Below are 57482 nucleotides of genomic sequence, written 5' to 3'. Positions count from 1 at the left end.
TGCATTGACTGAAACGTTACCGAAGTTTGGTCTTGGGGCAACACAAATTTTCCCAAACGGAGAATTTTTTCCAAATGCGAAAACTTCGCCCAGGGCGTCTGCCCGTCTGCATACAGGCGTGACCCAACCCCTGGACTGCCTCCGCGCCTGATCGGCAAGACGGGTGGTGATGCGCGGACAACCATGGTCCAGAAGCGTGGATCGACCAGATCTTCACGCTGACCGACGGATCAGGCCGCACCAGATCCAAGGCGCTGGCCGCATCAGGGCAGCGGAATATCCGCAGATGGCCGTCAAGATTCCCGCAAAAGCAGCGCAGGCCGCAACAGGCGCCTCGCCGGTGCCGGTTCGGCTTGACCTCGGGGGGTGCAGGCGTCATGCCTCGGAAAGGATAAGGGAGGGACCATCATGACGCATCCGTTCAATCGCCGTCACATGCTGCTTGCCGGGGCCGCGCTGGCCATGGCGGCCGCGACCGGCAGCGCCACGGCACAATCCTGGCCGACAGCACCAGTCCATATCATCGTCGGCTTTCCGGCAGGTTCGTCGCCCGACACCCTGGCCCGCCTGGTCGCCGAACCGCTGGCCGCCAGGCTGGGCCAGCCGGTCGTCGTCGAGAACAAGGCCGGTGCCGGGGGCGTGATCGGCGTGCAGCAGATGCTGCTGGCCAAGGATGGCCATACATTCGGCGCCACGATCAACGGCCCGCTGACCACCTCGCCCCGACTGATCAAGGATATCGGCTATGACGTTGCCGCCGACATCACCGGCATTGCCCTGACCGCGACCAGCCCGCTGGTTCTGGCGGTTTCCGCCGATAATGCGGCCAGCACTCTGCAAGACTTCATCGCCGCCGCCAAGGCAGATCCTGGTGCCATGACCTATGGATCGGTGGGCCAGGGCTCGGGCGCGCATCTGTCGATGGAGCTGTTCCTTGACACTGCCGGGCTGGAAATGCTGCACGTGCCCTTCACCTCCTATGCCGAGGTCACGACCTCGATCATGGGGGCCGAGATCGACGCAGGTTTCATGGCACCCTCTGCCGCGATGGGCCATGTGCAGGCGGGCAAGATGAAGATGCTGGGCATCACCTCTGCCGAGCCCTTCCCGCAGGTGCCTGATGTGCCGGTCATCGCAGGCCAGGACGGAATGCCCGCCGACTACCGGGCAGAACTGTGGAATGCGTTCATTGCGCCGGCCGGCACCGATCCTGCGGTCATTGAGCGGCTGAACACAGAGATCAACGCGATCCTGGCCGATCCCACGGTGCAGGAGCGCATGTTGGCCATGGGCTGGAAGGCCGAAGGCGGATCCGCTGCCGACCTGACCGACCGGATTGCCGCGGACACCGCCGTCTGGGGCCGCGTTCTGGACCGGATCGCAGGCAAGCAGTAACCCTGCGCACCCGGCGCCCACCGGCGCCGGGACGACCGCAAGGACCAAGGGCGAGGCGGAATGCGGCGCGACTATTACGACATCCTGGGCGGCGCAGCACTGGCGGCGATCGGCCTGTGCGTATCGGCCTATGCTGCGGTGCACTACGATTTTGGCAGCCTGCGCCGCATGGGGCCTGGGTTCTTTCCCGTGGTGCTGGGGCTGATGCTGGCCGGGCTTGGCCTGATCGTCGCCATTCCGGCATGGGGCCGGAGCACCGATGCGCGGCCCTTCGAACTTCCCGAGGCACTGGGCGCTTTGGGCGCCATCATCTTCTTTGCGCTGACGATGGACCGCATCGGCCTGATCCTGGCCACGGCGCTGTCGGTCCTGATCGCCACCCTGCCCGCGGCACGCAAGGGCCTTGGCTGGCGGCTGGTCCTGGGCGGAACAGTCACGTTGCTGGTCTGGCTGGTGTTCGGGGTGGGCCTGTCCATGACCATCCCGCTCTGGCCATGGAGCGCCTGAGCCATGTTTGACGGCCTGATCCAGGGACTGGCGACCGCGCTTCAGCCATCGGTGCTGATCTACAGCCTGTTCGGGGTGTTTCTGGGAACCTTTGTCGGCGTCTTGCCCGGCATCGGGGCGATGGCTACCATCTCGCTGTTGCTGCCGCTGACCTACTATATCTCGCCCGAGGCGGCGCTTGTCATGCTTGCGGGGGTCTATTACGGCTCGCAATATGGCGGTGCGGTCGCCTCTATCCTGCTACGGCTGCCGGGCACGCCGCAATCGGCCGTGACCTCGCTGGATGGCTATCCGATGGCCCGCGACGGCCGGGCGGGCCTTGCGCTGTTCACCTCGATGCTGTCGTCGTTCCTTGGCTCGATGCTGGGCATCGTGGTTCTGGTGATGCTGGCGGGCTGGCTGGCCGAACTGGCCACCAAATTCGGCGCGGCGGATTATGCCGCCATGATGATCCTTGGCCTTGTCGCCGCCTCGACTGTGGGAACCGGCAATCCGGCGAAAAGCCTGGCGATGGTGGTTCTGGGCCTGATCCTGGGCTGTATCGGTACCGATGTGAACTCTGGCGTTCAGCGGCTGACCTTCGGCTGGGCCGAATTGATGGACGGGATCAACCTTGTGGCACTTGCCATGGGGCTGTTCGGCGTGTCCGAGGTGATTGCAAACATCCGCAAGGCAGACAGGCACGGGCCACCCACCAAGGTGCGGTTCCTGCAAATGCTGCCCACCCGGCAAGAGCTGCGCACGATCATCCCGCCCGCCTTGCGTGGCACGGCCATCGGCAGCTTTTTCGGCGCGCTGCCTGGCACCGGATCGACGATTTCCTCGTTCCTGTCCTACGCGCTGGAACGGCGGATCTCGCGCAGGCCAGAACGTTTCGGGCATGGCGCCATCGAAGGGGTCGCGGCACCCGAGGCCGCCAACAACTCTGCCGCCATCACTGCATTTGTCCCGACCCTGACCCTTGGGATTCCCGGCGATCCCATCATGGCGCTGATGCTGGGCGCCCTGATCATCCACGGCATCCAGCCGGGGCCAATGATGCTGGAGGCCCGGCCAGACATGTTCTGGGGGCTGGTGGTCAGCTTTGGCATCGGCAACCTGTTCCTGCTGATCCTGAACCTGCCGCTGATCGGGATCTGGGTGTCGATGCTGCGGATTCCGTTCCGCTGGCTTTACCCTGCGATCCTGATTTTTGTCTGTCTGGGCGTCTATTCGGTGCGTGGATCGACCTTTGATCTGATCATGGTCGCGGGTATCGGTGCCGTCGGCTATCTGATGGCGCTGGCACGGTTCAACCCGGCATTGCTGCTGCTGGGCTTTGTCCTTGGCCCGTTGATAGAGGTGAACCTGCGCCGGGCCATGCTGATCTCGCGCGGCGATCCGATGGTGTTTCTGGAACGGCCCATCGCGGCGGTGTTCATCATCGCAGCGGCGGCGCTGATCCTCCTGTCGCTGTGGCAAGCGGTCCGGCGCGGCAGTCGCTAGCTCTGCCGCGCGGCGATATCACAGCCTGGACGGCGGTTCATCCAGCAGAATCGACTGGACCATCGCGGCCAGCCCCTTGGCCGTGATCGTGACCAGAAACTCGCTATCCATGCCCTGCGGATGCAGCCAGTCCCGCATCGGGGCAAAGGCCGACTGGAATACGATGAGGTTCGCGGCAACCGTCGCGCGGGGATCCTCCTCGTCGATCCCGGCACGTCGGGCCAGCAGGATGGCCCCCTCACGGATCAAGGTTTCCTCGCGCTTGCGCATCGCGGCGCGATCCTCGGGCAGCATATGCGGAACAGAGCGGTAGATCAGCAACGTGCCCTTGCGCTTCTTGTCCCAGGTCTCGCGCAGATATTCGGCCAGAACATCCTCCAGCCTGCGATCGGTCTGGGCCAGCAGTGCGGTCAACGCCGGCACATCGGTTCGGAACCACAGTTGGTTCAACAGCCGCCGCAGCGCATCGTTCTTGTTGGCGACATAATCGTAGATGCTGGCATGATTCACCCCGGAACGCGCGCAGATGTCGCGTATCGTGGTCGAGGCGAACCCCTTTTCCAGAAACAGATCCAGGGCAGCATCGCAGATCTGTTCACGCCGCTTGTGAACCAGATCCTCGTTGCGGACGACATCGACCTCGGCTTCCGCAAGGCCCTCGCCATGATCGAGGGCGGCCTGGCCGGTGGTCTTGCTGGGTTCCACGTCGTGCTCCTTCATCGCTGCCTGCCAAACGTAATCCTGTCCGGCGTCAGGCTCAAGCCGGGGCACCGGGGCGGCACCTCCCGAAGCGCTTGCCGGGCGGGGCCGGGCAAGTTAGGCTGACACTTGTCAGGGGCGCGCGCAAGGAGAATGCCGATGCACGATCACCTTAGGCTGGAACGCCAGGCGGGGTTGCTGACCGTCACCCTGAATCGCCCGGCGCAGCGCAACGCGATGACCCCCGGCATGACCCAGGCGCTAAGCATGGCCTTGGCCGACGCAGCCGAGGATCCCGCCGTGCGCGCCGTCATCCTGACCGGGGCAGGCGGGCATTTCTGCGTTGGCGGCGACGTAAAGTCGATGAACGCGACCAGCGCGCAGCATTCAGGAACCGGCGCGCGGATCCACAGCCTGCGCGACCGGATGAGCGCATCGTGGTATCTGCACACCATGCCAAAGCCGACAATCGCGGCAATAGAGGGGGCGGCGGCTGGCGCGGGGCTTGCCCTGGCGCTGGCCTGCGATCTGCGGATTTGTGCACTGGATGCCAAACTGACGACGGCCTTTGCCAAAGTGGCGCTCTCGGGGGACTTCGGAGGCAGCTATTTCATGTCGCGCATTCTGGGCACCGCCCTGGCACGAGAGCATTACCTGCTGTCCCCCATCCTGACCGGGGCAGAGGCCAAGGCGCTTGGCCTTGTCACCCGCGCCGTGCCTGCGCAAGAGGTTCAGGGGCTGGCGCAGAGCCTGGGCGAGACGCTGGCCACAGGCCCGACGCTGACCTATGCGCGCATGAAACAGAACCTTGCGCTGGCGGCGGGCGGGGGCACACTTGCCGAATGCCTGGACCAGGAGGCCCGCAACCACATCCTCTCCATGGCGACGCAGGATCACAGGGCCGCTGCGGCGGCCTTTGTGGACAAGCGGCCGCCCGTATTTTCCGGCACATGACCGGCACCGGCCGGGGAAGCGCTCAGTCCACCCCGGTCGTGTGGTCGCGGGCCGCGCGGTGCTGCAAGTCCAGCCATTGGACCTTGCCACTGGCAGAGCGGGGCAGATCCTCGACAAACACCACCCGCCGCGGCACCTTGTAGGCGGCCATCTGATCGCGGCACCATGCGATCAGCGCCGCCTCGGTCAAGGGGCCGCGCGCCACCACCCATGCCAGCACGGTTTCACCTCGTCGCGGATCGGGGCATCCGACGATGCAGACATCGGCCACCTGCGGGTGATCATACATCAACGCCTCGACCTCGGTCGGCCAGACCTTGAAGCCAGACGCATTGATCATGCGCTTGACGCGATCGACGATGTAGAAATAGCCATCGGCATCGTATTGGCCGACATCGCCCGTGCGCAGGAACCGCTTGCCGTCGCGCATCACAAACGCGGCCTCTGTCGCCTCGGGGGCGTTCCAATAGCCAAGGAAGACCTGCGGCGCGGCAAGAATGATCTCTCCGGGCTGTCCGGGGCCCAGTTCGTGCCCCTCCTCGTCGATGATCCGGGCATCGACGTCGAACACGGGAACCCCCAGGCATTGCCTGCGCGGGTGATCCACCGGGTTGATCAGCGCGCCCGCCATGGTCTCTGACATGCCATAGCCTTCGATGTAGTCAAGGCCGGTCAACTCTTTCAACCGGGCCGCCACCGGCGCCGGCATCGAAGCGCCGCCACCGCCAAGGGTCCGCAGACTGGCCAGATCATCAGACTTCAGCTCGGGGTCGTTCAGCAGGTCGATCATCATCGTCGAAATACTGCGCCACCGCGTGATGCCATACCGCTTGATCAACCGCGCCGCGACCCGGCGGTCCCAACGGGACATCAGAACGATGGGGTCGCCACAGTAGATCGGCCCGTTCATGGAATTCTGCATTCCCGTGACATGGAACAGCGGCAGCACGCACAGCGTGGCGCCGCTTATGCCCTGCGGATTCCAGAGCACGCCACCGACAATGGTTGTCATCATGGTGCGGTGGCTGTGCATACAGCCCTTCTGGCGCCCTGTCGTTCCCGAGGTATAGGGGATGACCGCCAGATCATCCGGTCCCGCAGTGACCGGCCCCGGTGCCCGCGCCTGCCGTTCCATCGCGCCCCAACCGGAAACGCCGGATATGCCATAGTCGTCGCGGCCAGGCGCCTCCAGTCCAGACGGCAGCGGAATGTCATATCCCGGCTGCGCCATATCGGCATAGGCCGCAACAAGGATATGGGACAATCCGCCCGCGCCCATATGCGGAACGATATGGTCCAGAAGCTCTTGCCCGGCCAGCGCCACCCGTGCCCCGGTGTCCTGCACCAGATGCGCCAGTTCCTTGTGCCGGTTCATCGGGTTGACCGGCACAACCACCGCATTCGCGCGCAGAATCGCATAGAATCCGATGACGAACTGCGGGCTGTTCTGCATGTACAGCAGCACCCGGTCGCCCTGCCCGACACCCGCCACCTGTTCCAGCCAGCCCGCCAGATCAAGGACGCGGCGGTGCAGCGCACCATAGCTGATTTCGGCCCCGTGATAGATCAGCGCGACGCCATCGGGGGTGCGAGCCGCCGCCTCGGCCAGATTCTCCCAGACATTCCGCTCGGGCAAATCCAGATGCCGGGGGACGCCATCGGGCCATACCGCTTTGGGTCGTTCAGACATGGGCGACCGAGTCTTCTGCGCGCAAATCCTGCCACGCATCGCGCAATTCACGCTTCAGGACCTTGCCGATGGCGCTGCGGGGCAGGTCAGGCAGGGCCGCCACGGCAGCAAGCCGTTGCATCCGGCCCAGCCGTTCGTTCGCCCATGCCAGAAGATCCGCCGCCGTCACCGTCGCCCCGTCGCCCAGCACGACACAGGCGACGGGTGTTTCGCCCCAACGCTCACTTGGCACGCCGATCACCGCCACATCCCGCACCTGCGGATGCTCGGCCACCACCGCCTCGATATCGGCGGCAAAGATGTTGAACCCGCCCGAAATGATCATGTCCTTGCGGCGATCCAGCAAGACGAGGAATCCATCCTCGTCGAACCGGCCCATGTCACCAGAGCGGATGAAGATGTCGCCTTCGGGACTTGTCCACAGCGCCGCACGTGTCACGTCGGGGGCGTTGCGATAGCCGCGCATCATCGTTGTGGACCGGCCGACGATTTCCCCGGTCTGGCCCGATGGCAAGGTGTTCCCCTCGGCGTCGATCACACGGATCTCGGCCCCCGGACCGACCTTGCCGACGGTATGCACCTTGTCAGGATGGGCAGTGCAGTCCAGCACGGCGCTGACGCCGCCTTCGGTCATGCCATAGATGTTGATCATCCGCCCTGGCCAGCGATCCAGCACCTGGCGCAGCAGCGGCGGCGGCAAGGGCGCACTGGTGGACAGCTTGGCCCGATAGCTTGACAGATCATGGTCGCCAAACGCCGGATGGTCGATGATGCGCTGCACCTGAACGGGAACCATCATCGCATGGGTGACGCGATGGGCCTGCGACAACCGCAGGAATTCACCCGCATCGAACTTGGCCATCAGCACAACGGTAGAACCCTGCGACAGGGCCGGAATCAGCGTTGCCAGCGTCGTATTGGAATACAGCGGGGTGGAAAACAGCACCACCGCCTGCGCGTCCAACCCGAACCGGACAAACCGCAACACCTGCCGGTCGCGGAACAGGATATCGTGCTCGATCCCCTTCGGGGCGCCGGTGGTGCCCGAACTGTAGATGATGTCGAACATCAGATCGGGCGGCAGATCCCGTGGCGGCAAGGGCGCGCACCGCGCCGCAGAGGCCACGGCCTCGGCCAGATCACGGTGCCCCGGCAGACCGGCGGGCAGCGCAGGCGCGCCGGACTCGGCAAACACCGCAGAGGCGCCGGAGTTCTCCAGCATCCGCATGATGGCATCGGGATGGGCCGATGAGGGCAGCGGGGCGACCCCCACCCCCAGCGCCGCCGCCCCCAGATACAACAGCAGATGGTCCGCCGTCGCACCCGCCAGGGTGGCGATCACGTCGCCCTGCCTCAGCCCGTCCCGATGCAGCAGCGCCGCGATCCGGTCCATCCGGTCAACAAGATCGGCCGCGCTCCACTGCATTTCACCGGCAATCAGCGCGGTCTTGCCCGGATCGCGTTGCGCAGCCGCCCGGATACGGCGGGGAATATCCTGTGGCGGATCCCCGTGCACCTGCATCGGCGGGATGGCCTGACAGGCCGGATCGAAAACTGCTCCGCTCATTCCTGAACCTCGCTGCGATACCGAAAGACTGCGGTCCCGGTGGCCAGAACCGTACCGTCCTCGTCCAGAACCCGGCCTTCGGCGAAAAAGGTGGACCGCCCGCCGCCCGTGCGCCAGCCTTCGGCCAGGATCACCTGGCCCGTGGGCCGCGACAGAAAACAGGTGTTGAGCGACAGGGTCATGGCGCGGCGGCGCCTGGCCAGATCGCCGGTATAGCTGCCGCTATAGCCCATGACCGTATCCAGCATGGTCGCATAGACCCCGCCATGCGGAATGCCGTGCCGGTTCAACAGATGCGTGCCCAAGGGCAGTTCGAACCGCGACCAGCCCTCTTTCCAGCCCAACATGCGAAACCCCATGTGCTGCTGAAAGGGATAGTCCGGCTCCACGATCAGCAGGTCGGACTCGCCGGTATCATCGGGGTGCGCTCCGGTCGTCGGGTGGGCAGGCTCAGGCATAGGTAAGCAACCTTTCGTCCAGCGCCGTCGCAAGATGCGGCGCTTCATTGAAGGAATGGAGGAACAGCGCCCCCGTGCGGCCCACCAGCCGCGATACGGCGCAGTTCTTCATCTGCAACTGAAGCTGGATCATCTGTGCCGCCGGGGCGTCCAGCGCCGCGACGATCATCCGGCTGATTGCACCGCCGGAACTTACGGCCAGCACCGGCCCATCCTCGGCCAGCATGGCGGCGCTGGCCTGCGCCACACGGTCGGAAAAAGCGGTCCAGCTTTCTGGCGGGTCGGCGATCTCGTCGCGCTGCCAGGCCAGGACGGTGTCGCGCAGGATCTGGAAATACTGCTTGCGGTCCTCACGCACGGTCTGCGGCAAGCCCCGCGGCCCGAAGCGGGCCCCAAGCAGCCCCTTGGCGTCGAATTCGTCAAGACCGGGGTGCAGCACGGCCTGCGCCGGATCCAGCCCGAGCGCCGGGGCCATCCCCTCCAGCGTTTCGCGGTGACGGCGCTGTCGGCCCCGGTACACCCGCACCGGGCGCGGCGCGGCGCGTGCCGCCAGCGCGCGCCCCAATGCCGCCGCCTGTTCATGGCCCAGCGGCGACAGCCGGTCGTAATCCGCTGCACCAAAGGACGCCTGCGCATGGCGCACGAGCATGATCCCGGTCATGGGCGCCTCCGGTCCGGCACGGCGATCGGGGCGGGTTGCATATGCGCGGCGGCGACTGGCAGACCCACGCGCACCGCCACCACCTTCCGCATCTGCATGTCCCGCATAGGGGCGCCGCCGGTGCCGCGCCTGTGCGCTGTGATCGGTTTCATCTCTGGCCCTGCCCCACGCCGCCTGCATGTTTCCCTGCCTGTTCGCCAATCAGCCATAAAACAGCCGCGGAAGATACAGGGCTATTTCGGGAAACAGGATGATCAGCAGCACCCCCAGCAATGTCACAAGGACATAGGGAATGACGGATTGATAGATATCCGCCATCGTCACATCCGGGGGCGCCACGCCGCGCAGATAGAACAGGTTGAACCCGAACGGCGGCGTCATGTACCCCACCTCCATCATGATGATGAACAGGATGCCGAACCAGATCGGGTCAAACCCGTAGGCCCGCGCAACCGGCAGGAATACCGGCAGGGTGATCAGCATGATCCCGACCGGATCCAGCACCATCCCGAACAGGAACAACACCCCAAGCATGAAGGCCAGCGCGCCCCATTTTCCGCCCGGCACATAGGTCATCAGATGCTCGATCAGCGTCTGCGCCCCAAGGGCTGTATAGGCTGTGGAAAAGGCGTGCGCCGCAAACAGGATCCACATGATCATCGCCGTCAGACGCAGGGTAGACACGGCCGCATCGAACAGCATCGCCGCCCGAAGCTGGCGATTCACCAAGGTCGCCACAAGCGCCCCGAACACACCTATGGCCGCGGCCTCTGTCGGGGTGGCGAAACCGCCGAAAATGGCCCCCAGAACCGACAGCACGATCAGGATCGGCAGGATCACCGCGCGCAGCGCGCGGAACTTCTCCGGCCAGTCCGCACGTTGATGCCGTGGCAGCGCGGGGCCCATCTCGGGCTGGATCAGACAGCGCAGGACGATATAGATGCTGACCAGCACGAACAACAACAACCCCGGCCCGATCCCTGCGGCAAACAACCGGCCGGCCGAGATTTCGGTCAGCAAGGCGAACAGCACCATCAGAATCGACGGCGGAATCAGAATGCCCCAGCCGCCACCCGCATTGATCGCCCCAAGGGCCAGCTTCTTGTCATAGCCGCGCTCCAGCATCTTGGGCAGGGCTATGGTGCCCATCGTCACCACCGCGGCACCGGATATGCCGGACATCGCCGCGAAGATCACGCAGATCATCACCGTGCCGATGGCCAGACCGCCGCGCAGGCCGCCGAACCATTTGTGCATCATGTCGTACAGATCGCCCGCCACGCCGGACTTTTCCAGCAGCGTCGCCATGAACACGAAAAGCGGTATCGCCATCAGCGTCGGGTTCGACATGGTCTCCCACATCTTGTTCGACACCAGGTAGAACCCGATCGACCCAAGCTCGAAGTACAGAAAGATCACCGATACCCCGCCCAGCACAAAGACCAGCGGGGTTCCCAGCAATACGAACAGCAGCAATGCGCCAAAGAACAGCAGCGTCAGGAATTCAACGCTCATCGGGCTTGTCCCCGGCTGCGTCATGTCCGCCGGGCTGCGCACCGAACGTATCCGGATCGACCGGCAGCCCGCGCAAGACCCGGATATCGGCCCAAAGCCGCACAAGCCCCTGCAACAAAAGCAGGGCCGCCGCGATGGGAATGAACATCTTGGTCGGCCAGAGCGGCGCCTTCCACATCGAATTCGACCGATCCCAGTCTTGCAGGGACTGGCTGGCCATATCGTAACCCTGCCAGAGCAGAACCGCGACAAAGGCAAAGAACAGCGGCCAGGTCGCAAGATCGACCCCGGCCTTGCCGCGACGCGACATCGCCCCATAGAAGATGTCGACATTCACATGGCCACGCTGCGCCAGCAGCCCGCCACCGGCGATGATCGCATAGACACCAAAGATCAGCGTGGCCAGTTCCGCCGTCCAGATCGCGGGCCGCCCGACCAGATAGCGCATGGCCACATCGGCCAGCAGCAGCACGAAAACCACGAACACCAGCAGCGAAACCCATCGCAGGATGGTCAGATTCAGCTGCGTGATCGCACGCGCGACCCTTTGCATGGGGCACCTCATGTCTGGATGATCCACCGGGCCGGCGGGGGTACCGGCGCGGTGTCGGTGTGGCGGCGGCGGCACTGGATCCGCCGCGATCTGTCGGTGGCCTGACGGATCCGGACGCGCGCAGAGCGTCAGATATACCCCATGTCCGCCATCAGGCCGCGATAGATATCGGCCGCCTTGGCCGCCCGCTCTCCCTTGGCCGCCTCGGTCTCCATCACCTTAACAGAGGCCGCCGACAGCAGCTCCAGCACATCCTCGGGCAGCGTGATCACCTGAAGCGCGTCTTCCTGGCGGCCTCTGGTCAGGGCAATCGCTTCTGCGTGGACATATTCGACGGATCGACGGAAAAAGCGGCTCTCCACCGTATCAAGGAAGGTCTGGCGCATGTCGTCGGCCAGCCCGTTCAACGCATCCAGATTGACGACATAGGCATCGGTCGTCTGCGCAATCGGCGGCTTGACGTGGAACTTGCAGACCTCCCACAGCGACATCGACTTTGCCCCGACCGCCGCGCCCCAATGCGCCCCGTCCACCACACCCGACGACAGCGCCTGATACAGCTCGCCGCCCGGCACGAATTGCGGTGCCGCACCCGCCAGCGCCAGATAATCCAGCATGGTGCCCGACGAGCGGATCTTGAGCCCGCGGAAATCCGCCGCGCTCTTGATGTCGCGTGTCAGCGCCAACTCGGTCGGCAAGACCTTTTCGGCCAGGATCATGGTGCCCTGCCCCATCAGATCCTCGTTCACCAACGCCTCGACACCAAGGTTCTTGATGACATGCTGCATTTCCCAGCTCTCGCGCAGGGTGCCGGGGATGCCATACATGAACGATGCCGCCTGCGCGTGATCCTGAATGTAGGACGGGCTGATCGTCCCCATCGGCACGACCCCGCGCCGCACGATGTTGTAGATATCCGGGCCTTTCGCAAATTCGCCATCCCCCAGCAGCGTCATCTTGAACGCGCCTTCGGTGCGACGCTCCAGGTCTGCCGCCATCACGCCAAGGCTGGCGGTGAACGAACTCGACGCCTTGGGCCAATGGGATTGCACGCGCCAGTTGACCGCACCTTGTGCAAGGCCCTTGCCGACCAGCGCAGGCGTTGCCAGCAGGCCAAGCGCCGCCCCGCGCATCATGGTACGGCGGCTCACAGCATTGATGGATTTTTCCATTTCTTCCTCCTCCCCGAGGGTATGCGACATGGCGACTTGCGGCTCTGTACATCGTCTTGCGAGGTACCGCCCATGTTGAGGGCAGGCCGATTCCTGACATTTGTCATGCTTCAAGTCAGAGCCTGACATGCGTCAGGAATCAAGAAAAAACTGCATTCCCCGATGAAACGTACCGCCCCGGCCTGTCATGCGACGACGGCAACGGCGGGTTCATGCCGGTTGGCCCTGCTCATGGCGCCGGGCAATGTCGGCGCCGCATTGCGCGATGCGGCGGGCGCGCAATCCCTCGCGTGCAGGATCGGCACTGGCACTGCTTGCGGTGCCTTGTGCCGCCCTGGCGGCAACCCCCTGGATGATCGCGGCGGACCGCAGGCAGTTGAACGCCAGAAAGACCGGCCAGTCCGTGATCGTGCTGCGGCCGGTGCGTTCGCAATACCGCGCCAGCATCGCCTGCTCCGACGGCAGGCCGGCGGCGACCAGTCCCTGGCCGCCCAGCACCTCAGGGGGCAAACGATAGGGCAGGCACAGATAGGCCAGATCCGCAACCGGATGCCCGATGGTCGACAGTTCCCAGTCAAGGAGCCCGATGATCCTGGGCGCAACGGGATGAACGACGGCATTGCCCAGCCGAAAATCGCCATGGGTGATCGCGCTTTCCTCTGCGACGGCGGAATGGCGGATCATCCAGTCGCGCAGCCAATCCATATCGGCATAGTCGAAATCGGCGGGCAGCGCAGATTTCGCGGCCTCGTATTGCCCGGACCATCGGGCGGTCTGCCGGGCCAGGTATCCCTCTGGCCGCCCGAACCCGTCCAGCCCGCAGGCACGCCAATCCAGCAGGTGCAGATCCGCCAATGTGTCGATCAGGGCATAGGCCAGCGCAGGGCGATCAGGGCGCGGAACCGGCGCCATGGCCCGGTCGGCAATGATCCGGCCCTCCAGATATTCCATCACAAAGAACTCTGCACCGATCACGCCGGGATCGTCGCAATAGGCAATAACCTGCGGTGTCGGCACGGCGGTCGGCGCCAGCGCCGCCAGAATACGGTATTCGCGGTCGATGGCATGGGCCTTGGGCAACAGCCTGCCCGGCGGCTTCTTGCGCAGGACCATCCGCTTGCCGGACGGCAGGGTCAGCAGATAGGTCGGGTTCGACATCCCACCTTGGAACTGCTGCACCACCAGCCCTGCGGTCCCGTCGGGCACCCGGTCCTGCAACCAGGTCGCCAGCGCGACCGTATCGAACCTGTGTTGCGGCAATGGCGCGATCAGCGCCGGGGCGGCATCCGTGGACAGGCGGGGCATGGCATCGGCCTTTGCTGGACAGAGCTGTCAAAGATCCGCAAAGCGCGGCGCGCGGCGCGCGACAAAGCTGCGAACGCCTTCGCGGAAATCTGCCGATGTGAAGCTGTGCTCCATCTCGTGATCCGCAACCGAAAGGGACGTCGCGAAATCCTGCGCATAGGCGCGGCGGACCTGCCGTTTGATGATCGCCATGGACCGGGGCGAAACGTCCCTGGCCAGCGTCCGCGCCACCTGCGCGACATGGGCCATCACCTCGGTGTCGGGCAAGACCGCATTGAGCAGGCCAAGGCGGTGCGCCTCGTCGCCGGTGAACTTGCGCGCGCTCAGCAGCAGATCCAGCGCATGGGCCTCGCCGATCAGCCGTGGCAAGAGCCATGCGGTACCATGTTCCGCAATCAGCCCCCGTGCGGCAAAGGCGGTCGTGAACTTGGCCCCGGAGGCCGCAAATCTCAGGTCGCAATACAGCGCCAGTACAAGCCCGATGCCCGCGCACGCCCCATTGATGGCCGCGATCACCGGCTTGGGGCAGGCATAAAGATACCCGAAGCGGCCAGGATACAACCCGTCCAGATCCGGGCCCGGCGCATCGGGAAAGCGAATGTCCTGCGGATACAGCACCTCGCGCCCGCTGGCACGTCCCCGGTCGGCCGTCTGGTCCAGCGCGTCCATGTCGGCCCCGGCGCAAAACCCCCGCCCGGCCCCCGTGATCACAATCACCCGCACCGCCGGATCGGCGCCCGCCACACCGACCGCGCCGCGCACCTCGTCGGCCATCAACGGCGTCCAGGCATTCAACCGCTCGGGGCGGTTCAGCGTGATCGTGGCGATCCCGTCCCGCGTCTCGCAAAGGATGTGCCGATAGGTGAAATGCCCTGTCATCTGCGCCCTCCCACGGCGATCGCTGTTGCCGGTCCTGCGCATGTCAGGGCGGCACCGCGAAAACTGACAACTGTCAGGAATCACGCTAGAGCGCACACTCCCGCGCGTCAATCCGGTTTGAACCGGCACGGCGCGCAGCCCCCGAAACGGCCAGGGGCCGAAAATTTCACTTGTCGGATCTGTTGGCATACCGTAATCCTGACATGTGTCAGGAATCCGCGCCAGACCCGGCCCAGGGCGGCACTCCTGCGCGCAACGGCACCGGGCCATCGGCGCCGCGCCTTCCCCGGACGAAAGTGGACACATGCCGACACCGCCCCAGAATGCCGATGCAGCCACCCATATCGCCAAGGCCACACGCCTGGCCGCCGTGGTCGATGGCCTGGCGGCCGCGCCATCCCGCCTGCGCCCGGTTTTGTCGGTCGGGATCATCGGCGCTGGCACGATGGGCGGCGGCATCGCGATGACCTTTGCCAGCGCGGGCATCCCCGTGACACTTGTCGAAACCGCGCCCGAGGTGCTGGATCGGGGCGTGTCCATAGTCCGGCGCAACTATCAGGCCAGCGCCGACAAGGGCCGGTTCCCCCAATCCGAGGTCGAGACCCGCATGGCGCGCCTCACGCCCGCGCTCGATATGGCGGCACTGGCCGACTGTGATCTGATCATCGAAGCCGTGTTCGAGAACATGGATCTGAAAACCCGCATCTTCGCCCGCCTCGACAGCATCGCTAAGGACGGGGCCATCCTGGCCACCAACACCTCGGCGCTGGACATAGACCAGATCGCCGCGGCCACCCGCCGCCCGCAGGATGTGATCGGGCTGCATTTCTTCTCGCCCGCCAACGTTATGAAACTGCTGGAAATCGTCCGGGCGGAACAGACGGCTGACGATGTGGTCGCCACCTGCATGGACCTTGCGGGGCGCATCGGCAAGGTGCCGGTTCTGGTTGGCGTCTGCGACGGGTTCGTCGGAAACCGGATGCTCGCCGCACGCCGGGAACAGGCCAACCGCCTGCTGTTCGGCGGGCTGATGCCATGGGACATCGACGCCGCCATAACCGGGTTCGGTTTCAAGATGGGGCCATATCAGATGTCCGACCTGGCCGGGCTGGACATCGGCTGGACCACGGGCGCCAAGACCCACAGCCCCATCCGCGACGCGCTGTGCGAAATGGGTCGGCGCGGACAGAAAACCGGCGCGGGATTCTACGATTATGACGACCAGCGCCGCGCCACACCATCGGACGTCACCGCCCGCCTGATCCGCAAGATGACCGGCGCCGCGCCGACCACCTTGCCCCCCGACGAGATCGTCGAAACCCTTCTGGCCCCGATGGTCAACGAAGCTGTCAGGATTCTCGAAGAGAACAAGGCCCAGCGACCCTCGGATATCGACGTGGTCTGGCTGAACGGCTACGGCTTCCCGCCCGACAAGGGCGGGCCGATGTTCTGGGCGGACCGGATCGGCGCCGGGCCATTGCTGGCGCGCATGGAACGTCTGGCCAAGGACGATCCGGCCTGCGCCCCCGCACCCACCTTGCGCCGATTGGCGCAGGACGGCGGATCGTTCCTTGATCTGGACCTTGGCGGGCTGGTCACACGGCGCACGCCCGGCGCAACGGTGGACCCATGACGCCGAAGTGCAAGCCGGACTGAAGAACAGATGACGCCGTGGAACGGGAGGAAACCGGAATGACCCACGCCACCGACACGCAGCGACCGGGCAGCACGGACACGCTGAACAATCTGGCCATGTCAGAGGGCGCCCGCCCCCTGCTGAACAAGGTCATCGTGCATGTTGCCGAACATTGCGAACCGGCCTGGCGCGAATACGAACGCCTGGGGGCAACGCGCAAGGAACGTTTCTCCTATGCGCCCGGCCAACTGGAGATCCTGGAGACACTCAAGTCGCGGGCCAAATCCGAAGGTCTGTGGAACTTCTTCCTGCCGAATGCCGACACGGGCGAGGGGCTGTCCAACCTCGACTATGCCTATATCGCCTTCGAGCTTGGCAAGAACCCCTTGGCCGCGCAGTCGCTGAACTGCTCGGCCCCCGATACGGGCAATATGGAAGTGCTGGAACGTGTCGGCACCCCCGCGCAAAAGGACAGGTGGCTCAAGCCGCTTCTGGCCGGGGAAATCCGGTCCGCCTTTGCGATGACAGAGCCGGATGTGGCCTCGTCGGATGCGCGCAACGTCTCCACCCGTGCGGTGCTGGACAACGGCCAATGGGTGATCAACGGCGAGAAATACTACATTTCCGGTGTCGGCGATCCGCGCTGCAAGATCATGATCGTGATGGTCAAGACCTCGCCCGATGCCGAGACCTTCCGCCAGCAAAGCCAGATCCTGGTGCCCGTCGACACACCCGGCGTGGAAATCCTTGGGCCGATGAACGTGTTTGGCCACGACGACGCGCCGCACGGGCATATGCACATCCGGTTCAACAATGTCCGTGTGCCCGAAGATCATATCCTGTGGGGCGAAGGGCGCGGGTTCGAGATCAGCCAGCTTCGGCTGGGGCCAGGGCGGATACACCATTGTATGCGGTCGATCGGGGCGGCGGAAAAGGCGCTGGATCTGATGATTGCACGCGGGGTCTCGCGGCAGGCATTCGGCAAGCGGATCATTGATCTGGGCAAGAACATGGAAACGATCAGCCGCGCCCGGATCGAGATCGAGGCCATGCGCCTCATGGTGCTCAAGGCGGCGCGGGCAATGGATGTGCTGGGCAACAAGGAGGCTCGCGTCTGGGTCTCCATGATCAAGGCGATGGTGCCCGAAAAGTGCTGCCAGATCATCGACCAGGCCATCCAGCTTCATGGCGCGACAGGGATCAGCCAGTGGACCGACCTGCCCGAGATGTACATCAAGCAGCGCACCCTCCGGCTGGCCGACGGCCCGGACGAGGTGCACCACGCCGTTGTCGCCCGCGCCGAGCGCAGGGCGTTCGAAACGTCAAACGCGCGGCAGGCCGCAGCGGGCACCCGCCGCCATGGCACCGTGTCCGAAGGACCGTGACATGGGCCAGCTCTTCGATCTGACCGGCAAGGTCGCGCTGCTGACCGGCGCCTCGCGCGGCATGGGGCGGGAAATGGCGCTGGCCCTGGCGCATCATGGCGCGACGGTGATCCTCTCTGCCCGCAAGCAGGACCAGTTGGATGCCACCGCAGCAGAGATCAACCGGGCCTGCGGTGCTGCCCGGGCGCATGGTGTGGCCGCCAATGCCGGGCGGCACGAGGATCTGGTCGCGCTGGTCGAACGGGCGCACGCCCTTGCGGGGCCGGTGGACATACTGGTCGGCAACGCTGGCGTGAATGTACACTATGGGCCGATTTCCGACATAGCCGACGCCTCCTATGAAAAGATCATGCAGACGAATGTGCAGGCCAATCTGTGGCTTGCGCGGCTGGTGGTGCCCGACATGATCGCGCGCGGCGCAGGGTCGATGATCTTTACCGCCAGCGTCGGCGCCTTCAAACCTTCGCCGACGCTGGGCCTCTATGGCATCTCCAAGCTGGCGTTGATCGGGCTGGTGCGCAACCTGGCGCTGCACTACGGGCCGCAGGGGGTGCGGGCGAATGCGATCTGCCCCGGCGTCGTGCGCACCGAATTCGCCCGCGCGCTGTGGGACAGTCCCGAAGCCGCAGAACGCGCCCGCACCCAGATTCCCCTGCGCCGCTTTGGAGAGCCACAGGATTTCGGCGGAACGGCGGTGTTTCTGGCCTCCGAGGCCAGCAGCTACATGACCGGACAGGCGCTGACGCTATGCGGCGGCACCCATATGTGGACCTGAGGCCCAGGGATGCAGGTTGCAGGCAGCATCGCCATCGTCACAGGGGCCGCAGGCAGGATCGGCGGACCACACACGCCGAACCGCCAGTTCAACCCCGCGCCTTCCACAGCGCCGGACCCACAGGATTGAGGAGGATCCCCCGATGCGCGACGCCCTGATCGTCTCGACCGCGCGCACCCCGATCGGCAAAGCCTATCGCGGCGCATTCAACACCACCCAGGCGCAGGCCCTGATCGGCCATGCGGTGCACCATGCCGTGGCCCGTGCCGGGCTGGACGGCCCCGAAATTGCCGATTGCATCATCGGCTGCGCGATCCAGCAGGGCTCTGCCGGGGGAAATATCGGGCGCCAGGCGGCAATCCGCGCCGGTCTGCCCACCTCTGTCGCCGGCATGTCGCTCGACCGGCAATGCGCCAGCGGGATGATGGCGATTGCCACCGCAGCCAAGCAGATCGTGCATGACGGCATGGATGTGGTGATCGGCGGCGGGGTGGAATCGGTCAGCCTGGTGCAGAACCAGAACATCCGCCAGGACCACCGCACCGACCCCTGGATCGTGGAGCATTGCCCCGACCTGTACATGACGATGCTGGAAACCGCCGAGATCGTGGCCGACCGCTACGGCATCCGCAGGGAAGATCAGGATGCCTATGCCCTGCGATCCCAGCAGCGCACCGCCGCTGCCCAGGCCGCCGGGCGGTTCGATGCCGAAATCGTGCCGATGACCACCACCATGGCGGTAACAGACCGGCAGACAAAAGAGCGGTCCTTCCGCCAGATCACCCTGGATCGTGACGAAGGCAACCGCCCCGACACCACACTGGACGGGCTCGCGGCCTTGGAGCCGGTGTTCAAGGACGGCCAGCGCATCGCCAAAGGGGCGCATATCACGGCGGGCAACGCCTCGCAGCTTTCCGATGGCGCTTCGGCCTGCGTCCTGATGGAGGCGGCCGAGGCCGGGCGCCGCGGATTGCACCCGCTTGGCCGCTATGTCGGCGTCATGGCCGCCGGGCTGGACCCTGACGAAATGGGCATCGGCCCTGTCCACGCCGTGCCCCGCCTGCTGAAGGCCCATGGCCTGAAGATGGACGACATCGGCCTTTGTGAACTGAACGAGGCCTTCGCCTGTCAGGTGCTGTATTCCGCGCACAAGCTGGGCATTCCCGATGACCTGCTGAACGTCAACGGCGGCGCCATCGCCATCGGGCATCCCTATGGCATGTCGGGCGCGCGCATGGTCGGCCATGCCCTGATCGAGGGCAAACGCCGGGGCGCGCGCTATGTCGTTTGCACGATGTGCGTGGGCGGCGGCATGGGTGCGGCCGGATTGTTCGAAGTTCTCTAGGATCAATGGGACGCAAGAGATGGACTTGACCTTTACCGATCACGAGCGCGCCTTTCAGACCGAGGTCCGCGACTTTCTCGCCACCAACCTGCCCGCGCATATCACCGCCGCCGTGCGCGCAGGGGTAGAACTCCCCCGCGAGATCTATCAGGAATGGCACGAACTGCTGGGCCGCAAGGGGTGGCTGGGGGCCACATGGCCGCGCGAATACGGTGGCCCCGGCTGGACCCCGGTAGAGCGGTATATCTTCGACGTCGAATGCAGCCGCGCCAATGCGCCGCGTGTCGTCGCCTTTGGGCCGCATATGCTCGGCCCGGTCATCATCGAATTCGGCAATGACCGGCAAAAGGCCGAAATCCTGCCGCGCATCCTGTCTGGCGAGGACTGGTGGGCACAGGGCTATTCCGAACCGGGGGCGGGGTCGGATCTGGCCAGCCTGAGAACCCGTGCCGACCGGGACGGGGACCACTACATCCTGAACGGACAAAAGACCTGGACCACATTGGGCCAGCACGCCAACCGCATCTTTTGCCTGGTCCGCACGACACAGGGCGGCAAGCCGCAAGAGGGCATCAGCTTCGTCCTGGCAGATATCGACACACCCGGAATCGAGGTCCGGCCCATCCGCCTGATCGAAGGCGGGCACGAGGTGAACGAAGTCTTTTTCGACAATGTCCGCGTGCCGGTGGACAATCTGGTCGGCGAAGAAAACAAGGGCTGGACCATCGCCAAGTTCCTGCTCACCCATGAACGCACGAACATTGCCGGTGTCGGCATTTCGATGCAGGCCTTGGACGAGCTGAAGGCCCTGGCGCGGCGGATGCGCCGCAAAGGCCGCCCGCTGATCGAGGATCCGCTGTTCGCCGCCCGCATCGCGCGGGTGGAAACCGATCTCGAAGCGATGAAGATCACCAATCTGCGAATGCTGTTCCGTGCCCAGAAACAGGGCCATCCGGGGCCGGAAACCTCGATCCTCAAGATCAAGGGCACGCTGGTCAACCAGGAACTCCGCGACCTCGCCCGTCGCGCGCTTGGCCCGCTGGCCGCCCCCTTTCCCGGTTCAGTCGGCGAAACCAACCTGATGTTCGGCCCCGAGAACAGCGAAACCAACGCAGCCACCTACTTCAACAACCGCAAGACCTCGATCTTCGGTGGATCGAACGAGATCCAGCGCAACATCCTGACCAAGACCATGCTGGGGCTGTGAACCATGAATTTCGACCTGACCGAAGACCGGCGGATGCTGTCGGACACGCTGACCCGCTATCTGGCCGACCGCTATGCCATCGGGGATCGCAGCCGCACCGCCTATGCCGCCCCGTTCCACGATCCCGACCGCTGGACCGAACTGGCCGAACTGGGCATGGCCGGGGCGCTTGTCCCCGAAACGGCGGGCGGGTTTGGCGGCACCGGCTTTGACATTGCCGTGCTGTTCGAGGCACTGGGGCGGGCGCTGTGCCCCGAGCCCTTTCTGGGCACGCTGCTGGCCAGCCGCCTGATGCTGGCCGCCGATGCCGACCAGGCGCAACTGATCAGCGGCGCGCGACGGTTTGCCGTCGGCCTGGCCGAAATCGACGCTCCCTATGACATCGGGCACATCGCCAGCACCGCGCGGCGCACCGGCGACGGCTATTGTCTGACCGGGCGCAAGACGGCCGTCTATGGCGGCCAGGCTGCGGATGAATTCCTGCTGGTGGCGCTGCTGGACGGCGCGCCCGCGGTGTTCCGGGCCGATGCGGCGGCGGTCACGGTTGTGGGCTATGGCATGATCGACGGCGGCGGCGCGGCCGAAGTGCTGATGGAGGACAGCCCCGCCACCCTGCTGCTGGACAACGCCACCGCCGCGATCACTGGCGCCGTGACCGCCGGGCGGCTGGCGCTCTGTGCCGAGGCGGTCGGCGCGATGGATGCGGCCTATGCGATCCTGCTGGACTATCTCAAGACCCGCAAACAGTTTGGCGTCGTGATCGGCAGCTTTCAGGCCCTGCAACACCGCACCGTCGATCTGCTTATGGAAATAGAGCAGGCCCGGTCGATCACCATTGCCGCCGCAGCCGCCCTGGACGGCCCCGACGCGGCATTGAAATCGGCAATGGCCAAGACCCTGATCGGCCGCGCCGCGCGGCTGGTGGCCGAAGAAACCATCCAGATCCATGGCGGCATTGCCATGACCTGGGACTATGCCGCCTCGCACTATGCCAAGCGGCTGATCATGCTGGACCACCAACTGGGCGATACCGACCACTGCCTGGACGAGGTGATGCAAAGCTACACGGCCTGAGCGGGCCGCGACGGTCGGCGCCCTAGGGCGCCGACCCCTGCGGATCACTCGGGCTTGGCAGTGCCGATCCGGTCTTCGGTGCGGGTGTCGAAATCCGATGCGTCATGCCGTTCGCGCAGTTGTTCCGACGGATCGCCGCTGACGCGGTTCACCATGCGCCCCCGGCGCACGGCCGGGCGCGCCATCAACTCGTCGGCCCAGCGTATGACGTTCTCGTATTCGTGCACCGACAGGAATTCCCCCGCACCATACAGCCAACCCTTCACCATCCCGCCATACCAGGGAAAGATGGCGATATCGGCGATGGTATACTCCGCCCCGGCAATGAACCGGCTTTCACCCAGCCGCCTGTTCAACACATCAAGCTGCCGCTTCACCTCCATCGAAAAGCGGTCGATGGCATATTCGAATTTCTCTGGCGCATAGGCATAGAAATGGCCGAACCCGCCGCCCAGATAGGGTGCACTGCCCATCTGCCAGAACAGCCACGACAGACATTCCGCGCGATCCGGGCCCGCGGCGGGCAGCAAGGCGCCGAACTTTTCCGCCAGATACATCAGGATCGCACCGGATTCGAACACCCGCACCGGCGCGGCGCCGGAACGGTCCAGCAGGGCCGGTATCTTGGAATTGGGGTTCACCCCCACAAAGCCCGACGAAAACTGCGCGCCGTCACCGATATTGATCAGCCAGGCGTCATACTCCGCTCCGGCATGGCCCAGGGCCAGCAGTTCCTCCAGCAGAATGGTGACTTTCTGGCCGTTCGGCGTGCCCAGCGAATACAACTGCATCGGATGGCGCCCGACCGGCAGCTCCGCCTCATGCGTGGCGCCGGCGACCGGACGGTTGATAGTGGCGAAACGCCCGCCGTTCTGGCGGTTCCATGTCCAAACGGGGGGCGGCGAATAGCCTGTCATCGCGGGTTTCCTGATCCTGTTGCGGGTACCGCCAGCCAGCCAAGCACCTCGGCATGTCTTCGGGCGGCAACGCGCGCAGGATGGCCCATTCCGCGCAGGGCTTGAACCCCCTGCAACGCACCCCGGCCCGCCGCACCTCACCGGCCGGGCAGGTCCCGGCGCACAGGGATGCCGGAATGACCAGAAATGCAATTCAACTGCACGCATTAAAACGGTCGTTTGCAAACAGATGCAATCAACGGAACAGCCCCGCCATCCATGCGATTCCCCCTGCTTTTGTTGATCAGAACCTTGCCGAACGCCCCCCCGCACCGCACCGCGCCGGACCGGAGTCGCCAAACAGAAGACACCATTCCAAGACATCCCTGATATGTGCAAAATGTCACTATTTCAGATATTACAGAATTGATGCCAAGCATTTCCAAGGCACATGCCAGGCCCGCATCATCGCTGGATGGTGTCGCACAGGCCGCCGCAGCGCGGGAACACCCAGGCGCGGGCCATGGTCGCGGGCACTTCACCACCTGCCGTCGCGGCAACCAGACAGGGAATGGCAGTGGGGTGGACTTGCATAGTAATCGGGCGACTGCCAAACTGCTGCACCATAATGCAGCGGGGCAAACCCGCGCTTGTCGATGCAACCCGGAGGGAAACCGCGTGACGTTCAAACTGACACATATCTGTGCCGTGCTGCTGGCCACCAGCGCCATGACCGGCGCCGCCGCCGCCGAAACCCTGCGGTGGGCCAAGGCCGCCGATGCCACCACGCTGGATCCCCATGCGCAAAACCTGGGGACCAACCACAATTTCCTGCATCACATCTATGAAACGCTGGTGAACCGGAACGTCGCGGGCGAACTGACGCCGCGCCTGGCGACCGAATGGTCCATCAAGGAAGGCTCGCCCAATGTCTGGGTGTTCAAGCTGCGCCAGGGTGTGAAATTCCACGACGGGGCCGATTTCACCGCCGAAGACGTCGTGTTCTCGCTCGACCGCGCGCGCTCGGACAAGTCGAACATGCGCCAGTTGCATGTCGGCATCGACAAGGTTGTCGCCATCGACGACTACACCGTCGAAGTCCACATGAAGGGGCCGTCGCCTCTGTACCCCAACAACCTGACCAACACCTTCATCCTGGACAAGGGCTGGGCCGAGGCGAAAAACGTGGTCGAGGTGCAGGACTATGCCGCCGGCGCCGACAACTATGCCGTGCGCAACACCAACGGCACCGGCCCCTATACCCTCACCACGCGTGAGGTCGATGTGCGCTCGGTCATGTCCTATTTCGACGGGCATTGGGGCGAAAAGCCGGTCGTGACGGAAATCGTCTATCTGCCCATCGCCGAAAACGCGACCCGCGTTGCCGCGCTGCTGTCGGGCGAGGTCGATTTTGTCCAGGACGTGCCGGTGCAGGACGTGACCCGCCTGCAATCCAGCGCAGGCATCACCGTCACCACCGGGCCGGAAAACCGCGTCATCTACTTCGGCTACCGTTTCGGCGATCAGCCGTTGAAATCCTCGAACGTGACGGACAGCAACCCGTTCAACAACCCGCTGGTGCGCGAAGCCGTCCACCTTGCCGTTGACCGCGACGCCATCCAGCGCGTCGTTATGCGCGGCATGTCGATTCCCGCAGGCGTTGCCATGCCGCCCTTCGTGAACGGCTGGACCAAGGAACTGGATGCCTACCCGGCCGTCGATGTGGACAAGGCCAAGGCCCTGCTGGCCGAAGCCGGGTATCCCAACGGCTTCAGCGTCACACTCGACACGCCCAACAACCGCTATGTCAACGACGAGGCGATCAGCCAGGCGCTGGTCGGTATGCTGGGCCGGATCGGCATCCAGGTCACGCTGGCCTCGCGCCCGGTGGCACAGCATTCGCCGCTGATCCAGGCCAATGACACCGACTTCTACATGCTGGGCTGGGGCGTCCCGACCTTTGACTCGGCCTATGTGTTCAACGATCTGGTCCACAGCAAGGAAGGCAGCTACGGCGCCTATAACGGCGGGCTCTATTCCAACCCCGAGCTGGACGCCAAGATCAAGTCGCTGGAAACCGAGGTCGATCTGGACAAGCGCAACGCGACCATCGCAGAGATCTGGGCCAAGGTGCAGGAAGATCGCGCCCTGCTGCCGATCCACAATCAGGTGCTGGCCTATGCGACCCGCACCGGCGTTGAAATCGCCGTGCACCCGGAAAACAGCCCGCTGATGATGGACGTCTCCATCAAGAAATAAACGGGGTCCACCTGTTGCGGCCTGTCGCCCCCCTACCGGGCGCCAGGCCGTTTTCCTATCCGGGGCCGCGACGCCGCCGATGCCCCTCCCCCCTTTCGACCACGTCGAACCGCAGGGATTCCCAACATGTTCGCCTTCATCCTCAGGCGCCTCCTCCAGTCCGTTGTCGTGATGCTGGTGGTTGCGCTGATTGCTTTTCTGATCTTCCGCTATGTCGGCGATCCGATCGTCTCGATGGCCGGGGTTGAAACCCGGATCGAGGATCAAGAGATCATGCGCGACCGCCTGGGCCTGAACGATCCGTTCTATGCCCAGTTCTGGACCTTTCTGTCGAATGCCGTCCAAGGCGAATTCGGCATCTCGTACCGGCTGCAACAGCCTGTGCTGCGGCTGATCTCCGAACGCCTGCCGGCCACGCTGGAACTGGCCTTCGTCTCGGCCACGCTGGCGCTGGTGGTGGGCGTTCTGCTGGGCATCTTCACCGCGCTGCGCGCCCGCAGCCTGCTGTCGGGGGCCATCATGGCGGTGTCTCTGGTCGGGGTGTCATTGCCGACATTCCTGATCGGGATTGGCCTGATCTATATCTTTGCGGTTGAACTTCAATGGCTTCCGTCCTTTGGCCGGGGCGAAACGGTGGCCATCGGCCCGTGGCGCACCGGATTCCTGACCGATTCCGGGCTGAAATCGCTGATCCTTCCGGCCATCACCCTGTCGCTGTTCCAGATGACACTGATCATGCGCCTTGTCCGGGCCGAGATGCTGGAGGTGCTGCGCACCGACTACATCCGCTTTGCCCGCGCGCGCGGCCTGCCCGAAAAGGTGATCAACTTCCGCCACGCGCTCAAGAACACCATGGTTCCGGTGATCACCATCACGGGCCTGCAACTCGGTTCGGTCATCGCCTTCGCCATCGTCACCGAAACCGTCTTCCAGTGGCCCGGCGTCGGATCGCTGTTCATCACCTCGGTTCAGGCCGTCGATGTGCCGGTGATGGCCACCTATCTGATGTTCATCGCCTTCGTCTTTGTCGTGATCAACCTGATCGTCGACATCCTGTACTACCTCGTCGATCCGCGCCTGCGCGTCGACAGCCGCCGCGGAGGCCACTGACATGTCCGACCCCATGCAGATCGCGCCCGCAACCGCGCCCAAGACGCGCTGGCAGCGTATTGTGGACAGCGACATCTTCTTTTCCTACACCCGTTCGCCGGTCACGATCATCGCCTCTCTGGTGGCGCTGATGCTGGTCCTGATGGCCGTGCTGGCGCCCTGGATCGCGCCGCATACCCCGTTCGACCCCTCCACCATCGAGTTGATGGATGGCTTCACCGCACCGATGGGCGACTCCTTCTCGGGCAAGTCCTATCTGTTCGGCACCGACGACCAGGGCCGCGACCTGCTGTCAACCATCATGTACGGCTCGCGCGTGTCGCTGTTCGTCGGGTTTTCCGCCACGCTGTTCGCAATGGTCCTGGGCATCTCGCTGGGATTGGCCGCTGGCTATCGTGGCGGAATGCTGGACACGGTGATCATGCGCATTGCCGATGTACAGCTGTCCTTCCCCGCCATCCTGATCGCGCTGCTGATCTTTGGCGTCGCCCGCGGCCTGATCCCGCCGGAACGCCAGGAAAACACCGCCATATGGGTGCTGATTCTGGCCATCGGCCTGTCGAACTGGGCGCAATTCGCCCGCACCGTGCGCGGCACCACCATGGTGGAACGGCAAAAGGATTATGTGTCCGCCGCCCGCCTGCTGGGCCGCCATCCCCTGGCCATCGTCACCCGCCATGTCCTGCCCAACGTGCTGGGCCCGGTGCTTGTCATCGCCACCATCAGCCTGGCGCTGGCCATCATCGAAGAGGCGACGCTGTCCTTTCTCGGTGTCGGCGTACCACCCACCCAGCCCAGCCTGGGCACCCTGATCCGTATCGGCCAGCGGTTCCTGTTCTCGGGTGAATGGTGGATTCTCGCCTTCCCCGCCTTCACGCTGATCCTGCTGGCGCTGTCGGTCAACCTGTTGGGCGACTGGCTGCGCGATGCCCTGAACCCGAGGCTGCGCAAATGAGTGCCCCGATCCTTTCCGTTCGCAACCTCGTGGTGGATTTTCCGCTGCGCCGGGGCAATTTCCGCGCGCTGGATGGTGTCAGCTTTGACATCGCCCCCGGCGAGGTGCTGGGCGTGGTGGGCGAATCCGGCGCAGGCAAGTCGATGACCGGCAGCGCCGTGATCGGCCTGCTGGAACCGCCCGGCCAGATCACCAGCGGCGAGGTCCACCTGACCGGCCAGCGCATCGACACCCTGCCCGCCGCCGAACTGGCCCGCCTGCGTGGCAAACGCATCGGCATGGTGATGCAGGATCCGCTCACCTCGCTCAACCCGCTGTTCACCGTGGGCGAGCAGTTGATCGAGACGATCCGCCAGCATATGCCGCTGTCCGAGGACGAGGCCCGCGCCCGCGCCATTTCCCTGCTGGAAGAGGCGGGCATCCCCCGCGCCGCCGAACGCATCAACGCCTATCCGCACCAGTTCTCCGGCGGGATGCGCCAGCGCGTCGTCATTGCGCTGGCCATCGCGGCCGATCCCGAACTGGTCATCGCGGATGAACCGACCTCGGCGCTCGATGTGTCGGTCCAGGCCCAGATCATCAAGGTTCTCAAGGACTTGTGCCAGCGGCGCGGCACCGCGATCATGCTGATCACCCATGACATGGGGGTCATCGCCCAGATCGCCGACCGCATCATGGTGATGAACGCGGGCAAGGTGGTGGAAACCGGCACCGTCGCCAATATCATCAAGCACCCGCAAGAGGAGTACACGATCCGCCTGATCGCCTCGATCCCGACGATCAGCCGCACCGGCGACGCCCCCCCCGCGCGCGAGGACCAGGGCGGCGCCTCCTATGTCGAGGTTTCGCATCTGGTGCGCGACTTCGACATGGGCGCCACCATCGTGGACCGCATCCTGCGCCGCCCTGCCAACCTGTTCCGCGCCGTCAACGATGTGTCCTTCCGCATCCGCAAGGGTGAAACCTATGGCCTTGTCGGCGAAAGCGGCTCGGGCAAATCCACCTGCGCCCGCATGATCGCCGGACTGATCGAGCCCACTTCGGGCAGCGTCAAGGTGGCCGGTCAGGATGTCTGGGCCGGCAGCGAAGGCGCCCGCGCCCGCCGTCGCGCCGTGCAGATGATCTTTCAGGATCCCTATGCCAGCCTCAACCCCCGCTGGCGCGTCGGCAACATCATCGCCGAACCGATCCGGGTGCTGGGTCTGGCCCAGACGGCCTCCGAGGTCGAGGACCGTGTGGCAGACCTGCTGCGCAAGGTCCGGCTGGATCCCATCGTCATGCGCAAGTTCCCGCATGAATTCTCGGGCGGCCAGCGCCAGCGCATCGCCATTGCCCGCGCGCTGTCCAGCCAGCCCGAATTCATCGTCTGCGACGAACCCACCTCGGCGCTGGATGTATCTGTGCAGGCGCAGGTGCTGGATCTGATGGCAGAGTTGCAGCAGGAATTCGGCCTGACCTATCTGCTGATCAGCCACAACCTGGCCGTGATCCGGCAGATGGCCACCGATGTGGGCGTGCTCCACAATGGCGTTCTGGTCGAAAGCGGGCCGGTGGATGCGATCTTTGACCATCCGCAGGCGGAGTACACCAAGGTGCTGCTGGATGCCGTCCCCGATCTGGCCGCCATCGACTGAACCACGCGGCGCCCTTGGCGGGGCGCCGATCACCCCGGCTCAGGCCCTGCGGTCATAGGCGGACAGTGCCGCGCGGATGGCGGCCTTGTCCACCTTTCCATTGGCGTTGCGCGGCAGCGGGTCGTCGGAAATATCCAATGTTTCCGGCACCTTGTAATCCGACAGCCGCTCCTGGCACCAGTGGATCAGCGCCTTGGCGCTGACCTCGCCCCGCGCGGACACGCGGGCATGGACCCGTTCCCCCAGCACCGGACAAGGCCGCGCCACCGCCGCCGCCTCGACCACAAGCGGATGATCCGCCAGCACATTTTCCAGCTCTGCCGAATAAATCTTGAAACCACCGCGATTGATCATGTCCTTGGCGCGGTCCAGCACCCGGACAAATCCTTCGGCATCGGCCATGCCCACATCGCCCGACCGCCAGAACCCCCCGACAAAGCTTTTGGCCGTCGCGTCGGCGTTGTTCCAATATCCCGGCACAATGGTTGGCCCCGCCAGCCAGATTTCCCCTTCGGTCCCCGGCGGCACCTCCTGCCCGGCGTCATCCATGATGCGCACCACCGTGCCGGGCAAGGCACAGCCCACATAGTCCCGCCGCGCAATGGCATGGTCAGGCGGCGTGATCAGCGGCGCCACCACCGTTTCGGTCGCGCCATAGCAATTGGCAAAGCGCAGGCCCGGCACCGCCTCGGCCAACTGCCGGATGGTCGGCTCCGGCATCGGCGCCCCGCCATAGGCCGCAAGCCGCCACGCGCCCAGATCCCGCGCCGCAAAGTCGGGCCGCAGCAGGCACAGATTGTACATGGCAGGCACCATCAGCGTGAAGGTCATCCGCTCTGCCTCGGCCAGATCAAGGAAATCTGCCGCGCGGAAATTCTCCATCACGATCAGCGTGGCCCCTGCCCGCACCGGGGCGCAGATCATGCCCGAAATCCCGGTCAGATGGTTCAACGGCACTGTCGCCACCGCCCGATCCGCCGCCGTCAGGCCCAGTGCGGCCTCGTAATACATCGCGGCGTGGATCTGGGCCAGATGGGTCAGCATCGCCCCCTTGGGCTGCCCCGTGGTGCCTGACGTATGCAGGATCAGCGCCACCTCCTCCTCTCCCGGCAATGCGGCCAGCGCGGGCAGTGCCCCCCTGCCCTGCCCCAGCGCGCCGAAGGCCACCGACGGACAAGCCCCATCCGGCACCAGCGCGGCCAGCGCCGCATCATGCACCACCAGCCGCGCCGTGGTGTTGCCAATGACATACCCGACCTCGGCCGCCGCCGACCGGACAGAGACCGGCACCGCCACAGCCCCCAGCCGGAACAGCGCGAACAATGTGATCACAAAATCCGGCCGATTGCCCATGACCATGACCACACGGTCGCCCAAGGCCACACCCAGCGCAGACATGGCACCGGCCACGCGATCCACCTCTGCCGACACCTCGGCCCAGGTGAACCGCCCCCCTGCCCCCACCAGCGCCTCGGCCTGCGGCGCCCGGTTCACGGTCTGCTGGAACAGGGCGTACAGGTTGCGCGGCCGCTCACGGAAACAAGCGACCACCCGGCTGCCATAATGCACCTCGTCCCGCATCGGCGGAAAGTCCTGCGGGTTCCAGCTCATCGGCGTGTTCTCTCCGGCACCTCGCATGACCCACACCCCGTCATGCGGCAAAGGGATCCTGCGCCGCCGCCTGCATTGCGGCCCGATATTCCGCGATCAACCGCGCGCACAGATCGGCCGCAGCCGGCAGATCAGAAATGCCGCCCACCCCCTGCCCCGCCGACCAGATACCACTCCACGCTCTGGCATCCGTCAAGGCGCGCAGATCTGCGTGATCGGGTAGATTGTCCGGGTCCAGCCCCACCGCGACCAGAGACGGGCGCAGAAAGTTGGCATTCACCCCCGAGACAGCCGCCGTATAGACAATATCCGCCATCCGCGACTCCAGCATCATCTGCTTTTGCGCGTCGGGCACCCCGGCCTCGCGGGTGGCGATGAACCGGGTGCCAAGATAGGCCAGATCGGCCCCCATCATGCGGGCGGCTGCGATCTGTGCCCCGGTGTTGATCGCCCCGCCCAGAATGATCGTGCCGTCAAAGACCTGCCGGATCTCGCTGACCAGGGCAAACGGGCTGATCGCACCAGAATGCCCCCCAGACCCGGCGGCCACCGCGATGATGCCATCCACACCCGCCTCGGCCGCCTTTTCGGCGTGGCGACGGCTGATCACGTCGTGGAACACCACACCGCCGTAAGAATGCACCGCCTGCACCACCTCGGTCGAGATGCCAAGCGCGGTGATCACCAGCGGCACCTTGTGGGCCACCACCTCGGCCAGATCCGCCTGCAATCGCGGATTGGACTTGCGCACGACAAGGTTGACGCCATAGGCCGCAGCATCGGGGCGCAAGCGGGCGCCGATCTCGTCCAACCAGTCCACAAACCCCGCCGTGCTGCGCTGGTTGAGCGAAGGAAACGTACCGATCACACCCGCGTTGCAGCATTCCACCACCAGATCAGGGCCAGAGGTCAGGAACATCGGCGACGCAATGGCTGGCACGCGCAGCCCGCCCAATGACAGGGGTAGTGGCATGATATCCTCCGCTTGGGGCCGGTCGGCACTGTCCGCACAACCGATCATGCGGGCAGGGTAGGCAAGCCGCCGATCGGGAGTCAATCAGATTGTCAGACAATCCGCCCCTCCCTGGCCCTGCCGGGTCGGCGATCAGTCGGGCCGATCCAGAAGGCGCTGCAGCTCTCGGACCAGGGTTTCGACCAACTCGCGGTCGGCGCGACGGGGGCCGCCCAGCCGGATGGACCAGCCGCGCGAATCCTCCTGCGATTCAATGACAAAGCCAGAGGTTGCAACCGCACGAGGGCCCGGCGCGCGTTTGGGGCGCCCCCCCTTGCGCGGATCGGGCGCAGGGTTGGCAAGCTGGTCCAGAACCTCGGCAATCAGGGCGGCCTCGTCCTCGGCGGATTTCGGATCCTGCTGCGCCAGCGCCTCGCGCAGATCGGCCTCGGCGCCGTCCCGCAGCGCCTGTGCCAGCCGGAGCCCATCCTTTTCACGGATCAGGTCGGGGAACTTCAGCATATCGCCCAACTCTTCGAAGATCAGCGCAAAGGAGCGGATCTTTGAGCGTTTTGCCTTGGAGGCGACGGGAAACAACGCCTCGACCGCAGCTTCGGCATTGGCAAAGGCGCCCTGCTGCGCCGCGATCACCGCGATGCGGCCGCGCTCGTACTGGCTGAGGGCGGCGCGGATTTCATTCTCTTCGATCATTGCGGCAAAGGCACCGCCCATCGCCTCTGGCGTGCGGATGACCGCCTTGATCCGGTCATAGCGGCCATCGCGATTCAGGTCGCGCAAGGCCCGGACGGCCATCAGGCGGCGGTACCCCGACAACAGGCCCCAAGGCCGCGCCTGACCCGGACGGGCAAAAACCTCGATCGGCAGGCGCAGGCCGTTGCGCGCGATGGCGGCTTGCAACTCTTCCAGCTCGGCGGCGTCGATGATCAGCCGGTCGCGGACCAGGGCGTCGGCCTCGATCTCGTCCAGGGGAAGTTCCTGCATCACCAGACCACGGCCCTGGGCATCGCGAAAGGCCAGCGCCTCTGCCTTGTCGCGGGCAGCTTCGGCCCGGATCTCGGCAGGGCGCGGATCATGGGCTGCGGCGGTTTCGGCAGCGATCTGGGCGATGGGCGCCACCGCGCTGCGTGGGCCAGAGGTTTCGCGGCGAAACTCCTCCTCCATCCGCTGAAGATCATCGCTGGAGGGCACCTCCAGATTGCGGCGTTTGGCCATGCTCAGCCCTCCTTTGCCAATTGCTGATCGCGCCACCATGTCCCGAGGATCACTTCCTTGACCTCTGCCCAGGTGCGATCAAAGGTCTCTCGGCCACGAACGTAGGTATCACGATTGAAGTCGCGGTAATCGGTCTCATAGATACCCGATACCTGTTCGCCAGCCTGCCCGACCATCACGGTCATCTCTTGCCGATAGGTCGTCATGAAGTCGCCGAAATAGGCCTGAATCACATTGCCCAGATCGGCCTGCTGCGCCGGATCGAATCGGGTGACAAGCGCGCGGACCGCATCCCATTCGAACCGCATCTCTGGCAGGCCATCGGCGCGGCGGGCGCGGTTCTCGCCGTCTTCGATGCTGGCGAAGGTGGAATAGATCATGTCAAAGAACCGGCCCGTCGAATCGAATTCCAGAAACGACGCGCCAAGCGGCACCAGCAGGATATCGGCAGCCGACAGGGCGTTGATGGTAAGGTAGCCAAGCGCGGGCGGCGTATCGAGCAGAATGATGTCGTAATCATCGAGCAGCCCCCCATCCGACAAGGCATTCGTCAGCGCGTCCCACAGCGCCCAGTTGCGCAACTGCATCCGCCAGACCGGCACCTGGAATTCCGCCCAATAGAGGTTGAGCTGCGCCCCGATCAGGTCGATGTTGGGCCAATGCGTGCGTTGGACCAGGTTTCGCGGCGAAACCTCCAGCGCCTCTGTCAGTGTTTCATCAAAGGGAATCGCGGCCTGACCCGCCGCCAGCCTGACACGGTTTTCTTCCTGAACCCTTAACGCATAGTCCCGCGCCAGCAACGGGAACACCGTTTGCCATTCATCCTCGACCTTGCCACCCATGATCGAGGTCATGGAGCCCTGACTGTCCAGGTCGATCACCAGCACCTTGTACCCGTCCAGCGCGGCAGACATCGCCAGATGGGCGGCGGTGCTGGTCTTGCCCACGCCACCCTTGAAATTGGCGACAGCAACCACCTTGGCCGGAAGCCCCTCGGGCCGCCACGCGCGATACTCGCGGTCTTTCGCACCTTCGGTGGCGAAATGGTCGCGCAGCGCAAGCACTTCCTCCAGCGTGAACCATTTCGAACCGGCCTCGCCCTCGCCCTGCGGCAGGTCAGGGTGCTGGCGCAGCACGCGGCGCAGATGGGCCGGGTTGATGGGAATCAGATATTTGCACACCTCCCAGGTGGAGAATTTGCGCAAACGCTTGCGACCGTCAGGGGCATAGCCCCGGCGGGCCAGATCGTCCCGACCCCGTGCGGCAAAGGCAGCGGCCTTGGCAAAGCGGGCCGTATCAATCGGAGCGCCAAGCTTGCCCGCCGCCTGCGCGGGATCAATATTGAAATAGGGAGGGGTGTCTGTCTTGCCCGTCGGGCCCGATTTCTGTGCCATGGAACTGCTACATGTCCGCTGATCGGTGAGATGTTCGCCAGACTATGGCACATGCAGGGGGCATTGTGAATCATTCTTGCCCATATCGCTTGAAATACCCCTGACGCGCATCCGTGTTTGGTTTTCTTTCAGGATCTTTTGAATCTTTACGGAAAGAAAACCTATACTATGCAAATGGTTACAGAGATAAAGGTCTCCGCTTTCAGGACGAAAGGCACCCGATTCCGGGATAACGGGTCGCCGGATCCGGGGGAACAGGCGCCGATTCGCAGGAACAGGCCGATTTTGCGCCGAACAGGGCCTTATCAGAGCCTTTGGGCCAGGGCCATGCCCCGTCGTGATCCCGCAAACGGATACCTTTGCCGACGCCTGCGATCAACAGGAACCCGTTTGCAGGATGCCGGAAAGGTTCCCGGCGATCCCTTGCGCGCGGATACCTTTTGACGGATAGTCGCCCGGCATGTCGAATCGAGGCAGAAGGGCGGCGCATGGCCAAGGGTCCGGAACTGGACGACATTCCGCGCGACCGGCTGAGCGGCCCGTTGCGGCGCGGCGCGGTGAAAAAGCATGTTGCGGCCATTCATGTCTCGGGCAAGCTGACACTGTTGCAGCGCAAACTGTCGAATGTGCTGTTGCTGAACGCCTATGACACGCTGACCTCGCAGGCCAGGCACCAGATCGACGCGCGGACATTGTGCCTGATGATCGGCTATAATTCCAACGATATCGACACGCTGAAAGCGGCTCTGCGCGGCCTTGCAGAGACGGTGGCGGAATGGGACATGCTGGATGCCGACGGACAGCAGGAATGGGGCGTATCGGCGCTGCTGTCCTATGCCAAGCTGAAGGCGGGCGTCTGCGAATATGCCTATTCCCCGGCCCTGGCGGAAAAGCTGCATGACCCCAAGGTCTTTGCGCTGATCAACCTGAACATCCAGCGGCGGTTCACCAGCGGACATGCCCTTGCCCTGTACGAGAACTGTTATCGGTTCGTGCGGACGGGTTCCACCGGCTGGTGGACGCTGGATCTGTTCCGTCGCCTGATGGGGGTGGCGGACAGCCCGTATTACGACGAGTTCAAACATCTCAACGCCAAGATCATCAAGCCTGCCGTGGCAGAGGTGAACAAGACATCGAACATCATCGTCACGCCGGAGCTGCGCAAGTTGGGCCGGACTGTGACGGAGATCCGCTTCCGCATCGCAGAGAACCCGCAGCTCTCGATCCTGGACATCGACGACGGGGCAGGGCACCGCAACTCGGATGTCTATGCCCGGTTGCGCGCGCTTGGTGTGTCGGACCGGCTGGCGCGGCAGTGGATGACCGAACATGGCGAGGGGCATCTGCGCGCCAAGCTGGCCTATGTCGCGGGCCAGGATGGCGTGCGCAACGCGGTGGGCTATCTGACGCGGGTGCTGAAGGACGAGGCGGGCGTGCCGGCACCCGCGCCGCTGTCCCCCCGCGCCCGGCGGCTCGAACGGATCCGGGATCTGGCGGCTGCGCGCACGCCGACCCAGCGCGATGCGGACAAGCGGCTGTTCATGGCCCGTCTGGAAGGCGCCGCGCGCGACGATTTCGAGCGTCACGGCTGGATGTCGGCCCTGAATGCCGATGCGATCGTGACCTTCTGGCAAGAGGTGCATCCAGGCGCATTCGACGGGATCGAAACGGGCTGAGCCCCGCTGGCCGCCCCGGTCATGGCAACATGAGGCCGCCATCGACATGCAGGGTCTGTCCCGTGATATGGGCCGCCGCGTCCGATAGCAAAAACGCCACGGCCCCCGCAATATCCTGCGGCGTGCCAAGGCGCCGGTTGGGGGTGATGGCTGCGGCCTGGTCCATCGCGGCGCCAGAGGTGGCAGCATGGCCCGAGGGATCCTTGCGGGTAAAGCCGGGCGCCACACAATTCACCGTCACACCTTCGGGGCCCAGTTGCACGGCGAGCGATCTTGCCAGCGCCTCCAGCGCCGCCTTGGCGGCCGAGGTCGCAGGAAACAGCATCCCGTTGGTACCATGCAGATGCGCCACGAACGAGCTGATCGCCACGACCCGGCCACAGGACGACTGGCGCAACCGGGGCAGGGCGGCGGTGATCAGCCGGAAGAACGCCAACGGCATCGTCTGGAACGCGGCCAGCAGGTCGGCATCGCTCAACGTGTCGAAATCCGCGCGCTGCGCCCGTCCGGCATTGGAGACCAACTGATCCAGCCCCCCGAAGCGGTCCACCGCCGCCGCCACAAGCTGCGCCGGCAGGGCGGGGTCCGACAAATCTCCGGTCAGCGTGGCCACCTGGGCGCCCTTGGCGCGGGCCGCCCCGGCCACCAGGTCCAGCCCGGCGGCATTCGTTCCGGTGTGCAGCATCAGCGCCCTGTCCGGCGCTGCCAAGCTGCGCGCGATGGCGGCGCCGATGCCGCTGGCAGCCCCCGTGATCAGGATCGTGGTCCGGTGCATCGCGATACCCCCTGGTGCAGCCAAGCATGGAACCGGGGCCGGGTCCAGCGCCGCAGCCCCCGGATACGGTCCTGGCTTTCATCTTGCCCGAAATACCCTCGGGGGGTGAATGGCCCGGAACGGGCCAGAGGGGGGCAGACAGCCCCCCTTTCTGATCGACCATCCCGCTGCGGTGCGGCGTCAAGATGGGCCTTCACGTTCCAGCACGAGCGGCTATTCTACAACGCATGGTCGGTCCTGCCCAGCATCCGGCCCCGGAGGAGGACTATCCGATGCTGAATGGCCTGATGATGGATCGGCCCCTGTCGATCCCTGCCGTGATGGACTATGCCGCCGATGTGCACCCGGAGCGGCGGGTGGTGTCGTCGACTGTCGAGGGGGGCATCCACGACTACAGCTATGCGCAGGCGCGCGACCGCATTGCCCAGCTTGCCCATGCTCTTGTGGCCATGGGGGTGAAACCGGGCGACCGGGTGGCGACACTGGCCTGGAACGGCTATCGCCATCTGGAGCTGTATTATGCCATCGCCGGTATCGGCGCGGTCTGCCACACGATCAACCCGCGCCTGTTCCCCGACCAGATCGCATGGATCATGGGCCATGCCGAGGACAGCGTGCTGTTCTTTGATCTGACCTTTGTACCGCTGGTCACGGCGCTGCGCGACAGGATGCCCCCCGGCATCAGGCTGGTGGCGATGACCGATGCGGCGCACCGCCCGGATGTCGCCGATGTCGTGGTCTATGAGGATCTGCTGGCGGGCCAGTCAAGCCGCTACGACTGGCCCGACCTGCCAGAGGATACTGCTTCGGCGCTGTGTTATACATCGGGGACCACGGGCGACCCGAAGGGGGCGCTTTACTCTCATCGGTCCAGCCTGTTGCACAGCTTTTCGGTGGTGCTGGGCGCGCCGCGGTCCTTCGGGCGGGGGCAGCGCATCCTGCCCGTTGTGCCACTGTTTCATGTCAATGCCTGGGGGCTGCCCTATTCCGCGCCCTTGTCCGCGACCGATCTGGTGTTTCCGGGGCCACGCCTGGATGGCGCCTCGTTGTGGGACCTGATGCAGTCGCAGGGGGTGACGGCGGGGTGGGGTGTGCCGACCGTCTGGGCCGGGCTGATCGACGAGATGCGCAAGCGCGGGGCGAAACCTGCTGCGCTGCATACCCTGTTGATCGGCGGATCGGCCGTGCCGCCTGCCATGATCCGCGCGCTGGAATCGGAGTTCGGCGTCGAGGTGCTGCATGGCTGGGGCATGACGGAAATGAGCCCGGTCGGCACCGTCAGCCGGCCCGAGCCTGATCAGGACATGGAAACCCGCATCGCCGCGCGCATTCCGGCGGGCAAGCGGCTGTTCGGCGTCGATCTCAAGATCGTGGACGAGGAGGGCGCCCGGCAGCCCCATGACGGTGCGGCGAAGGGCGAATTGCTGGTGCGCGGCCCGGCGGTCATTTCGGCCTATTACAACGATGCCGCAGCCAACGCCAAGGCGTTCGACGCCGAGGGTTGGTTCCGCACCGGCGATGTGGCCCGGATCACGCCGCAGGGTGACTTGCTGATCGTGGATCGCACCAAGGATCTGATCAAGTCGGGGGGCGAGTGGATCTCGTCGATAGATCTGGAGAATGCGGCGGTGTCGCATCCTGCGGTGGCCATTGCGGCCGCGATTGCGGTCCCGCATCCGAAATGGGATGAACGGCCGCTGCTGGCGGTGGTGTTGCGGGCCGGGATGACGGTGAGCGAGGCCGAAATTCTGGCGCATATCGGCGCAACCATGGCGAAATGGCAGGTGCCGGATGCGGTGGCCTTTGTTGCGCAAATCCCGATGACCGCCACGGGCAAGATCTCGAAGAAGGATCTGCGCGTGCAGCTTGCCGATCATTATACCGGCACCGCCGGATGACGGGAACCGCGCGCCGGGCCCGTGTCGGCCCGGCGCGCGATTGTTTCAGTGATCGACGCCGCTGCCACCGACCACGGTGACATTGTAGGGGATGCCCTCGACGGCGATGGTGCCGATCTCGGACAGATCTGCGGTGGAGATGCGGCGCAGCAGCCCGGCGGCGGGGTCGGTGACGATCAGTTCATCCCCGGCCATCGCCAGACGCGGGCGCGGGTCGTTCCAATGGCCGTCCATCGAATAGGCGGCCGTCACCGATGCGCTGGCGGACAGTTCGGCGGCCAGCAGATCCACCCGGTGCAGCGTGCCATCCTCGGTCAGCACATAGCCCTGGGCGGGTTTCGCCGGATCAAGCACAAAGTCCACGCGGCGGAAGGGCAGGGCGATGCGGCGGAAATGCGGTTCGTCCACCGGATCGACGACGACAAGGCCATCGGCGCCATGGTTGCCCAGGAACACCTGCATCGCGGTGGACCCCAGCAGGGTGCCAGTCGTCACGCCTTCGGGCAGATCGGCGGGATAGGGCAACATGCGGTAGTCCGGGCCGCTGGCCCCGGCCGTGACCGCCAGCACACCTTCGCGGCATCCGGCGGCGAGATAGACCCCGGAGAACGCCTCGCCATGAATGGCGGTGCAGGTTGCCAGATCGCCCGCGGGGGTGCCATCGGCGTTGAAGGCTTGCAGGCCCAGCCGGGGCGGTGCGGCGTTGCCTTCGACCGGGGCATCCGAGGCGACGGTGGACAGCCAGCTTGTGCCAAGCGGCGCGACAAAGCCATGATGCGCCCGTGCCTGTGGAAACCTGACCGGGGCAATCTGGCCCTTGGCCAGTTGGGCGCTGTCGAGCACCTCGGCATAGCCGCCCCGATCATAGTTGATCACGACCTTGCCATCGTGATCGACCAGATGGAACGGGCGCGGTCCGGTCAGTACGGTGTCAAGCGCGGCGGGATCCGAGACCTTGATATCGGCATGATCGCCATGGGCGTGCAATTCGATGCCGCTGGACAGGAACTGCACCGTATCCGCATCGGACTGGACGGCGGCCACGACAGCACCATTGGCGACCGGGAACAGCTTGACCTGGCCCGTGGTGGCAAAGGTCCAGCGGTTTTCGGGGTGGTCCAGATCGAAGGCCGTGATCTGGCCGGCGGTGTGGTCGCCGACGAACACACGGAAATGGGTCAGGTCATCATGCGCCCAGGCGGCACCCGCCAGGGTCAGGGTCAGGGTCAGCGCGCTGGCGCTGGTGACATATCGCAACATCGGAGGCTCCTTGACAGATCATCGCTCGAATTAGTTACGTTATTACGTAATAAAATGATCGCCGCAACCCGTTGCGCCGGTGGGCCGCGCGGATTATGAATGTGATAGTATAACATTTGAGGATGCCATGCCAGCCAACCGCCCCGCAGGCGACCTGCGCCTGCCCGTCACTGTCCTGTCCGGCTTTCTGGGTGCCGGAAAGACCACGCTGCTGAACCATGTCCTGAACAACCGCGATGGCCGCCGTGTCGCCGTGATCGTGAACGACATGTCCGAGGTGAATATTGATGCCGACCTGATCCGCGATGGTGCCACGCTGAACCAGGCCGAGGAAAAGCTGGTCGAAATGACCAATGGCTGCATCTGCTGCACGCTGCGTGACGATCTGTTGCAAGGGGTGCGCAAGCTGGCCGACGAGGGGCGGTTCGACTATCTGCTGATCGAGGGCACCGGCGTGGCCGAGCCGTTGCCGATTGCCGCCACCTTCGATTTCCGCGACGAGGCGGGCGAGAGCCTGTCCGATGTAGCGCGGCTGGATACGATGGTGACTGTGGTGGATGCGGTGAACCTGACCAGAGATTTCTCCAGCCACGATTTTCTGGCCGACCGGGGGGAATCGCTGGGCGAAGGGGACGAGCGCACGCTGGTCGATCTGCTGACCGACCAGATCGAGTTCGCGGATGTGATCGTGCTGAACAAGGTCAGCGAGGCCGGCCCCGAACGGCTGGACCATGCGCGCAAGATCGTGCGGGCGCTGAACCCCGATGCGCGGCTGATCGAGACCGATTTCAGCACTGTCGATCCACAAGAGATTTTCGACACCGGCCTGTTCGATTTCGAAAAGGCGCATCTGCATCCGATGTGGGCCAAGGAACTGTATGGCTTTGCCGACCATGTGCCCGAAACCGAGGAATATGGCATCTCGTCGTTCGTCTACCGGGCGCGGCGGCCGTTTCACCCGGACCGGGTGCATCAGGTGCTGAACGGCGATCTGCCGGGCGTGATCCGGGCCAAGGGGCATTTCTGGGTGGCGACGCGGCCGAACTGGGTGGCCGAATTCAGCCTGGCGGGGGCGATCTCGACCGTCACCCCGCTGGGCGGCTGGTGGGCCAGTGTCCCGCGTGAGCGTTGGCCGCAGCATCCCGACAGCCTGGCCGAAGTGGCAAAACGCTGGGAGGAACCCTGGGGCGACCGCCGGCAGGAACTGGTGTTCATCGGATCCGGCATGGACCGCGCGGCGATCACCGCCCGGCTGGATGCGGCGCTGGTGGAGGCTGCCGACTATACGCCGCAAGCCTGGGCCAATCTGCCCGACCCGTTCCCGCGCTGGGGCCAGCGGCAGGTGGCCTGAGCCGTCAGTCCTGCGGCGTCTGCCCGAACCGGGGCGGGCGCTTGGCGCGGAATGCGGTCACGCCCTCGACGAAATCGGGCGTGGTGCACAGATGGGCGTTCGCCTCGCGCTCGAAATCGAGTTGGGCGTCCAGCGGTTGGGCGGTGGCCAGATCCACCGCCTGCCGCAACCAGGGAAGGACGGCGGCAGGCTGGGTGGCAAGCCGCGCGGCCAGATCGCAGGCGGCGGGGAGCAGCCGGTCGTCGGGCTCGATGCCCCAGATCATGCCCCAGTCCAGCGCCTGCGCTGCCTCGATCCGGGCGCCGGTCAGCATCATCGGCAAGGCGCGGCCCCGGCCCAGGGCACGGGCCACCACCCAACTGGCACCCGCATCGGGCACAATGCCAAGGCGGGGGGCAAAGGGCAGGTGGAACGCCGCGCCGGATGCGGCCAGCACCACGTCGCCTGCCAGCGCCAGCCCGGCCCCGCCACCCGAGGCTATGCCGTTCACCGCGCAGACCAGCGGCTTTTCCATACCATGCATCGCCCGCAACAGGGCGTTCACCGAACTGTCGAAATGGGCGCGCATCCGGTCCGGGGCGATGCCGCCGCCGGGATCGGTGCCGAAATTCGCCGCCAGCGAGTCCAGATCGGCACCGGCGCAGAAGCCGCGCCCTGCGCCGGTCAGCACCACCGCGCGAATGCCGGGATCGGCCGACAGATCCGCAAAGCCGCGGGCAAGGGCCTGAAACCCCTCCAGCGTCAGGGCATTCAGCCGGTCGGGTCGGGTGAGCGTCACAAGCGCCACGCCGGACGCGGGACTGTCGATGCGGTGTTCCATGGGCGGTCCTTGAACGGGGCAGGGCGGCACCGGGCCGCCCCGCCGGTCAATCAATCAGAACGGCAGATCGGCCTGGCGCACCGCCCATGCCGAGTTTTCCACCTGCAAAAGGGTCAGGCTGTTGCCGCCGAACCGCTTGTCCGCGCTGAACGACAGATCGGGGCCGCCGAACGGATCGGTGTAATGCGAGATCCCTTCGATGGCTTTCATCAGCGCGTCTTCCGTCAGCTCTGGCCCGGCCGCTTCCAGCGCCTTGATCAGAAGATCGGCCGAGATCCAGCCAACCTGCGACTGAACGGTGGGCTCTTCCTTGAAGGCCGCGCGGTAGCGGGTGATGAAATCGGTGCGGAAGGCATCGCCATCGGTCCAGTCGGCATCGGCCACCGGGCTGACGACATACAGCCCTTCCATCGCGCCGCCGGCGGCCTTGGCCACCACAGGCAGATAGGACACCATATTGCCCACGATCGGAACGGTCACACCCAGTTGGCGCAGCGTGGTATATAGCGCAATAGTATCGCGCCCCGTGGTGCCCAGATAGATCAGGTCACAGTTGGCATTGCGGATCGCGGTGGCCACCCCGGCAAATTCGGTTTCCGTGGTGCGGTGGGTGCCCACCATTGCCAGCGTCAGGCCATGCGCCTCCACCCCTTGCGTGACGCCTTCGGTGACCTCTTCGCCGTATTCGCTGGATTGGGTTTGCAGGCAGACCGACTTGATCCCCGCCGTTTCGTGGAAATAGCGGATCGCCCCGACCGCCTGATCCTGATAGCTGACGAAATAGGACACATGCAGCGGATGGGTCGGATAGGCCATCGACCGCGCCGCCGACAGCGGGAACACGTTGGGAATGCCCAGCTTGTCGGTGATTTCATACGACGCCATGCTTTGCGCCGTACCTGCCCCCAGGATGATGGCGAACACGTTGTCGCGCTGGACCAGCCGGTTGGTGGCCCGCACGGTCAGTGGCACCTGATACTGGGTGTCCTCGACCTTGAAGTCGATCTTGCGGCCATGCACGCCGCCTGCGGCGTTCTGGTCATCGAACCGCATCCGGGCGCCATTGGTGGCGGGCACGCCCCAGCTTGCCAGCGGGCCCGACAGGTCGGTGTGCGACCCGATGATGACGCTGGTGCCGGTCACGCCGCGGGTGTCTGCCGCTGCGCCCGTGCCCAGGCCCACGGCCAGCGCCGCCGCGAGCGTCAGGGATGTTCTTGCCGTCATGTCTTTCTCCTCCCAAAGAAATCTGCGGTTTCCGTTCAGTACATCTGGTCGATGAGACCAGCGTATTTCTGGGCCACAAAGCTGCGTTTCAGCTTCATGGTGGGGGTCAGCTCTTCGTCTTCCGGGGTCAGCATCACGTCGATCAGGCGAAACGCCTTGATCTGTTCCACCGGCGAAAAGCGGGCGTTGGTGCGCGCGACCTCTTGCCCGATCAGGTCCACCACCTCGGGCCGTGCGCAGAGCGAGCGGTAGTCGGTGAAGGGGATCGAGCGCGTCTGGGCAAAGTGTTCCACATTGTCCCGGTCGATCATGATCAGGCAGGTCAGGTATTTGCGCTTGTCCCCGATGACAGTGGCATCGGAGATGTAGGGCGAGAATTTCAACTGGTTCTCGATCTGGCTGGGGGTGATGTTCTTGCCCCCCGCGGTGATGATGATGTCCTTCAGCCGGTCTGTGATGCGCAGGGCGCCGGTGGCGTCGATCTCGCCGACATCGCCGGTGCGGATCCAGCCATCGGCCAGCGTCTCGGCAGTGGCCTGCGGCAGGTTCAGATAGCCTGCAAACCCGCCGGGCGACCGCACCAGGATTTCATCCTGCGCGCCCAGCCTGATCTCGACCCCCGGCGCGGCATGGCCGACGGTGCCGGGGCGGAACACGCCCTTGCGGGTCATGGTGGCGATGCCGGTTTCGGTCTGGCCGTAGATTTCGGTCATCGGCAGGCCAAGCGACAGATACCAGCGGATCAGATCGGCCGAGATGGGCGCGGCACCGGACAGCAGGAACCTGGCCCGGTCCAGTCCCAGCAGCAGTTTCAGGTTGCGAAACACCAGCCGGTCAGCCAGCGCGGCGCCCAGGCGCACATGCAGCGGCGGGGTGGTGCCCGCGATCAGGTGATCGGCCCGCCGCCCGCCGACCTTCAGCGCCAGAGCATATCCGGCGCGGCCCATCCATGTCGCCTCGGCCATCAGGGTTGCGATGCGGGAATACAGTTTTTCCCAGATACGCGGCACCGCGAACAGGAAGGTGGGCGAGAGTTCCTGGATGTTCTGGAACACCGTTTCCGAGCTTTCGGCAAAGTTCAGCACCTGTCCATGGCCCAGCGACATGCAGAGCGAGACCATCCGTTCCGCCGCATGGCACAGCGGAAGATAGGTCAGGATCTCGTCGTCGGGGCCGATGGGCAGCGGGTCGGGTGCAGCGCCCATCTGGAACAGCAGATAGCTGTGCGGCACGCAGGCCCCCTTGGGCTTGCCCGTGGTGCCGGAGGTATAGATCAGCACGGCGGTATCCGTGCTGCGGCCTGCCGCGATGCGCGCGTCGATTTCGGCGGCATGATCGGCCATGGCCGCGCGCCCGGTGGCCTGAAGCCGCTCCAGCGGCACGACCAGCGGATCGTCGAAGTTGCGCAGACCTTTCCAGTCGAACACATAGACCCGCCGGATCAGGGGCAGGCTGTCGCGCACCTCGAGAAACTTGTCGAGCTGCTCTTCGTCCTCGACAAACAGCACGCGGGCGGCGCTGTCTTGCAGGGTGAATTCCAACTGAACCGGGCGGTAGGTGGGATAGACACCGTTCACCACCCCCCCGGCCAGCAGGATCCCCATATCGGCAAAGACCCATTCCTTGTTGGTTTCCGACAGGATCGCCGCCACCTCGCCGCGGCCAAAGCCATCGGCGATCAGCCCGGCCGCGATTTCCCGTGCGGCGCGGTCGAAATCCGACCAGCGGATGTCCTGCCAGATGCCGAAGTCCTTTTCCCGCATCGCCACGCGGTCGCCCCAGCGGCCCACGCGGTCGCGGAACAGCTTGGGGATGGTGTCGTGTCCGTCGGTGCGCACCTCGGCACCGTCAACCGTGATCCTGACCATGCCTCACCTCCAGGTCTTGCGCTTTTTCCAGCGCCGTTCGCCGCGCACGCCCGCATCGGCCTTGCCCAGGTAGAATTCCTTGATGTCCTCGCTCTCGATCAGTTCGGCCCCCGGCGCCTCCATCACCACGCGCCCGACCTCCAGCACATAGCCGTGGTCGGCGACCTGCAATGCGGCATGGGCGTTCTGTTCGACCAGCAGGATCGTCACGCCCTGTTCGCCATTGATCCGCCGCACGATGCCGAAGATGGTTTTCGTCAGCAGGGGCGACAGGCCCAGCGAGGGTTCGTCGAGGATCATCAGCTTGGGCCGCCCCATGAAGGCCCGGCCGATCGCCAGCATCTGTTGCTGTCCGCCAGACAGAAACCCGGCCATCTGGTCACGCTTTTCCGCCAGATCGGGGAAATAGGCGAACACCTGTTCCATATCGCGCGCCACCGCGTCGCGGTCGTGCCGCCCCCAGGCGCCGACCACCAGGTTCTCGTGGACGGACATGAAGGGGAACACCTCGCGCCCTTCGGGAACATGGCCGATCCCGCGCGCGGCCACGCGGTCGGGCGGTTGGTTCTGCACCTCGGCGCCGCCAAAGATCACCTGGCCTTTCTTGCAGTCGATGGCGCCCGAGATGGTCTTGAGCAGCGTCGTTTTGCCGGCGCCATTCGCCCCCAGCACGGTGACGACGCTTTCGCGGGCGACCTTCAGGCTGATCCCGGAAATCGCCATGATCGGACCGTAGAACGTTTCAAGGTTGCGGGTTTCCAGCAGAATGTCGTCGGTCATGCCGCACCCCCCAGATAGGCATCCTGAACCCGGCGGTCGGCCTGAACCTGGGCGACGGTGCCTTCGGCCACCACTTCGCCATTGGCCAGCGCCAGAACCCGGTCAGCGGTGCGGCCCACAAGGTTCATGTCGTGCTCGACCATCAGGATGGTGACGCCCAGCTCTTCCTTGATGTCCTTGAGCCAGAAGGACATGTCTGTCGTCTCCTCGGGGTTGAGCCCCGAGGCGGGTTCATCCAGCAACAGCAGTTTCGGACCTGCGCACAGCGCGCGCGCCAGTTCCACGTTCTTGCGCGCGCCATAGGGCAGGTCAGCCACCCGTTCGCTGCGCAGATGTTGCAGGTCGAGCAGGTCCAGCACCTCTTCGACCTTGCGGCGCGCGGCCAGTTCCCCGCGCCGCACGGCGGGCAGGAACAGGAATTCGGCCAGCAGGTTGCGCTGCATCCGGCCATGGCAGCCGACCAGCAGGTTTTGCAACACCGTCGCCTTTTCGAACAGTTCGATGTTCTGGAAGGTGCGGGCGATGCCGGACTGAACCACCTGATCGGGGCGCAGTGTCAGCAGATCGCGGTCGCCAAACCGGATCGCCCCGCCCGCCACGTCGTAGATGCGGCTGATCGCGTTGAAGATCGTGCTTTTCCCGGCGCCATTCGGCCCGATGATGGCAAAGATCTGTCCGGGTTCCACCGTGAAGGACACGTCGCGCAAGGCGCGCAGCCCGCCAAAGGCAACCGAGATGTTCTGAACGGAAAGGGTGCTCATCTGAACCGTCCCGTCTTGAGATAGCGTTTCTGCCGGGTGAAGGTCGCGCGCTTGTAATAGGGGTAGGTTTCCAGAAAGAGCCGGAACTTGCGCCAGCGGCCATACAGCCCGTCAGGTTCGAAGATGATGAAGCCAGCGATGATCGCGCCGAACAGGAACGGCTCCAGCCCGACCTGATGCGCGATGCCCGAGGGCAGGACCATGCGCAGGATCTCGATGGCATTGGGCAGGAAGGTGACGAACACCGCCCCGATGATCGCGCCGCTGATCGTGCCAAGCCCGCCCACCACGATCATCAGCAGCAGCTTGAGCGATTCACCCAGGCCGAAGGTTTCGGGCGACAGGTAGTACAACTGGTGCGCCATCAGCCCACCCGCCACCCCGGTGATGAAGGCGCTGGCAAAGAATGCCGTGATCTTGGTGCGGGCGATGTTCACCCCCAGGCTCTGGGCCGAGGTTTCGCTGTCGCGCACGGCGACCATCGCGCGGCCGGTAGGGGCGCGTTTCAGGTTGGCCACACCCCAGACAAAGAACAGCAGCACCGCCAGATAGAGGTAATAGGTCTGCCAGCCGCCCTGCACCTCGTACCCGAACAGCGTGATGGGCGGTACGGACACCCCCATATGGCCGCCCGTCAGCGGCACCGCGGCACCGATCACGGTTTCCACCAGAATGGCAAAGGCCAGCGTGGCGATGGCCAGATAGAAGCCGTGCATCTTGCTGGCCGCTCGGCCCACTGCGGCCCCCATCACCCCGGCGATCAGCCCGGCCAGCACCAGCGCGACCAGAAACGGCACGCCGCGTTGCAGGAACCAGACCTGCGCATAGGCGCCAAGTCCCAGAAAGGCGGCATGGCCAAAGGACACCTGCCCGGAGAATCCCGTCAGGACCATCAACCCCAGTCCGGCCAGCGCATAGCACAGGAACATGGCCATCTCGCTGAGCGCATATCCCGACAGGACCAGCGGCAGTGCCAGCGCCCCCGCGATCAGCAGCCCCACCCGGATACGCTCTCCCGGATCGACCAGGTGGTCGATGTCGAAACCATAGCTTGTCTTGAACAATGTCCGCATGGCGCTACACCTTCTTGCGGAAGGTTTGCGGGATCAGCCCTTCGGGGCGGACCAGCAGCACGACCAGCATGATCGCATAGGCATAGACGCCCTGAAGCGGCGGATAGGTGTAATCCAGAAAGGGTTCCGCGACCCCGATCAGCAGGCACCCCAGCAACGCACCGGGGATGGAGCCGAAGCCGCCCACCACCGCGCCCGCCAGTGCCTTGATGCCGATGGCGGTGATTTCCGGGCTGACCTGCGTGACTGGCGCCATCAGCACCCCCGCCGTGGCCGCCACCATCGCCCCGATGGCCCAGATCACCGAGATCAGCCGCTTGACCGGCACCCGGCTGTAATAGGCCGCCAACTGGTTTTGTGACGCGGCCTGCATGGCCAGCCCCAGCCGCGTGCGGCCCAGGAACAGATAGAGCGCGATGCAGATCAGCACCGTGCCGATGATCACCGCAATGCGGTTGGTGGCGATCACCATGCCGCCAATGTCGACAGTGCCCTGGAACGGCACATTCAGCACCAGCGGCGTATAGCCCCAGATCATCCCGGCCAGCGCCTTGAGCATCACCCCCAGCGCCACGGTCAGGATGAAGATGCTGGATTGCGATTCCCCGATCACCCGGCGCATGACCAGCGCGTCCAGCGCATAGCCGAACACGCCCAGCGACAGGATGCCCATAGCCGCCCCCAGCCAGAAGCCCAGCCCCCAAAGTTCCGCAAAGGTCAGCACCGCAAAGGCGCCCAGCATCATCAGTTCGCCATGTGCGAAATTCACGATTTCGGTGGCGCGGTAGATGAACACGAACCCCAGCGCCACCAGCGCATAGCCCGATCCCTGCGCCAGCCCGATCACCAACAAATGCATTGCATCGGTAAATTGCATCGCCGTCCTCCCCAACGTTGATGCGGTGTCAGATCGACAGGCCACCGCCGACGATCACGACCTGACCCGAGATGTAGTTGGATTCGGGTGTGCAGAACAGGAACACACCATCCGCCGCCTCTTGCGGCGTGCCCGGACGGCCCAGCGGGATCATTGCCGCCATGCCCCTTGCCACCTTGGACGGGATGCCCACGGCGATCTTTTCGCCCTGCACCTCGATCTGTTTCTTGTCGTCCGTCGCCTCTGTCAGGCGGGTTTCGATATAGCCGAAGGCGACGCAGTTCACGTTCACCTTCATGCGGCCCCATTCCTTGGCCAGCGTTCGGGTCAGCCCCAGAACGGCGGATTTGGCGCTGGAATAGTTGGCCTGACCCGCGTTTCCGCCCGTGCCTGCGACCGACGAGATGTTGACCACCTTGCGGAACACCTCGCGCCCTTCGGCGGCTTCGGCCGCGGATGCCTCGCGGATGAAGGCAGAGGCCGCGCGCAGGATACGGAAGGGCGCCTTGACATGCACATCCATGATGGCATCGAACTGCTGGTCGGTCATCTTGCCGATCAGCGCGTCCCAGGTATAGCCTGCGTTGTTCACGATGATATCGACCCCGCCAAAGCTGTCGATTCCGGTCTGGATGAAGGTTTCGGCAAAGCCGTCGGCTGTCACGCTGCCCGGCACGGCCACGGCCTTGCCGCCCATCGCCCGGATTTCGGCCACCACGGCCTCGGCGGGTTCGGCATCCAGATCGTTGACCACCACCGCCGCGCCGCGCGCCGCGAGTTTCAGCGCCACCGCGCGCCCGATCCCCCGGCCCGATCCGGTGACATAGGCGGTCTTGCCTGCCAGTTCCTGCATGATGTTCCTCCTGTTGGCGGTCAGTCGCGGTCGAGGGACCGGGCGACGATCTCGCGCATGATTTCATTGGCCCCGCCGTAGATGCGCTGCACCCGTGCATCGGCATAAAGTTCGGCAATCGGATATTCGTTCATGTAGCCATAGCCGCCGTGCAGTTGCAGGCAGGTATCCACGGTGCGGCCCTGCATTTCCGTGGACCACATCTTGGCCATTGCGGCACGTTCGGGCGTCAGCGTGCCGGCCTGAAACTCTGCGGTCAGCTTGTCGGCAAAGGCGGCCAGCACCTCGATTTCCGTGGCCACTTCGGCCAGTTTGAACCGGGTGTTCTGCATGTCCATCAGCCGCTGGCCAAACGCCTTGCGCTGCCGGACATGGGCCAGAGTGTGCCGCAAGGCACAGCGCGATGCCCCAAGGGCCAGATAGGCCAGGATCAGCCGTTCCCATGGCAACTGAGTCATCAACTGGGCAAAGCCACGCCCCTCGGCATCGCCCACCAGATTGCTGCGGGGCACGCGCACATCGTCAAAGAACAGCTCGGACGTGTCCTGACGCCGCATCCCCATCTTGTCCAGCTTGCGCCCGCGGCGAAAGCCCTCGGCCCCGTCGGTTTCCAGCGCGATCAGCGAAATGCCCCGGCCACCCGCCGCCGGGTCGGTCTTGGCCACTACAAGGATGAAGTCGGCGTTCTGGCCATTGGTGATAAAGGTCTTGGAGCCCGACAGCACATATTCGTTGCCATTCTTCAGCGCGGTGGTCCGCACCGCCTGAAGATCCGATCCCGTGCCGGGTTCGGTCATGGCAATGGCGCCGATCCATTCGCCCGACACCAGCCTGGGCAACCAGCGTGCCTGCTGGTCGGGGGTGGCGATGCTGGCCACATAGTGCAGCACGATGTTGTGCACCGAGATGCCCCAGCCGCTGTCCCCGATCCGGCCCTGTTCCAGAAAAGTCACCAGATCGAACGTGCGCGGCAGGCCCAGCCCGCCGTGATCTTCGGGAATCGAGGCGCCCAGAATGCCCTGCTCGCCCGCCTTGCGCCAGAAGGCGCGGTCCACCACGCCTGCCTCTGTCCAGCGGGCGCGGTTGGGCTGATATTCTTCGGCCAGAAACCGGCGCACGGCATCGGCATGGGCGCGGTGGTCGGGCGTCATCCAGGCGTGGTCCAGAAAGCTGTCCATGTCAGTCGGCCCTCACCAGGGCTTCTCCGGCCAATGTGCGGGCGGTGCGGCCATCGTCCAGGGTCACATCCGCAGCCAGCGCCACCCGCAGATGCGGCACGCCGCCGATGTCCAGCCGTTCGGCCACCTCGCCCGAACAGGTCAGGTTGGCGCCCACCGGCGTAATGGCCATGAACCGATTGGAGACAGAGACCACCCGGTCCTGTCCGGCCCAGCCGGTCACGACACGCGCCAGCACGCCCATCGACAACATGCCATGGGCAAACACATCGTCCAACCCGGCCTTGCGGGCGAAATCGAGATCGACATGCACCGGGTTGTGGTCGCCCGAGGCACCGGCATACAGCGCCAGAATCTGCCGCGTGATGCGGCCAAAGGCGACGGGGGGCAGGCGATCGCCGGGTTGCGCTGTGGTCAGATCGGTCATTGTCCCCTCCTCAGGCCAGACGGTGCACAAGGCTGCGGGTGATCGACACCAGCAGGCCGCGCTCGGGGTGCCGGATCTCGGATCGCAGATGCGCCAGTTCCAGCGCGCCGCCCTTCTTGTCCTCGAAACCCAGCACTTCGGTGGTGATGCTCAGCCGGTCGCCCGCATGGATCGCGCCGTGATAGTCATAGCGTTCCTCGCCATGCAGCAGCCTGCGGTAGTCGCAGCCGATGCGCGCCAGAACAGAGGGCTTGCCTTGCCGTTCCAGTGCGCGGCCGGTTTCCAGATCCACCACGATGGCAAAGGTCGGCGGTGCGACCACATCGGGGTGCCCGGCCGCCTGCGCTGCCGCGCGGTCATGGTGGATGGGATTCCGCTCGCCCAGCGTTTCGGCAAAGAACGAGATCCTCCCCGCCTCGACCTGAAATTCGACCGGATCGGTGATCAGCCCCTTGGTGGACCGATTGAACAGCCCATTCGGATTGGACGAAGTGGCGTCCATTGCGGGTTCCTCCCTTGATGTCGTCGTCCCCGGCCCCCTCCCAAGGGCGCAGGGTCAGCCAGCCTGATACAGCGTCACCACACAGGCGCCGCCCAGGCCCAGATTGTGCTGCAATGCCGTGCGCGCGCCCGGCACCTGCCGCGCCTCGGCAGAGCCGCGCAGTTGGTGGGTCAGTTCGTAGCATTGCGCCAGACCTGTGGCCCCCAGCGGATGCCCCTTGGACAAGAGCCCGCCCGACGGATTGGTGACCACCTGCCCGCCATAGGTGTTGTCGCCATCGGCAATGAATTTCTGCGCGCCGCCTTCGGGGCACAGCCCCAGACCTTCATAGGTGATCAACTCGTTCTGCGCGAAACAATCGTGCAGTTCGACCACATCCAGATCGCGCGGTCCGATCCCGGCGGACTCATAGACCTTGGCCGCCGCCGCCGCGGTCATGTCATAGCCGACCACGCGCATCATGTCGTCGCTGTCAAAGGTGCTCGCGGTGTCCGTGGTCATTGCCTGCGCAATGATCCTGACCCGTGACTCCAGCCCCCGCCGCGCCGCGAAGCTTCCGCTGACCAGCACGGCCGCCGCCGCGCCACAGGTTGGCGGACAGGCCATCAGCCGCCGCATCACCCCCGGCCAGATCTCGGGCGAGGCCATGACATCGGCGACCGTCACCTCCTTGCGGAACAGTGCAAGGGGGTTGTTCACCGCATGGCGGCTGGCCTTGGCGCGGATGGCGGCGAAATCTTCCAGCGTGGTGCCGTGGCGTTGCATGTGTTGCAGCCCCGCGCCACCGAAATACCGCAGCGCCAGCGGGATCTGGCTGTTGCCGACCAGCGCCTCGGTTGCGGCATCGAATTCATCGAAGGGGCTTGGCCGATCCTCGAAGATATTTCCCAGCGCGCCGGGGCGCATCTGTTCGAACCCCAGCGCCAGCACGCAATCGGCGGCCCCGCATTCCACGGCCTGCCGTGCCAGGAACAGCGCGGTCGATCCGGTGGAGCAGTTGTTGTTCACATTCACCACCGGAATCCCGGTCATGCCCGCGCGGTAGATCGCCTTTTGCCCGCTGGTGCTGTCACCGTAGACATAGCCGGCATAGGCCTGTTGCAGATCGTCAAAGATCAGCCCTGCATCTTCCAGCGCCAGCCGCACCGCCTGCGCGCCCATCACGTCATAGCTGTCGGATGCCCCCGGTTTGGCAAAGGGAATCATCCCGACCCCTGCCACCACTGCCTTGCCCTGCGCCATCGCCGATCCTCCGCTCCCGACTGATTGCAGGGGACAGAGTTGCATCGGTCGTGATATAAATCCAATTCAAAAAGGTCCGCATTCATTCCACGGAGGAATGGCAGAATGAACATCGGAAAACTGCGCCACATCGTGATGGTGGATCGTTGCGGATCAGTGACCGAGGCGGCGCGACAACTTCATGTCACGCAATCCGCCGTCACCAAAAGCGTCGCGGATGTGGAGCGAGAGATCGGCTATCCGCTGTTTGACCGGCTGGCACGGGGCGTGGCAACCACGCTGGCCGGTCGGGCCTTTGTCGACCGGGCGCGGCGGATCATTTCCGACATGGACCAACTGATCCATGATGCGCATTCCGAACGGGCCGGGCGCGATGCTGTTCTGCGGGTGGTGATCTGTCCGCCTTCGCTGGAGGGATTGCTGAACCGGGCCTTGCGCAGCTTTATCGTGGCCAATCCGGCCTGCCGCGTGCATCTGTTCGCCTCGACCATCGAACGGGGTATCCGGCTGCTGCGGCAGGGCGATGTCGACATTTGCCTAGGTGCCCGCGACCGGCTGGAGGTTGTGGACGACTTCGATTGTCTGGCGCTGCCCGATCTTCATGCCACGCTGTATGTGCGCAAGGATCATCCGCTGGCCGGGCAGGACCGCGTTGCCGAAGCCCAGATCGCGGCCTATCCGATCATCGTGCCCGATCTGCAAGGCACCTATATCGAACAGATCATGGCGCTGGTGGGGGGCGATGCCTCGCCGATGCGGCGGTTGCATATCATCGAGAATTTTCCGATGGTGGCGGAAATCATCAGTGCCACCGACACCATCGGGATCGTTAGCGCGGGATATGCCCGGACCGCCGCCTTTGCCCGCCGGTTCCGCACCCTGCCATTCCCGCTGGACCCGGCGATGCCGCTGGCCATGGCCACCCGAGCCCACTGGCCCGATTCGCGGCAGATCACCCAGTTCCGCGCCACATTGCAGAAATACCCGTTGACCGGCGCAAGTTCCTAGACCGCGTGGTCGGGATGCAGGCACAGATCGTGGTTGGCCAGCACGCCGATCACCCGGCAGTCGGAAATCGTGCCATGCGCGCATTGTGCCACCATACGTTCCAGTTCCGCCTGAAGCGCCTGTAGGCGTGCGATCCGCTCGCGCACCGCCCGAAGTTGACGGCGAGCAATGCCGTCCGCCGCATCGCAGGGCAGATCGGGCCGATCCGACAGGTGCAGCAGGTCGCGGATCGCCTCCAGCGGAAAGCCCAGATCCCTGGCGTGACGGATGAAGGCCAGCCGCTCCAGCATCTGGGGGCCATATAGCCGCTGGTTGCCGCCGCTGCGCTCGGGTTCGGGCAACAGGCCGATCTGTTCGTAATAGCGGATGGTGGGCACCTTGACCCCGGCAGCCGCGCCAAGTTTTCCGATGGTCAGCATGAAACCCCCTTGAACCTCTAGGTACTAGAGACATTAGGTATTCGAATCGAAGGAAACAAGCAGCCCGGCAGGGCCGGGCAGGAGACCTCGATGACCCAAAGCAAAGACCACGAATGGACGGTGCGCGGCATGGATTGCGCGGCCTGCACTCTCAAGGTGACGCAGGCCGTCGCGCGATTGCCGGGTGTCAGCGATGTGTCGGTGGCGCTGATGGGGGAACGGATGCAGCTGCGGTTGGCGCCCGGCACCACCGAACCGGCGCGGATCGAAGATGTCGTGCGACGCCTGGGCTATCAGATTGCGCCGCGGGGTGCCGGTGCGGTGGGGGCGGGTCCGGCCCATGATCATGGGCCGGATTGCACCGGGCACGGGCCTGTCCCGGCTGCGCAGGTCGCCCGCGATCAGGCGTGGCATCAAAGCGGCAAGGGCCGGCTGGTGATACTGACCGGCGCGCTGCTGGGGCTGGCATGGGGGGTAGAGCTTGTGGCCCCCGATGGCTACGGCAATCTGGCATTCGTGCTGGCCTGCGTGCTGGGGCTTGCGCCCGTTGCCCGGAGGGCGCTGGCTGCGTTGCGCCTTGGCCAACCCTTCACCATCGAAAGCCTGATGACGCTGGCTGCGGTGGGCGCCATGTTCATCGGAGCGGTCGAGGAGGCGGCGCTGGTCGTGTTCCTGTTCGCGGTGGGCGAAGTGTTGGAGGGCGTGGCGGCGGGAAAGGCGCGCGCAGGCATCCGCGCGCTGGCCGCACTTGTGCCCCGGACAGCCTGGCTGAGCGAAAACGGCCAGACCCGCGAGGTTCCGGCCGCCAGCCTGGTCATTGGCCAGACGGTTCTTGTCCGCCCCGGCGATCGTATCCCGGCCGATGGGCGCATCAGCCTGGGCACCTCCGGCATTGATGAAAGCCCGGTGACAGGCGAAAGCGTGCCTGTGACCCGTGGTCCGGGGGATGCGGTCTTTGCCGGGTCGATCAATACCGAAGCGGCGCTGCATGTCGAGGTGACAGCGGATCCGTCCGACACCACGATGGCCCGGATCGTCCGGCTGGTCGAAGACGCAGAGCAGGCCCGCGCCCCGACCGAACGGTTCATCGACCGATTCTCGCGGGCCTATATGCCCGCCATTCTGGCGGTGGCGGTTCTGGTCGTGCTGGTGCCGCCGCTGGCGCTGGGGCAGGACTGGGACACCTGGATCTACCGGGGCCTTGCACTGCTGCTGATTGGCTGCCCTTGCGCATTGGTGATCTCGGTGCCTGCCTCGATCGCGTCGGCGCTGTCTGCCGGAGCACGCCGTGGCCTGCTGATGAAAGGCGGCGCCGTGATCGAGGCCGCGGCCCAGGTGCGCCATGTGGCCTTTGACAAGACCGGCACGCTGACCATGGGCCGGCCGGTCGTCACGGATCTGAGGCCGGCGCCGGGCGTTACGATGGCCGAGATGCTGGGCGTGGCCGCAGGGGTTGAAGCTGCGTCCTCGCATCCATTGGCCCGTGCCATTGTGCAGCACGCGGCTGACTCGGGTGTCGAGCCGCTGGCCGCCGCTGACGGACGCGCGATTGCCGGGAAGGGCGTGCAGGCGGTTGTCGGTGGTGCGATGGCCTGGGTTGCGGCTCCCGTCCATGCCGCCAGCGCGGCGGGCATCGCGCCTGGGCAGGCTGAACTGGTCGATAGGCTGGAGGCCGAAGGCAAGACGGTGGTTGCCGTGTTCCGGCAGGCGCAGCCGCTTGGCCTGATCGCCCTGCGCGACGAGCCGCGCCCCGATGCGGCAGAGGCCCTGCGCCAACTGCGGGTCATGGGGGTTCGGCCGGTGATCCTGACGGGCGACAATCCGAGAACCGCTGCGGCGATTGCAGCACATCTGGGCACCGATCACCGCGCGCAGATGATGCCCGAGGACAAGCTGGCAGCGATCCGCGATCTGGCGGACAGCGGCGGCGTGATGATGGTGGGCGACGGCATCAACGATGCACCCGCGCTCAAACAGGCGGGCGTCGGGGTGGCCATGGGCTCGGGCACCGATGTGGCGCTGGAAACCGCAGATGCGGCCGTCCTGCGCAACCGCGTTGCCGATGTGCCTGCGCTGATCCGTCTGGCGCGTTTCACAATGCGGAACATCCACCAGAATGTCGCCATCGCGCTGGGGCTGAAGGCGGTGTTCCTGGTGACTTCGGTTCTGGGGCTTACCGGCTTGTGGATTGCGATTCTGGCCGATACCGGCGCCACGGTGCTGGTGACGCTGAATGCGCTGCGCCTCTTGCAACGGGATCCCACGCGCGAGAGCTAGGCACATGCGAGGGGGGCGGTCGCCCCCCTACTTGTTGCTGTCGATCCAGCGCGCCATCAGCCCCTTGTCCCGAAAACACTCATCAGGCACCGCACGGCGCTTGATGCGTGCCAGGCGTTCGGCAAAGGCCACCTGCCTGGAACTGGGCAGGCTGTGGGTTGCCGTCATCGGTTTCAACTGGGCCTGTGCATCAATCCAGGCGCTGAGACTGCGGCGGTCCTGCTGAACGGCCCAGGGCAGCAGCGTCTGGTTGCGCAGCGCGAGCGCCTTGGCATAGGCCAACTGGCGCGGTGTGACGGGCATGGCGAATGTCGTGTCATCCATTGCAGATCTCCCAATCAGGGCTGATCTGAATATAGAACATAATAGGAACAATTTCAACCGCCCCTCCAGATGAGGCCATGGATGCCGCCCGGTCGCCATGGGTGTCGTGGGGGTGTCATGGAGTGCTGCGACCGCGACAGCCAGACTGGCGCGATGAGTCTGGATGGCCCGCACGGCCGGTGCCCGAGTCGGCGTGCCCCCGAGTCGGAGTGCCCTTGGGGTCTCTTTGGTGATTCTGGCTGTGTTTTTGGTGTTGTTGTTTTGTGTTTTGAGTTTTTGGTTGGGTGATATGTGAGAGTTTGGTTGTGAAAAGTGCAGTAAAACATGGGCTGGTGACGAAAAGATGACGTTGTCTGAATTTTCCTCTTGCGGGTTCCGGCATGTCTGACTAGAAACCGCTTCACCGAGACGACGGGGACGGAAGGAACCGCCGGACGGTAGCTGGGACGGGTGCTGAGGCGGAGACGCTGTGGTGTTTGTTCTGGTTTGACAATCTGGGAAGGATGGTCGAGTTGGCCCGGTGAGAGTTGGGTCGGTTCGGTTGTTTTTTGTTCTGGATTGTTGTGCTCTTTGACATTGATGG

50 protein-coding genes are annotated in these 57482 nt (G+C 65.0%); 19 read left to right on the top strand and 31 right to left on the bottom strand.

Features of this window, described 5'->3' with window-relative positions:
* The first annotated feature begins 408 nt into the window (after positions 1–408).
* The 3 genes from BW970_RS08940 to BW970_RS08930 are packed head-to-tail and all read left to right on the top strand — an operon-like array spanning position 409 to position 3387.
* Positions 409–1395 carry a Bug family tripartite tricarboxylate transporter substrate binding protein gene (locus BW970_RS08940; RefSeq protein WP_076530366.1) on the top strand — a complete coding sequence of 329 codons (987 nt, stop codon included), beginning with the start codon at positions 409–411 and terminating at the stop codon, positions 1393–1395.
* A 60-nt stretch (positions 1396–1455) separates the two neighbouring features.
* On the top strand, positions 1456–1902 hold the full coding sequence (locus BW970_RS08935; protein WP_076530364.1) for a tripartite tricarboxylate transporter TctB family protein: 447 nt from the start codon (positions 1456–1458) through the stop codon (positions 1900–1902).
* A gap of 3 nt (positions 1903–1905) precedes the next feature.
* Complete coding sequence (locus tag BW970_RS08930) at positions 1906–3387, top strand: tripartite tricarboxylate transporter permease (protein ID WP_076530362.1); 1482 nt, start codon at positions 1906–1908, stop codon at positions 3385–3387.
* 18 nt (positions 3388–3405) lie between these two features.
* On the opposite strand, the gene BW970_RS08925 is transcribed toward BW970_RS08930, so the two are convergent.
* Positions 3406–4107, bottom strand: a complete 702-nt coding sequence (locus BW970_RS08925) for a TetR/AcrR family transcriptional regulator (RefSeq protein ID WP_076530360.1) — start codon at positions 4105–4107, stop codon at positions 3406–3408.
* A 138-nt stretch (positions 4108–4245) separates the two neighbouring features.
* Between BW970_RS08925 and BW970_RS08920 the strand changes: the two genes are divergently transcribed.
* Complete coding sequence (locus BW970_RS08920) at positions 4246–5040, top strand: enoyl-CoA hydratase-related protein (protein ID WP_076530358.1); 795 nt, start codon at positions 4246–4248, stop codon at positions 5038–5040.
* A gap of 22 nt (positions 5041–5062) precedes the next feature.
* On the opposite strand, the gene BW970_RS08915 is transcribed toward BW970_RS08920, so the two are convergent.
* The 9 genes from BW970_RS08915 to BW970_RS08875 all read right to left on the bottom strand — a co-directional run bounded on the left by BW970_RS08915 (position 5063) and on the right by BW970_RS08875 (position 14840).
* Positions 5063–6730 (bottom strand): long-chain-fatty-acid--CoA ligase, encoded by a 1668-nt coding sequence (locus BW970_RS08915; protein ID WP_076530356.1) that lies wholly within the window; start codon positions 6728–6730, stop codon positions 5063–5065.
* Positions 6723–8297, bottom strand: coding sequence for a class I adenylate-forming enzyme family protein (locus BW970_RS08910; protein WP_200799277.1), 1575 nt, complete (start codon positions 8295–8297; stop codon positions 6723–6725). Before BW970_RS08910 ends, BW970_RS08915 begins: the two co-directional genes overlap by 8 nt.
* Positions 8294–8755, bottom strand: coding sequence for a PaaI family thioesterase (locus BW970_RS08905; protein ID WP_083701188.1), 462 nt, complete (start codon positions 8753–8755; stop codon positions 8294–8296). Before BW970_RS08905 ends, BW970_RS08910 begins: the two co-directional genes overlap by 4 nt.
* Positions 8748–9416: a histidine phosphatase family protein gene (locus BW970_RS08900; protein ID WP_076530354.1), complete on the bottom strand. Its 669-nt coding sequence runs from the start codon at positions 9414–9416 to the stop codon at positions 8748–8750. The genes BW970_RS08905 and BW970_RS08900 overlap by 8 nt, the downstream gene beginning before the upstream one ends.
* A 201-nt stretch (positions 9417–9617) precedes the next feature.
* Entirely contained in the window at positions 9618–10931 is a 1314-nt protein-coding gene (locus tag BW970_RS08895; RefSeq protein WP_076530352.1) for a TRAP transporter large permease, read from the bottom strand.
* Positions 10921–11484: a TRAP transporter small permease subunit gene (locus BW970_RS08890; protein WP_076530350.1), complete on the bottom strand. Its 564-nt coding sequence runs from the start codon at positions 11482–11484 to the stop codon at positions 10921–10923. Before BW970_RS08890 ends, BW970_RS08895 begins: the two co-directional genes overlap by 11 nt.
* Positions 11485–11612: 128 nt before the next feature.
* Positions 11613–12656 (bottom strand): TRAP transporter substrate-binding protein DctP, encoded by a 1044-nt coding sequence (dctP, locus tag BW970_RS08885; RefSeq protein ID WP_076531031.1) that lies wholly within the window; start codon positions 12654–12656, stop codon positions 11613–11615.
* A gap of 210 nt (positions 12657–12866) precedes the next feature.
* Complete coding sequence (locus BW970_RS08880) at positions 12867–13961, bottom strand: phosphotransferase family protein (protein WP_076530348.1); 1095 nt, start codon at positions 13959–13961, stop codon at positions 12867–12869.
* Positions 13962–13988: 27 nt separating this feature from the next.
* A complete protein-coding gene (locus tag BW970_RS08875) occupies positions 13989–14840 on the bottom strand; it encodes an enoyl-CoA hydratase (RefSeq protein ID WP_076530346.1) in 852 nt (283 codons plus the stop codon).
* 304 nt (positions 14841–15144) lie between these two features.
* Between BW970_RS08875 and BW970_RS08870 the strand changes: the two genes are divergently transcribed.
* From BW970_RS08870 to BW970_RS08845, 6 genes are all read left to right on the top strand, one after another.
* Entirely contained in the window at positions 15145–16473 is a 1329-nt protein-coding gene (locus BW970_RS08870; protein WP_076530344.1) for a 3-hydroxyacyl-CoA dehydrogenase, read from the top strand.
* Positions 16474–16532: 59 nt separating this feature from the next.
* On the top strand, positions 16533–17861 hold the full coding sequence (locus BW970_RS08865; RefSeq protein ID WP_229740475.1) for an acyl-CoA dehydrogenase family protein: 1329 nt from the start codon (positions 16533–16535) through the stop codon (positions 17859–17861).
* A 1-nt stretch (position 17862) separates the two neighbouring features.
* Entirely contained in the window at positions 17863–18636 is a 774-nt protein-coding gene (locus BW970_RS08860; RefSeq protein WP_076530342.1) for an SDR family NAD(P)-dependent oxidoreductase, read from the top strand.
* Positions 18637–18778: 142 nt separating this feature from the next.
* On the top strand, positions 18779–19981 hold the full coding sequence (locus tag BW970_RS08855; protein ID WP_076530340.1) for an acetyl-CoA C-acyltransferase: 1203 nt from the start codon (positions 18779–18781) through the stop codon (positions 19979–19981).
* 19 nt (positions 19982–20000) lie between these two features.
* Entirely contained in the window at positions 20001–21188 is a 1188-nt protein-coding gene (locus BW970_RS08850) for an acyl-CoA dehydrogenase family protein (RefSeq protein WP_076530338.1), read from the top strand.
* Between the two features lie 3 nt (positions 21189–21191).
* A complete protein-coding gene (locus BW970_RS08845) occupies positions 21192–22262 on the top strand; it encodes an acyl-CoA dehydrogenase family protein (protein ID WP_076530336.1) in 1071 nt (356 codons plus the stop codon).
* 44 nt (positions 22263–22306) lie between these two features.
* Here the strand turns inward: BW970_RS08845 and yghU are convergent, their stop codons facing one another.
* A complete protein-coding gene (yghU, locus tag BW970_RS08840; RefSeq protein WP_076530335.1) occupies positions 22307–23179 on the bottom strand; it encodes a glutathione-dependent disulfide-bond oxidoreductase in 873 nt (290 codons plus the stop codon).
* A 708-nt stretch (positions 23180–23887) separates the two neighbouring features.
* On the opposite strand from yghU, the gene BW970_RS08835 reads away from it, so the two are divergent.
* From BW970_RS08835 to BW970_RS08820, 4 genes are all read left to right on the top strand, one after another.
* Positions 23888–25417: an ABC transporter substrate-binding protein gene (locus BW970_RS08835; RefSeq protein ID WP_144038928.1), complete on the top strand. Its 1530-nt coding sequence runs from the start codon at positions 23888–23890 to the stop codon at positions 25415–25417.
* 126 nt (positions 25418–25543) lie between these two features.
* Positions 25544–26527 carry an ABC transporter permease gene (locus BW970_RS08830; RefSeq protein ID WP_076530333.1) on the top strand — a complete coding sequence of 328 codons (984 nt, stop codon included), beginning with the start codon at positions 25544–25546 and terminating at the stop codon, positions 26525–26527.
* Position 26528: 1 nt separating this feature from the next.
* Positions 26529–27482, top strand: coding sequence for an ABC transporter permease (locus BW970_RS08825; RefSeq protein WP_076530332.1), 954 nt, complete (start codon positions 26529–26531; stop codon positions 27480–27482).
* Positions 27479–29116, top strand: coding sequence for an ABC transporter ATP-binding protein (locus BW970_RS08820; protein WP_076530330.1), 1638 nt, complete (start codon positions 27479–27481; stop codon positions 29114–29116). Before BW970_RS08825 ends, BW970_RS08820 begins: the two co-directional genes overlap by 4 nt.
* Before the next feature lie 39 nt (positions 29117–29155).
* On the opposite strand, the gene BW970_RS08815 is transcribed toward BW970_RS08820, so the two are convergent.
* From BW970_RS08815 to BW970_RS08800, 4 genes are all read right to left on the bottom strand, one after another.
* Positions 29156–30727, bottom strand: a complete 1572-nt coding sequence (locus BW970_RS08815) for a class I adenylate-forming enzyme family protein (RefSeq protein WP_076530328.1) — start codon at positions 30725–30727, stop codon at positions 29156–29158.
* Between the two features lie 40 nt (positions 30728–30767).
* Entirely contained in the window at positions 30768–31700 is a 933-nt protein-coding gene (locus BW970_RS08810) for an NAD(P)H-dependent flavin oxidoreductase (protein WP_076530326.1), read from the bottom strand.
* 132 nt (positions 31701–31832) lie between these two features.
* Positions 31833–32912, bottom strand: coding sequence for a ParB/RepB/Spo0J family partition protein (locus BW970_RS08805; protein WP_076530324.1), 1080 nt, complete (start codon positions 32910–32912; stop codon positions 31833–31835).
* A gap of 2 nt (positions 32913–32914) precedes the next feature.
* Positions 32915–34306 (bottom strand): AAA family ATPase, encoded by a 1392-nt coding sequence (locus BW970_RS08800; RefSeq protein WP_076530322.1) that lies wholly within the window; start codon positions 34304–34306, stop codon positions 32915–32917.
* Positions 34307–34794: 488 nt separating this feature from the next.
* Here BW970_RS08800 and BW970_RS08795 point away from each other — a divergent pair, with 488 nt between their 5' ends.
* Positions 34795–35982: a replication initiation protein gene (locus BW970_RS08795; protein ID WP_076530319.1), complete on the top strand. Its 1188-nt coding sequence runs from the start codon at positions 34795–34797 to the stop codon at positions 35980–35982.
* Between the two features lie 19 nt (positions 35983–36001).
* Here the strand turns inward: BW970_RS08795 and BW970_RS08790 are convergent, their stop codons facing one another.
* On the bottom strand, positions 36002–36757 hold the full coding sequence (locus BW970_RS08790) for an SDR family NAD(P)-dependent oxidoreductase (RefSeq protein WP_076530317.1): 756 nt from the start codon (positions 36755–36757) through the stop codon (positions 36002–36004).
* Between the two features lie 272 nt (positions 36758–37029).
* On the opposite strand from BW970_RS08790, the gene BW970_RS08785 reads away from it, so the two are divergent.
* A complete protein-coding gene (locus tag BW970_RS08785; RefSeq protein ID WP_229740474.1) occupies positions 37030–38655 on the top strand; it encodes a long-chain-fatty-acid--CoA ligase in 1626 nt (541 codons plus the stop codon).
* A gap of 45 nt (positions 38656–38700) precedes the next feature.
* On the opposite strand, the gene BW970_RS08780 is transcribed toward BW970_RS08785, so the two are convergent.
* Positions 38701–39915: a metallochaperone AztD gene (locus BW970_RS08780; RefSeq protein WP_076530315.1), complete on the bottom strand. Its 1215-nt coding sequence runs from the start codon at positions 39913–39915 to the stop codon at positions 38701–38703.
* Between the two features lie 127 nt (positions 39916–40042).
* On the opposite strand from BW970_RS08780, the gene BW970_RS08775 reads away from it, so the two are divergent.
* Positions 40043–41266, top strand: a complete 1224-nt coding sequence (locus BW970_RS08775) for a GTP-binding protein (protein ID WP_076530313.1) — start codon at positions 40043–40045, stop codon at positions 41264–41266.
* A gap of 4 nt (positions 41267–41270) precedes the next feature.
* On the opposite strand, the gene BW970_RS08770 is transcribed toward BW970_RS08775, so the two are convergent.
* The 12 genes from BW970_RS08770 to BW970_RS08715 are packed head-to-tail and all read right to left on the bottom strand — an operon-like array spanning position 41271 to position 52871.
* A complete protein-coding gene (locus BW970_RS08770) occupies positions 41271–42086 on the bottom strand; it encodes an enoyl-CoA hydratase/isomerase family protein (protein ID WP_076530311.1) in 816 nt (271 codons plus the stop codon).
* A gap of 54 nt (positions 42087–42140) precedes the next feature.
* Positions 42141–43310 carry an ABC transporter substrate-binding protein gene (locus tag BW970_RS08765; RefSeq protein ID WP_076530309.1) on the bottom strand — a complete coding sequence of 390 codons (1170 nt, stop codon included), beginning with the start codon at positions 43308–43310 and terminating at the stop codon, positions 42141–42143.
* 35 nt (positions 43311–43345) lie between these two features.
* Positions 43346–45178, bottom strand: coding sequence for an AMP-dependent synthetase/ligase (locus BW970_RS08760; RefSeq protein WP_076530306.1), 1833 nt, complete (start codon positions 45176–45178; stop codon positions 43346–43348).
* A gap of 3 nt (positions 45179–45181) precedes the next feature.
* A complete protein-coding gene (locus BW970_RS08755) occupies positions 45182–45958 on the bottom strand; it encodes an ABC transporter ATP-binding protein (protein ID WP_076530304.1) in 777 nt (258 codons plus the stop codon).
* Positions 45955–46719, bottom strand: a complete 765-nt coding sequence (locus tag BW970_RS08750; RefSeq protein ID WP_076530302.1) for an ABC transporter ATP-binding protein — start codon at positions 46717–46719, stop codon at positions 45955–45957. The genes BW970_RS08755 and BW970_RS08750 overlap by 4 nt, the downstream gene beginning before the upstream one ends.
* Positions 46716–47792: a branched-chain amino acid ABC transporter permease gene (locus tag BW970_RS08745; RefSeq protein WP_076530299.1), complete on the bottom strand. Its 1077-nt coding sequence runs from the start codon at positions 47790–47792 to the stop codon at positions 46716–46718. The genes BW970_RS08750 and BW970_RS08745 overlap by 4 nt, the downstream gene beginning before the upstream one ends.
* Before the next feature lie 4 nt (positions 47793–47796).
* Positions 47797–48669, bottom strand: a complete 873-nt coding sequence (locus BW970_RS08740; protein WP_229740473.1) for a branched-chain amino acid ABC transporter permease — start codon at positions 48667–48669, stop codon at positions 47797–47799.
* 28 nt (positions 48670–48697) lie between these two features.
* Entirely contained in the window at positions 48698–49522 is an 825-nt protein-coding gene (locus tag BW970_RS08735; protein WP_076530296.1) for an SDR family NAD(P)-dependent oxidoreductase, read from the bottom strand.
* Positions 49523–49542: 20 nt separating this feature from the next.
* Positions 49543–50700 carry an acyl-CoA dehydrogenase family protein gene (locus tag BW970_RS08730; RefSeq protein WP_076530293.1) on the bottom strand — a complete coding sequence of 386 codons (1158 nt, stop codon included), beginning with the start codon at positions 50698–50700 and terminating at the stop codon, positions 49543–49545.
* A 1-nt stretch (position 50701) separates the two neighbouring features.
* Entirely contained in the window at positions 50702–51127 is a 426-nt protein-coding gene (locus BW970_RS08725; RefSeq protein WP_076530290.1) for a MaoC/PaaZ C-terminal domain-containing protein, read from the bottom strand.
* 10 nt (positions 51128–51137) lie between these two features.
* On the bottom strand, positions 51138–51629 hold the full coding sequence (locus tag BW970_RS08720) for an FAS1-like dehydratase domain-containing protein (protein WP_083701187.1): 492 nt from the start codon (positions 51627–51629) through the stop codon (positions 51138–51140).
* Positions 51630–51683: 54 nt separating this feature from the next.
* Positions 51684–52871 carry a lipid-transfer protein gene (locus BW970_RS08715; protein WP_076530287.1) on the bottom strand — a complete coding sequence of 396 codons (1188 nt, stop codon included), beginning with the start codon at positions 52869–52871 and terminating at the stop codon, positions 51684–51686.
* 105 nt (positions 52872–52976) lie between these two features.
* Here BW970_RS08715 and BW970_RS08710 point away from each other — a divergent pair, with 105 nt between their 5' ends.
* Positions 52977–53879 carry a LysR family transcriptional regulator gene (locus tag BW970_RS08710; protein WP_076530285.1) on the top strand — a complete coding sequence of 301 codons (903 nt, stop codon included), beginning with the start codon at positions 52977–52979 and terminating at the stop codon, positions 53877–53879.
* Here BW970_RS08710 and BW970_RS08705 read toward each other — a convergent pair.
* Positions 53876–54298 carry a MerR family transcriptional regulator gene (locus BW970_RS08705; protein WP_076530282.1) on the bottom strand — a complete coding sequence of 141 codons (423 nt, stop codon included), beginning with the start codon at positions 54296–54298 and terminating at the stop codon, positions 53876–53878. The two genes, BW970_RS08710 and BW970_RS08705, sit on opposite strands and share 4 nt — an antisense overlap.
* Before the next feature lie 90 nt (positions 54299–54388).
* Between BW970_RS08705 and BW970_RS08700 the strand changes: the two genes are divergently transcribed.
* Positions 54389–56575: a heavy metal translocating P-type ATPase gene (locus BW970_RS08700; RefSeq protein WP_076530279.1), complete on the top strand. Its 2187-nt coding sequence runs from the start codon at positions 54389–54391 to the stop codon at positions 56573–56575.
* 27 nt (positions 56576–56602) lie between these two features.
* Here BW970_RS08700 and BW970_RS08695 read toward each other — a convergent pair whose 3' ends face one another.
* A complete protein-coding gene (locus BW970_RS08695) occupies positions 56603–56899 on the bottom strand; it encodes a hypothetical protein (protein WP_076530276.1) in 297 nt (98 codons plus the stop codon).
* Between the last annotated feature and the right edge of the window lie 583 nt (positions 56900–57482).

It is taken from the genome of Gemmobacter megaterium (genome assembly GCF_900156815.1).
Classification (GTDB): Bacteria; Pseudomonadota; Alphaproteobacteria; order Rhodobacterales; family Rhodobacteraceae; genus Wagnerdoeblera; species Wagnerdoeblera megaterium.
This window is presented reverse-complemented; position numbering and strand designations above follow the sequence as displayed.

What these genes read in the sequence shown, in the direction of transcription:
- BW970_RS08740 (WP_229740473.1), bottom strand. Translation starts at nt 48,669, where the DNA reads ATGCAATTTACCGATGCAATGCATTTGTTGGTGATCGGGCTGGCGCAG.
- dctP (WP_076531031.1), bottom strand. Translation starts at nt 12,656, where the DNA reads ATGGAAAAATCCATCAATGCTGTGAGCCGCCGTACCATGATGCGCGGG.
- BW970_RS08935 (WP_076530364.1), top strand. Translation starts at nt 1,456, where the DNA reads ATGCGGCGCGACTATTACGACATCCTGGGCGGCGCAGCACTGGCGGCG.
- BW970_RS08775 (WP_076530313.1), top strand. Translation starts at nt 40,043, where the DNA reads ATGCCAGCCAACCGCCCCGCAGGCGACCTGCGCCTGCCCGTCACTGTC.
- BW970_RS08890 (WP_076530350.1), bottom strand. Translation starts at nt 11,484, where the DNA reads ATGCAAAGGGTCGCGCGTGCGATCACGCAGCTGAATCTGACCATCCTG.
- BW970_RS08830 (WP_076530333.1), top strand. Translation starts at nt 25,544, where the DNA reads ATGTTCGCCTTCATCCTCAGGCGCCTCCTCCAGTCCGTTGTCGTGATG.
- BW970_RS08755 (WP_076530304.1), bottom strand. Translation starts at nt 45,958, where the DNA reads ATGACCGACGACATTCTGCTGGAAACCCGCAACCTTGAAACGTTCTAC.
- BW970_RS08845 (WP_076530336.1), top strand. Translation starts at nt 21,192, where the DNA reads ATGAATTTCGACCTGACCGAAGACCGGCGGATGCTGTCGGACACGCTG.
- BW970_RS08825 (WP_076530332.1), top strand. Translation starts at nt 26,529, where the DNA reads ATGTCCGACCCCATGCAGATCGCGCCCGCAACCGCGCCCAAGACGCGC.
- BW970_RS08770 (WP_076530311.1), bottom strand. Translation starts at nt 42,086, where the DNA reads ATGGAACACCGCATCGACAGTCCCGCGTCCGGCGTGGCGCTTGTGACG.
- BW970_RS08865 (WP_229740475.1), top strand. Translation starts at nt 16,533, where the DNA reads ATGACCCACGCCACCGACACGCAGCGACCGGGCAGCACGGACACGCTG.
- BW970_RS08700 (WP_076530279.1), top strand. Translation starts at nt 54,389, where the DNA reads ATGACCCAAAGCAAAGACCACGAATGGACGGTGCGCGGCATGGATTGC.
- BW970_RS08805 (WP_076530324.1), bottom strand. Translation starts at nt 32,912, where the DNA reads ATGGCCAAACGCCGCAATCTGGAGGTGCCCTCCAGCGATGATCTTCAG.
- BW970_RS08820 (WP_076530330.1), top strand. Translation starts at nt 27,479, where the DNA reads ATGAGTGCCCCGATCCTTTCCGTTCGCAACCTCGTGGTGGATTTTCCG.
- BW970_RS08880 (WP_076530348.1), bottom strand. Translation starts at nt 13,961, where the DNA reads ATGCCCCGCCTGTCCACGGATGCCGCCCCGGCGCTGATCGCGCCATTG.
- BW970_RS08930 (WP_076530362.1), top strand. Translation starts at nt 1,906, where the DNA reads ATGTTTGACGGCCTGATCCAGGGACTGGCGACCGCGCTTCAGCCATCG.
- BW970_RS08735 (WP_076530296.1), bottom strand. Translation starts at nt 49,522, where the DNA reads ATGCAGGAACTGGCAGGCAAGACCGCCTATGTCACCGGATCGGGCCGG.
- BW970_RS08915 (WP_076530356.1), bottom strand. Translation starts at nt 6,730, where the DNA reads ATGTCTGAACGACCCAAAGCGGTATGGCCCGATGGCGTCCCCCGGCAT.
- BW970_RS08720 (WP_083701187.1), bottom strand. Translation starts at nt 51,629, where the DNA reads ATGGACGCCACTTCGTCCAATCCGAATGGGCTGTTCAATCGGTCCACC.
- BW970_RS08760 (WP_076530306.1), bottom strand. Translation starts at nt 45,178, where the DNA reads ATGGTCAGGATCACGGTTGACGGTGCCGAGGTGCGCACCGACGGACAC.
- BW970_RS08900 (WP_076530354.1), bottom strand. Translation starts at nt 9,416, where the DNA reads ATGACCGGGATCATGCTCGTGCGCCATGCGCAGGCGTCCTTTGGTGCA.
- BW970_RS08745 (WP_076530299.1), bottom strand. Translation starts at nt 47,792, where the DNA reads ATGCGGACATTGTTCAAGACAAGCTATGGTTTCGACATCGACCACCTG.
- BW970_RS08725 (WP_076530290.1), bottom strand. Translation starts at nt 51,127, where the DNA reads ATGACCGATCTGACCACAGCGCAACCCGGCGATCGCCTGCCCCCCGTC.
- BW970_RS08780 (WP_076530315.1), bottom strand. Translation starts at nt 39,915, where the DNA reads ATGTTGCGATATGTCACCAGCGCCAGCGCGCTGACCCTGACCCTGACC.
- BW970_RS08795 (WP_076530319.1), top strand. Translation starts at nt 34,795, where the DNA reads ATGGCCAAGGGTCCGGAACTGGACGACATTCCGCGCGACCGGCTGAGC.
- BW970_RS08815 (WP_076530328.1), bottom strand. Translation starts at nt 30,727, where the DNA reads ATGAGCTGGAACCCGCAGGACTTTCCGCCGATGCGGGACGAGGTGCAT.
- BW970_RS08895 (WP_076530352.1), bottom strand. Translation starts at nt 10,931, where the DNA reads ATGAGCGTTGAATTCCTGACGCTGCTGTTCTTTGGCGCATTGCTGCTG.
- BW970_RS08765 (WP_076530309.1), bottom strand. Translation starts at nt 43,310, where the DNA reads ATGACGGCAAGAACATCCCTGACGCTCGCGGCGGCGCTGGCCGTGGGC.
- BW970_RS08790 (WP_076530317.1), bottom strand. Translation starts at nt 36,757, where the DNA reads ATGCACCGGACCACGATCCTGATCACGGGGGCTGCCAGCGGCATCGGC.
- BW970_RS08870 (WP_076530344.1), top strand. Translation starts at nt 15,145, where the DNA reads ATGCCGACACCGCCCCAGAATGCCGATGCAGCCACCCATATCGCCAAG.
- BW970_RS08875 (WP_076530346.1), bottom strand. Translation starts at nt 14,840, where the DNA reads ATGACAGGGCATTTCACCTATCGGCACATCCTTTGCGAGACGCGGGAC.
- BW970_RS08920 (WP_076530358.1), top strand. Translation starts at nt 4,246, where the DNA reads ATGCACGATCACCTTAGGCTGGAACGCCAGGCGGGGTTGCTGACCGTC.
- BW970_RS08750 (WP_076530302.1), bottom strand. Translation starts at nt 46,719, where the DNA reads ATGAGCACCCTTTCCGTTCAGAACATCTCGGTTGCCTTTGGCGGGCTG.
- BW970_RS08715 (WP_076530287.1), bottom strand. Translation starts at nt 52,871, where the DNA reads ATGGCGCAGGGCAAGGCAGTGGTGGCAGGGGTCGGGATGATTCCCTTT.
- BW970_RS08695 (WP_076530276.1), bottom strand. Translation starts at nt 56,899, where the DNA reads ATGGATGACACGACATTCGCCATGCCCGTCACACCGCGCCAGTTGGCC.
- BW970_RS08810 (WP_076530326.1), bottom strand. Translation starts at nt 31,700, where the DNA reads ATGCCACTACCCCTGTCATTGGGCGGGCTGCGCGTGCCAGCCATTGCG.
- BW970_RS08940 (WP_076530366.1), top strand. Translation starts at nt 409, where the DNA reads ATGACGCATCCGTTCAATCGCCGTCACATGCTGCTTGCCGGGGCCGCG.
- BW970_RS08905 (WP_083701188.1), bottom strand. Translation starts at nt 8,755, where the DNA reads ATGCCTGAGCCTGCCCACCCGACGACCGGAGCGCACCCCGATGATACC.
- BW970_RS08730 (WP_076530293.1), bottom strand. Translation starts at nt 50,700, where the DNA reads ATGGACAGCTTTCTGGACCACGCCTGGATGACGCCCGACCACCGCGCC.
- BW970_RS08800 (WP_076530322.1), bottom strand. Translation starts at nt 34,306, where the DNA reads ATGGCACAGAAATCGGGCCCGACGGGCAAGACAGACACCCCTCCCTAT.
- yghU (WP_076530335.1), bottom strand. Translation starts at nt 23,179, where the DNA reads ATGACAGGCTATTCGCCGCCCCCCGTTTGGACATGGAACCGCCAGAAC.
- BW970_RS08860 (WP_076530342.1), top strand. Translation starts at nt 17,863, where the DNA reads ATGGGCCAGCTCTTCGATCTGACCGGCAAGGTCGCGCTGCTGACCGGC.
- BW970_RS08855 (WP_076530340.1), top strand. Translation starts at nt 18,779, where the DNA reads ATGCGCGACGCCCTGATCGTCTCGACCGCGCGCACCCCGATCGGCAAA.
- BW970_RS08910 (WP_200799277.1), bottom strand. Translation starts at nt 8,297, where the DNA reads ATGAGCGGAGCAGTTTTCGATCCGGCCTGTCAGGCCATCCCGCCGATG.
- BW970_RS08835 (WP_144038928.1), top strand. Translation starts at nt 23,888, where the DNA reads ATGACCGGCGCCGCCGCCGCCGAAACCCTGCGGTGGGCCAAGGCCGCC.
- BW970_RS08705 (WP_076530282.1), bottom strand. Translation starts at nt 54,298, where the DNA reads ATGCTGACCATCGGAAAACTTGGCGCGGCTGCCGGGGTCAAGGTGCCC.
- BW970_RS08925 (WP_076530360.1), bottom strand. Translation starts at nt 4,107, where the DNA reads ATGAAGGAGCACGACGTGGAACCCAGCAAGACCACCGGCCAGGCCGCC.
- BW970_RS08710 (WP_076530285.1), top strand. Translation starts at nt 52,977, where the DNA reads ATGAACATCGGAAAACTGCGCCACATCGTGATGGTGGATCGTTGCGGA.
- BW970_RS08850 (WP_076530338.1), top strand. Translation starts at nt 20,001, where the DNA reads ATGGACTTGACCTTTACCGATCACGAGCGCGCCTTTCAGACCGAGGTC.
- BW970_RS08785 (WP_229740474.1), top strand. Translation starts at nt 37,030, where the DNA reads ATGCTGAATGGCCTGATGATGGATCGGCCCCTGTCGATCCCTGCCGTG.